Source organism: Halomonas mongoliensis (genome assembly GCF_052496345.1).
In genome coordinates this window covers 3,470,029-3,524,034 of sequence record NZ_CP199288.1, presented here as the reverse complement: position 1 = coordinate 3,524,034, position 54,006 = coordinate 3,470,029, and the positions used below count along the sequence as shown (strand labels likewise).

The following is a 54,006-nucleotide window of genomic DNA, read 5'->3' as shown; positions in this document are numbered from 1 at the left end:
GGCGGTGCCGGCCAGGGCACCACCGGCTCCCAGGGTGCGCAGGAAGCGGCGGCGGCGGGGATCATGGGCGCGGGGCATGGCGTTCTCCTCGAGGGTGACGGTCGCTGATCTTGTTAGTTATGTGAGGTAGTGGTGCTCTCGGGCCATAAAGCCGAGGCCCAGCCGTCCTGTCTCAGCGTAGAGGGCCGCCTGGCTGGCTGCCAGTTCGGCCAGACAACGGTTGGCCCAGGGGGCCAGGTGGGCGGCGAAGAAGCGGGCCTGCTCCGGATCGCCGCGCTCGGCCAGCAGGGCCATGGCCTCGCAAAGGGCGCCGAGGTGGTCCTCGGGGTCGCGGCTCTCCTCGCTGCGGGCGAGCCCCAGGCGGCGCAGGTCGCGACGCAGCGCCACCAGGGGCTCGTCCATCAGGGTGCCGTGGAGGTACCAGGAGGCGTAGGGGGTGACCTCCCCCTGGATGACGCCGACCAGCAGCTCGAAGTGGTCACGCTCGGCCCTGCCGGGGGTGGTCGCGGCGGCCGCCGCCGCGAGCGCGCGCCAGATGGCCGCCATCTCGGGATCCTCGTCGTCGGCCTCCAGGCCGGCGAGGAAGTCGAGCAGTGCCGCGTCCGGCGGCGCCAGCAGCAGACGGGCCAGCAGCCGGTAGATATCCGCCCGGAGGGCGTCGTGCTCGCTGACGCTCGGGGTAGTGGCGATGAGATCGTCCATGGTTACACCTTCAGCTGGCGTTCGGGGTCCCGGGCGAGCTCCTGCCAGACATCCTGGACGCGGCAGTCCTCGCACATCTCGAGGCGCGCTCGCGCCTCGCCGGCGAAATAGGGGTGGTCCGCCAGCTTGCGCTGGATGGTGGCGATGGTGCTGGCCGTGGCGAAGGGCTTGCCGCAGCGAATGCAGGCGAAGGCGGGCTCCTCCTTGAGGGTCCGACGCGTCTCGCGCTCGGGGGCAGCCAGGAACCCCGGCACCAGCCGGATGGCCTGCTCGGGGCAGCCCGCCTCGCAGAGGCCGCACTGCACGCAGTCGGCCTCGCGGAAGGCCAGTCGCGCCGTGGTGTCGTCGCCGCCGGAGAGTGCTGGCGTTGGACAGAGCGCCACGCAGCCCTGGCACAGGGTGCAGCGCTCCGCGTCTACCTCCATGCCCCCGTGAGGGGACGGGGCGGGCAGGGGGTGGCGACGGCCGGTCGGGCTGCCCTGGCGGCCGAGCCACGCCAGGGTGGCATTGAGCCGGTCGCGCTTGGTGGCATCGGGGCTGGCCTCCGGGCGTGGCGGCAGGGGGGCCAGGGCGGGCAGGGCATCCAGCTCCTTCCGGTCGGCCTCGGCCCCGAGCCAGGTCAGCGGGGCCGGGTCGTGGCCGAGGGCCGCGAGCAGCTCACGGGCCTCGGCATGCTGCCGCTCGAGCTGGCGAAGCAGGGTGGAGGGCGTCTCTGCATCCCGCTGCAGGCGCACCTCGCCGGCGCCGGCGGCCAGGGCGGCCAGCCAGTGATCCGGTCCCGCGGCGCCCAGCTCCTCGAGGGCCACGTCCAGCACGTGCCCGGCAGCCGGTGCACTCTCCCGGGCCAGGTGGGCCTCGCTCAGGAAGCGCACCACCGGATGGGCACCGCCGGCCTCCCGATAGGCGGTCAGCAGTTCGCCCAGGTAGTGCTCCAGGGGCGCCGGGCGAGGCAGACGAAACTCGATGGCCCCGGTGGGGCAGGCGCTGGCACAGCTGCCGGCGCCGTGGCAGCGGTGGGCATCCACCTCGATCCAGGCGCCCACTCGGCCGGACTGGCTGGAGAGGGCGTCTGCCGGGCAGGTGTCCAGGCAGAGGGTGCAGCCGGCCTGGCCGCTGCGTGAATGGGCGCAGAGATCAGCATTGACCTGCACGGCGCGCGGCGCCTCGAAGGCGCCGCGGTGGTCGGGCAGGGTGGCCAGGGCCTGCTCGCAGTCGGCCGTTCCCCAGCGGGTGGCGCGATAACCGGGCGGGGGGAGCTCCAGGGCCAGCAGCGGCCGCTGGCCCAGGTCGAGCACGAGGTCGAAACAGGGACGCCCCTGGGTGGCCAGGGCCAGGTCGATAGCGTCAGCGTCGCTCGCCAGGGTGGCATGGAAGCGTCCCAGGTAGCCCTCGAGTCGCAGGGTGCTGTCTGCCACCTGGCAGGGCAGCCCCCGAGTGGCCTCCCAGATGGCCTCGAGATCAGGCACCTCCTCGGCGCTGCTGCGCTCGGTGACCACCAGGGTGATGCCGGGCAGCTGGCCCGCCAGGCGCGCGGCGGCCCGGCGGATATCCAGCTCGGCACCGGCGATCAGCAGGTAGCCCTCGCTCTTGAAGTCCACGGTCTCCGGGGCCAGGTTGGCGGGCCAGGAGACCCGCTGCCTGGCGGCCTCCCGGGCGGCGCGGTTGCGTTCATCATCCAGGGGCGCAAGGGGAATGGGAGCGGGCATGTTGACCTCGTTATTGTTGGTTCTTGCTAATGTAGTACAGCGCCTCAGGCGCGTCGTAATCACCTTCGTCTAACGCCGCCGAGGGGGCTCGCTCCTCGTCGACCGGCGGCTCGGCGCCCTCGGCTTCTGCCGAGTCGACCTCCTCTGCGAGGCGTTCCTCGGCGGTTTCCTCCTCCGGGGCGAGGTAGTCATTCACTCGGCGGCCCCAGTGGCGCAGCCGCTCCGCGGCCTCACGGGCCAGGGGCTCGAGCTGGCTGTAATCGCCGTCGTAGTCGTCCAGGCCGTCGCGGATCTGATAGTGATCGGCCTGCCAGAGGCGGCGAAGGGCCCGGCGGCGCAGCGCCTGGCTGACCCCCTCCTGGAGGTAGCGGCCGAAGTCGCTGCCGGGGGGCAGGCTCTCCGGGTCGGGCAGCTCCTCGTCGCTGACGCTATGGGGCTCGGCCTCCGCTTGCGGCGGGTCGGCAAGGGGCGGCGCCTCCGCGGGCGGCGGGGCATCGGGAGACGGCTCCTCGCCGCGCTTGCGCCGGGACCAGCGTTCCAGGCGGCTCATGTGTCCATCTCCCGAGCGCGGCCCGCTCCCTTGCGCTTCTTCTTGCGCTCCTCCATGGGGGCCTCGCCGTGGCGAGCCAGGTAGGCCTCGATCCAGACCTGGATGGCCAGGGGCATGGCCGCCTCGAGCACCTGCTGCTCGCCATCCAGCCAGTCGGCCGCCACGTCCTGGCTGGCGGTGATGGCGGTGGGCTCGGCGGGGCCACCGGCGAAGCCGGCGCGCACGAAGAGACGGGGGTTGCCCGAGGCGAGATTGAAGCGGTAGGCGGCACGCTCGGTCATGGTCAGCTGAAGCCACAGGGTGGCGTCGCCCTGGTCGCCGGGAGCCAGGGAGGCGACCTGCCACTGGGTGGCGCGAAACCCCTGGATGCGGTGTTCCCGGGCCGCCAGGGTGACCCCGAGGGGGCGCAGGTTGTGCGAGTCGGTCACGGCGCTGTCCTGTTGTTATGATGTTGTTATGGGCTGTGTTGCTCAGAGACAGTAAGGAACGGGGATGCCATCATGGTCAAGCCGCCTTCCGCGCCAACCCGACGAGATGAGGAGCGCCATGACCTTCACCCGGCCCTTCACCCGCAGCCATGCCCGCCTGCCCGCCACCGTGGAGATCGAGATCTTCGACGAGTATGGCGAGTCGCGCCGTCAGGCCATCGCCGCCGAGCGGCCGCTGACCCTCTACCTCAACAAGCGCGAGATCGTTACCCTGATGACCCTGGGGGATGACCCCGAGGCGCTGGTGGTCGGCTATCTGCGCAACCAGGGGCTCTTGACCGAGGCGGCCGATCTGGTGGCGGTGCACGTGGACTGGGAGGTGGAGGCGGCTGCGGTGGTGACCCGCCACCTGCCGGAGGATCTCGAGGAGCGCCTGGGCCACCGCACGGTCACCACCGGCTGCGGCCAGGGCACGGTGTTCGGGCGGCTGCTGGATTCGGTGCCGCGCCAGCCGCTGCCCGAAACGCCGCTGCGCCAGTCGACCCTCTACGCCCTGCTGGAGAATCTCAACGCCTGCAACGAGACCTACCGCAGCGCCGGCGCCGTGCACGGCTGCGCGCTCTGCTGGGGAGAGGAGGTGCTGGACTTCGTGGAGGACGTGGGGCGCCACAACGCCGTGGACACCCTGGCCGGGCGCCAGTGGCTGAAGGAGGCGGACTCGCTGCGGGCCGACACCTTCTACACCACAGGACGGCTGACCTCGGAGATGGTGCTGAAGGTGGCCCAGATGGGCATCGGGGTGCTGGTCTCCCGTTCCGGGGTCACCCAGAAGGGGGTGGAGCTGGCCGAGCGTTACGGGGTCATGCTGATCGCCCGGGCCAAGGGGCGGCATTTCCAGGCGATCCATGCCGGCGGGCGCCTGGCGCTGGATGCCGTGCCGCCGGTCAGGCCCGGCGACCGTCGCGGCCAGCGGCGGGGGTAGGGGGCCTCCCTCTGCGCTTCCCCCTCAGGCACCCTCGGCCCTTGTGCAGACCGAGAGCACCACGGCGTCGTCATCGCTGACCGAGACCAGGGCGTGGCCCATGTCGCTGTCGAAGTAGATGCTGTCGCCGCTCTCCAGTGCCAGGGGCTCGTAGAACTCGGTATAGAGCAGGATCTCCCCCTCCAGCACCATCAGGAACTCCTCGCCGTCGTGGCGCACCCACTCGCTGAACTCGTCGAAGCTGCGTGCCCTGACGATGGTCTTGAAGGGAATCATGCGCTTCTGGGCCAGCTCGCAGCTGAGCAGCTCATGCTCGTAGGTAGGGGTAGGGTGCTGTTGCCCCTGGCCGCGCCGGGTCAGATCCCGCCGGCCCATGGTACGGGTCTGCTGACGAGGCGGCGAGAGCAGCTGGGGCAAGTCGATGCCGAGCCCGCCGATCAGCTTCTGGACGGCGGTGAAGGTGGGGGAGATCTGGTCATTCTCGATCTTGGAGAGGGTGGAGCGGGCCAGGCCGGTGCGCTGGCTGACGTCCTCCAGGGTCCACTGGTTGGCCAGGCGGATCTCGCGCAGGCGCTCGCCGAGGCGCAGCGGCTCGACGAAGGCCTTGCGGCCCGAGGCGATGCGCAGGGCGGCATCCTGATCGGTGGTGGCGGCTGTCATGGTGAAAATTCACTATAGGAAACAGGTTTCCTGCAGCTTACCACAGCGTGTGCCGCATGAATGCACCGCTTCTCATGCTTTTAAGGCGCCGGGATGAAGGGCGACGTTTCCCGGCAACAAGAAACGCCGTACCTCACCGGGCCCGGAGTCTCAGGCCTCTGACGCGGGGGCGTCGCCGAAGGGCAGGCCGAGGAGCGCCTTGAGGTGGGCCTCGACGCAGCGGCCGAGGGAGTCGAGGTGGTAGCCCCCCTCCAGCACCGAGACCAGGCGGTTATCCGAGTAGAGCGCCGCGATCTCCATGGCCATGTGGGTGATCCAGTGGTAGTCCTCGTCCTCGAGGCAGAGCTCGGCCATGTCGTCCTCGCGATGGGCGTCGAAGCCCGAGGAGAGCAGCACCAGTTCGGGCTTGAAGCGATGCAGGGCGGGCAGCCAGTCATCCTCGATGGCGCGGCGGAACATGGCGCTGTCGGTACCCGCCTCCAGCGGCGTATTGACCACGTTCTGCCACTCGCTGCGCAGGTAGCGCCAGGGGTAGAAGGGGTACTGGAAGCTGGTGCAGACCAGCACGTCCGGGTCGTCCTTGAAGATGTCGATGGTGCCGTTGCACTGGTGGACGTCGAAGTCGAGGATGGCGATGCGCCGGGCCCCATACTTCTCCCGGGCGTGGGCGGCGCCCACCGCCACGTTGTTATAGAAGCAGAAGCCCATGGCGTCTGTGGCCTCGGCGTGATGGCCCGGGGGGCGCACCGCGCAGAAGACGTTGTCGGCCTGGTGGCGGAAGACCTGGTCCACGCCGCGGATGACAGCGCCGGCCGCGACCCGGGCAGCGTTGAGGCTGTCCGGGTTCATCATGGTGTCACTGTCGAGGGTGACGATGCCTTCTTCCGGCACGCACTTGTCCAGGGCGCGCAGGTGGCGCACCGGGTGGACCCGGGCCAGCTCCTCCTCGGAGGCCTCCCGGGCCTCGGACTGCATGGTCTGCTGGAGCAGGCCGGCGAGGGAGAGCCTGGCGCGGATTGCCTCCAGCCTGAGCGGGCTCTCGGGGTGCTCCGGGCCCATATGGTGGAGCATGCAGTGGGGGTGGGTGATATAACCGGTGATCATTGCGCTCTCCAGGCTGACTGGCGTCACTTTACTTTGCGTATGCCCTTGCCAGACAGTGTCAATAGGTCGTACACAGTAGGCAGACCATCCAGTCATCAGCTGCCGGGAGAGCATCTTGAGCACCCGTTTCCTGCGTCACTTCTTCGAACCCCGCACCATCGCCGTCATCGGCGCCTCGGAAAAGCCCGACTCCCTGGGCGGGCTGGTGATCCGCAACCTGCAGGAGGCCGGCTTCCCTGGCACCATCTGGGCCGTGAATCCCAAGGGCTACGAGCAGGTCTTCGGCCAGCCCGGCTTCTCGCGCATCGGCCAGCTCCCCGAGGCTCCCGACCTCGCCGTGATCTGCTCGCCGGTGGCGACGGTGCCGGGGCGGATCGCCAGGCTGGGCAGCATCGGGGTGCGCGCCGCCCTGGTGCTCTCCGGCGGCTCCCACCTGGACGAGGCGCGGGACGGCAAGGCCTCGATCCGCCAGCGGATGCTGGATGCGGCTCGCCAGTCGGGTATCCGGGTGCTGGGCCCGGAGTGCATGGGACTGATCGTGCCGGGGCGCAAGCTCAACGCCTCCTACGCCAACCGCCCGATCAAGGCCGGCAAGGTGGCCTATCTGGGGCAGTCGGGGATGCTCGGGACCGCCATGATCGACTGGGCCGCCGGACGCGGCGTGGGCTTCTCCCACCTGATCACCCTGGGCGATAGCGTCGACGTGATGCTTCCCGACCTGCTCGACTACATCAACCAGTTCTCGCCCACCCAGGCCATCCTGCTCCATCTGGAGAAGATCATGGATGCCCAGCACTTCATGACGGCCCTGCGCGACGCCTCGCGCAACCGCCTGGTGCTGGCCATCAAGAGCAGCCGCACGCCCCAGTCGGACCTGACCGGGCTGCCCCCCACGCCGGGGATCGCCAACCGCGACCGGGTCTTCGATGCCGCCTTCTCCCGGGCCGGCGTGGTGCGCGTCCACGACTCCGATGAGCTCTTCGACGCCCTGATGACGCTGTCGCGCATGAAGCCCCTGCGCGGCGACCGCCTGGCCATCGTCTCCAACGGCCTGGGCCCTGCCATGCTGGCCATCGACAAGCTGATCCACGCCGGCGGCAAGCTCGCCGACTTTACCGAGGAGACCCGCCGCGCGCTGAAGCAGGGGAACTTCGACATGAGCAAGCCGGGAGAGAACCCGGTGGATCTGGGGGGCAACGCCACCCCGGAGAAGTTCGTGGATACCATCGAGATTGTCGCCGCCGACCCGGGCGTGGATGCGGTACTGGTGGTGCATGCGCCGACGCGCATGGCGCCCTCCAAGACCACTGCCCAGGCGGTGGTGGCCAACCGCAAGCGCTTCCGGCGCAACCTGCTGACCAGCTTCATGGGGCTGGAGGAGGCGCTGTCGGCGCGTCACGAGTGCAACCTGGCCGGCATTCCCACCTATGTCTCCCCGGAAAAGGCGGTCAAGGCCTTCATGCATATGGTGGACTACCAGCGGGTCCAGCTGCTGCTCCAGGAGACGCCGCCCAGCCTGCCCTTCAGCACCACCCCGGATATCCGTGCCCGCTGCCGCACCCTGATCAAGGAGGCCAAGGCCCAGGGGCGCGAATCCCTCACCCACTCCGAGACCGCCCAGGTGCTCGAGGCCTACGGCATTCCGGTGGCGCCCAGCCGCTACGTGTCCACGCCGGAGGAGGGCGCCGAGGCCGCCGCCGCCTTCGAGGGGAGCATGGCGCTCAAGGTGGTGCACGAGGGCAACTGCCGGCCCTTCCGCTACCGCAAGCACCCCCACCGCCTGTCGGCGGGGCTGCTGCAGGACCTGAAGACGCCCGAGCAGGTGGCCGAGGGAGTCGAAGTGCTGGGCCAGCAGGTCAGCGAGAAGTACCCCGCCTTCCAGGTGCGGGAGTACTGCCTGCAGCCCATGCAGCGGGGCAAGCACTCCCTGCAGGTGTGCGCCGGCATCACCCGGGACCCGATCTTCGGTCCGGTGGTGGTCTTCGGCATCGGCGGCTACAAGGTGAATATCCTGGCCGACCGCCAGGTGGCGCTGCCGCCGCTCAACATGACCCTGGCCGAGGACATGGTGGAGCGTACCCATGTGGCGCGGCTGATCCACGAGCACTCCAGCGACCCCCAGCGAGATATCGAGCGGCTCTGCGAGCTGCTGGTCAAGCTCTCCCAGATGGCCAGCGACCTGCTGGAGCTGCGCGGCATCGAGATCAACCCGCTGCTGCTCAATCGCGACGAGCTGGTGGCCGTCGACTTCGCCATGGATCTGGGCACCCCGGCGCGCTTCGCCATCATGCCCTATCCGGAGGAGCTGCGAGAGTGGGTGACCCTCAAGAACGGCTGGGAGGTGGAGGTGCGGCCGATTCGGGCCGAGGATGCGCCGCTGATCGCCAACTTCCACCGCCAGCTCTCCGAGGAGAGCATCCGCTTCCGCTACTTCCACAACAAGTCGGACCTGACCCAGCGGGATCTCTCGATGCTGTCGCAGATCAACTACGATCGCCAGATGGCCTTCATCGCCGAGCACCTGCTGGAGGATGGCAGCAAGGAGATGCTGGGGGTGGTGCGGGTCTGGAACGACCCCGACAATATCCGCACCGAGTTTTCGGTGATCATCCGCGACGACCTCCAGGGACTCGGCATCGGCAGCCTGCTGATGAACAAGATGATCGACTACTGCCGAAGCGTCGGCACCCTGGAGATGATCGGCAAGATCATGGTGGACAACCACCCCATGCGCGCCCTGATGAAGCATCTCGGCTTCAAGCAGCGCTACAACATGGAGGAGCAGGTGGTCGACGCCGTGATGAGCCTCAACGAGCCCGAGAGCGAGTGGCAGCGCCACCGCCTGGATAGCATGCCGGATTGAGGGCAACTTGCCCGGAACGACACTCGCCCGAAACGACAAGGGCCCCCGCCGGCGGCGGGGGCCCTCGTGCATCCGGTAACCGGGGCTGGGGGGGGTCAGGGCGCCATGCGGAAGTGCTGCCACTGGCCGTCGCGCTGCTCGTAGCGAATGCGGTCGTGCAGGCGGCTGGGCTGGCCCTGCCAGAACTCGATCATGGTGGGCAGAACCCGGTAGCCGCCCCAGTGCACCGGCCTCGGAATCTCCTGGCCCTCATAGGCCTGTTCGAATCGGCTCTGGCGCTCCTCGATCCAGGTGCGGTCGGGAATCACCACGCTCTGGGTGGCGATCCAGGCGCCCAGCTGGCTGGCCCGCGGGCGGCTCGAGAAGTAGGCGTCGGACTCCTCGGCGCTGACCTGCTCGACGCTGCCCTCGATGCGTACCTGGCGCGCCAGGGAGGGCCACCAGAAGACCAGGGCCGCGTGGGGCACATTGGTCAGCTCGCTGCCCTTGTGGCTGTGGTAGTTGGTATAGAACACCAGCCCCTGCTCATCGACGCCCTTGAGCAGCACCACCCGGGCGTGGGGCAGCCCCTGGCTGTCCACGGTGGCGAGCGTCATGGCGTTGCCGTCGTCACCCTCGCTCTCGAGGGCCAGGGCCAGCCACTCCTCGAACAGCGGCAGCGGGTTCTCCACGGCCAGGGATTCGTCGAGCCGGCCGCCTTCATAGTCGCGCCGGATATCGGCGATATTGCGTGTCATGGCGTTCTCCTCACGGTTTCCTGCATGTTCGCTTCTCTGCGTCCCCAGCTCAACCGTTCTGTGCCCGCCCGAGCGAGATTTATGGGGTCACAGCGCCCAGCCCAACTGCACCATCGCCATATAGGCCCCGGTGCCGCCAAGGATGGAGACCAGGGCATTGCGACGCCACAGATGGAGCACCACCACGACCAGTGAGGCCAGGATCATCGGCCAGCCGTTGGCGCTGGCATTGAGCTGCCCCTCCGCCAGGGGGCGGAAGTCGCGCAGGGCATAGATCACCAGGATCATCATCACCGTGGGCGGCAGGTAGCGCCCCAGGTGCAGAATCAGCGGATGCTCGGCCTGGCGCGCCAGGGCCACGAAGGGAATCACCCGGGTGGCGAAGGTGGCCAGGGCGCAGACGGCAATGAAGATCAGCAGGGTAGCGTGGCTCATGATCGACTCTCCCGGGGGGCGTTACGATGCAGCCGATAGTGGCCGAGCAGCACCAGGCTCGCCGCCCCGATGGCCCCCAGCAGCAGGTGGCGGTCCGGGAGCAGCAGCAGGGCGCCGAGGCCCGTGGCCAGGGCGATGGCGAAGGGGAGCCCCTGACGCAGCCGGCGGGCCTGCTCCAGGGTCAGCACGATGAACAGGGCGGTGAGGGCAAACTCGATGCCCCGACTGTCGAACGCAAGCGTCGTGCCGATCAGGGCACCGGCCAGGGAGCCCAGCACCCACCAGCCCTGATTGAGCAGGCCGATGCGCAGCGCCAGGGCGTGGTCCCGGGCGCGCTCGGGGGGCAGGGTGGTGAGCAGGGAGTAGGTCTCGTCGGTGAGCGAGAAGATCAGGTAGGGCTTGCGCCAACCGGCCCCCTGGAAACGCTTGAGCAGCGAAAGCCCGTAGAAGAGGTGGCGGGAGTTGAGCATCAGGGTCGCCACGGCCAGCTCCACCAGGCCGGCCCCGGCCGCCAGCAGCGCCACTGCCAGGAACTGGCCGGCGCCGGCATAGATCAGCAGAGACATCAGCAGGGCCGCCCAGACGGGAATGCCGACTTCGACGGCGAGAATACCAAAGGCGGCTCCCAGGGGCAGGTAGCCAAACATGACCGGCAGGGTCAGGGTGCCGGCCTCGCGCCAGGCGTTCGAGGAAGACAAGAGGTAGACTCCTTGGGTGTCCCCACGGCGGTGGGGGATGTCCATGAAGCCGATCATGGTATGCGAAATCTTCGGGATTGACAGCCCGGAGCCAGAGAATCTTCTGCAAATTGCAAGGAGGCAAGATGACACGACTAAGGGTATGGGATGTTCCGGTGCGACTCTTCCACTGGGGCATGGTCGGGGCGGTGGCCCTGGCCTTCTACACCATGAAGACACCGGGCTACCCCTTCATCTTTCCCATCGACATCCACGCCAGGGCGGGCTATGTGCTGGTCGGCCTGCTGCTGTTCCGTTGGCTCTGGGGCCTGGTGGGCAGCTATCACGCCCGCTTCACCAGCTTCCTTCACCCCCCGACGACCCTCTTCGACTACGCCAGGCGGCTTCTCGGCGGCCGGCCTCCGTCCTATGCCGGGCACAACCCGCTGGGCGGCATCATGGTGGTGGTGATGATGCTCTCGCTCTCCTTCCAGGTGATCAGCGGACTCTTCCTGACCGACGATATCTTCTTCAATGCGCCGCTCCACGGCCTGGTGGACCGCGGGACCGCCCGTACCCTGGCCTCGCTGCACCACCTCAATGCCAACCTGCTGATGGTGCTGATCGCCGGTCACCTGCTGGCCCTGGTGGTGCACCGCCTCAAGGGAGAGCGTCTGGTGGGCGCCATGTTTACCGGGCGCAAACCGCTGGAGGGCGCCCCGGAGGATGCGCCGGCCGAAGGGGCTGCCCGGCGCCTGGCCAGCCCCTGGCTGGCCCTGGTGGCGGTACTGATCGCCGTCCTGCCGGTGCTCTGGCTCTGGAACGCCTAGCCGCGCTCCTGGGAGCGGAGGCACCAAAAGCAGCGGGGCGGCCCAAGGGCCGCCCCGCTGCGTTCACGCTTGTTGAGGGCTCGAGCCGGCCTCAGTTGTCGCGATAGTTGTCGTGACAGCCACGGCAGGTGTTGACCACGGTGCCCATCTGGCGACGCAGGGCGCTGAACTCCTCGCCGTCGTTGGCCATCCGCGCCAGGGTGGCGGTCTCTTCACCGAGGGTCTCGGCCCTGGACGTGAAGTCGTCGCGGTTATCACGGATGCCGGCCATGGCATCGGTCTCGATGCCGTGGTCGTCTCCCTGCAGGCTGCCCTCGATAAAGGCCTCCCAGGGCAGGTGAGCCAGTGCCGCCAGGTTGTTGGCGCGCAGCGCGAACTCCTCGGCGTCATAGTCGATATTGCCCTGGACCATGTCGCCGAGGGGACCGGTCTGGAAGGCCATCACGCGCAGGGCGTCCTGGCGGTACTCGATGGCCTTGTCCACGTCCAGCGCCTGGGCGGAAGCGGAGGCGAAGAGGGCAGCCGTCAGGCCAAGGCCGGCGAGCAGGGGGCGGAACGTCACGGTCATCACGATCTCCTTTCGTTGTGGTTCATCTGCTTGAGCCAGGTCAAGCCCTGCAAGCGTAGCACGCGCTTGGGCTAGGCGCCGTCACCAGTGGCGGCCGCCCGCAGCTGGCGGCTGCGAAAGCGGGCGTAGAGGGTGCAGCCGGCGAAGAGGGTCAGCGAGCAGAGGGCGATCAGCAGACCCAGCCAGCCAACCCCGGGAAGGATGGCGACATTCACCCCGATCATGAAGTAGAGCAGGCTGACAAAGGCGAGCCAGGCGTGGCCCCGGGCGCGCTGGCCGAGCAGCGATGGCAGGAAGAGCAGCAGCGGCAGCAGGAAGGCCAGCATGGGGCGCAGGTTGCCGCTCTCGCCGCGTAGGATAAGGCCCCAGACCACCAGGGCCAGGGCCAGGGTCGCATAGCTTCCCAGCACCCAGCGCCGGGAGCGGGCGGTCAGATGGTCGAGCCCGCGCTGCGCCTCGAACTCCTCAAGCCAGCGCCTCATGACGGCTCTCCCTCGAGGCGGCCAAGCGCCAGGGCCAGGCGTGCCAGGCGGCGCCCCTGGGCCCGAGAGAGCTGTCGCTCATGGTCGTCCAGGGGCCGGTCGCTGCGCTTGCCGGCCAGGTGACTGGCGCCATAGGGAGTGCCGCCGCTGGCGGTCTCCATCAGCTCGATCTCGCTGTAGGGAAGGCCGGCATAGAGCATGCCGTGGTGCAGCAGCGGCACCAGCATGGTCAGCAGGGTGCTCTCCTGCCCCCCGTGCAGGCTGGAGGTGGAGGTGAAGGCGGTAGCGGGCTTGTCGATCAGGGCTCCGCCCAGCCATAGCTCGCTGGTGCCGTCCAGGAAGTGCTTGAGGGGGGCGGCCATGTTCCCGAAACGGGTGGGGCTGCCGATGGCAAGTCCCGAGCAGTGGCGCAGGTCATCGAGGCTGGCGTAGACCGCACCCTCGGCAGGAATCTCCGGATCCACCGCCTCGCAGGTGGGGGAGACCGGTGGCACGGTGCGCAGCCGCGCCTCGATGCCGCGCACCGATTCGACACCGGCGGCGATCTGTTCGGCCATGGCGCGGGTGGCCCCGTGGCGGGAGTAGTAGAGGATCAGCACATAGGGCAGCGGTCGGGGGGAAGTGGCACTCATGGGGGCTCCGGGCCGGGGACAAGAGGAAAAGCGGGAAGGGGGGCAGGTCAGGCCTCGAGCAGCGCCAGCACCTGCTCCGGCGGGCGGCCGATCACGGCACGTCGGCCATCATCGGCAACGGGGCGCTCCAGGAGCCTGGGATGAGCGAGGATGGCCGCCACTACCTGCTCGAGGTCAGCGGCATCGGCATCGAGCGCCTTCCACTCGGCTTCCTTGCGGCGTACCAGCGCCTCGAGGGGCCCCTCGAGGCGAGCGATCAGCCCGCGCAGCTCCGCCTCGTCGAGGGGCTGGTCCAGGTAGCGGCGCACCGTGACGGGGGCACCGTGCTCCTCCAGCAGCGCCAGGGCCTGGCGCGACTTGGAGCAGCGTGGATTATGCAACAGGGTGATGGGGGGCATGGCGGCTCCTTGCGGGCGGCATCTTCAGCCGCGAGATCTGAATGGCCGCTATTGTAGAAGGCCCCGCCCCCCGCTCACAACCGAGCCCCCTCCGGCGCCTCCTCCGGCAGGCGGCGGTAGCCCCAGGCCTCGGTGCCGTCGGCCAGCACCAGGCGCACCCGCTCGTAGCGGATGCCCAGGCGCTCGTAGCGGTCCAGACGCGCCAGCTCCTCGGCACTGACCGTGATCACCTCCCCCTCGACCCGCTCACCGGGCGCCTCCTCGAGGTCCAGGGCGCTGCGCCGGAAGTCCTCCAGCACGGCCGGTCGCGACTCCCCGGCCCGCCCGGTGACGACCCAGCGCACCAGCCCTGAGCGCAGGGTGCCGTAGACGAAGACCTCGTGGGGGCCTGCATCGATCTCGGGGAGGTGGTCGGGTCGGTCGTAGGTGAAGGGGCTGAGCATGGTCAGCCAGAGCCAGCCGGCCACGGCCAGCGGCAGGCCGATCAGGGTGACAAGCAGCAGGTGAAGGCGTCGCATGGGGGCTCCGTCGGCATGGAAAGGTCCATCCTGCCACGGCTATCGGCGCCTGCCGAGCCGGGCGCAGGGACGCCTTATCCCGCCCCCCGGGCTCTGCTAGGATAGAGCCTCCCTTGACGATCGGGAGGTGTGTCATGACTCAGTCGGCGCGTAGCGACCTCGACTTCCAGGCCCTGATGGGCGATGTGCGTCCACTCTCCCGGGGCGCCAACCGAGCCGACCCAGGCTATGGCCGGCGGGGCCCCAGCGAAGCCCAGCTGGCCCGGCGCGAGAGCGCCGCGGCAGAGGTGGAAGGGCACGGCTTTCTCTCCGATGACTTCGTCGACCTGGTGCCTCCCTTCGATCCGCTGGCCTTTCGTCGCGACGGCATCCAGCAGGGGGTGGTCGACCGCCTGCGCCACGGCGGCTATGCGGACCAGGCGCGCCTGCACCTGCTGCGCCGTCCGCTGGAGGAGTGCCGGCGAGCGCTTACGCCCTTCATCCACGAGGCCTTCGCCCACGACCTGCGCTCGGTGCTGATCGTCCACGGCCGCGGCCAGGCCATCGACAGCCCGCCCAATGTGCTGCGCTCCTACCTGGCCAAGTGGCTGCCCCAGTTTCCCGAGGTCCAGGCCTTCGTCTCCGCCCAGCCCTCCGACGGCGGCCTCGGCGCTACCTGGGTGATGCTGCGCAAGAGCGAGCGGGCCCGCGCGGCCAACCGCGAGCGGCAGCAGAAGCGGCGAGGGTAAACTCAGGAGTGCAGGCGGCATTACTGAATACGGCGCTGCAATCAGGCAAGGGCGCCGGGGGCAGGTCTGGAGGGGGTCTTTTTCCAGGGGTGAGGAGCATCGCTCCGAACGGGCTGGCCAAGGATGGCCAGCACCGGCCCTGCTAGCGGAGCAGGATGCGAGAGCGCCGCAGGGAAAAAGTAGCGTACAGGGAGGTATTTACAGCGCCCCCGAACAGGCCTGTCGCCGGAACAGCCCTTGCCGGGCCGACTAGGGTGCGACAGGCCTGCGGAGTGATGGTGCTCAGGCGTAGGCCGGGGCCTCCTGGCGGGGCAGGGCCCGTTCCCGCTCGCGGCGGCGAAACAGCGGCTCGGGCTGGCCCACGGCCGGCTGGTAGGCGCGGCTGAAGGCGCCCAGCGCCCGCTGGGCGTCCTCCAGCCACTGGTCCTCGCGAAGGGAGAGGCCGTCGAAGCCGCAGCGGGTCATGAAGTAGAGCTGGTCCACCAGCACATCCCCCACCGCGCGAATCTCCCCCCGGTAGCCGTAGCGCTCGCGGAGCAGGCGGGCCAGGCTGTAGCCGCGCCCATCGGTGAACTTCGGAAAGTCCACGGCGATCAGCGGCGCCTCGGCGAGGCGCTCGGCCAGGGCGTCGGTGAGCTCGGTGTCGGCCGAAAGCCAGGGCGCGCGGGCCGGGTTTTCCGCCTCCTCGAGCCAGGCGTCGAGGGGCAGGATGGCGGCGGCAGCGGCCGGTGCCGCGCCCTCCCGGACCAGGGTCCAGGTATCCGCGGCGGGCTGGCCGCGGAACAGATAGGGGCGTGACTCGGGGCGTGCGATGGGGGCTTGATCAGGCATAGACCCGCTCCTTGAAGGGTTTGAGGCCGATACGGCGGTAGGTGTCGAGGAAGGTCTCGCCGTCGCTGCGCTCACCGACGTAGACCTTGAGCAGGGTGTCGATCACTTCCGGGACCTTGTCGCGACTGAAGGAGGGGCCGAGGATCTTGCCCAGCGAGGCCTGGTTGCCCTGGGCGCCGCCCAGCGAGATCTGGTACCACTCCTCGCCCTTCTTGTCGACGCCGAGGATGCCGATCTGGCCCACATGGTGGTGGCCGCAGGCGTTCATGCAGCCGGAGATATTGAGCTCCAGGGGGCCGAGGTCGTACAGGAAGTCGAGGTCGTCGAAGCGCTCCTGGATGGCGTGGGCCACCGGGATCGACTTGGCGTTGGCCAGGCCGCAGTAGTCGCCGCCGGGGCAGCAGATCAGGTCGGCCAGGGTGCCCACGGTGGGGTTGGCCAGGCCGAGGGCCTGAAGCTCGTGCCAGAGCGACTCGATCCGGTCCACCGGGACGTCGGAGAGCACCAGGTTCTGCTCATGGGTGACGCGCAGCTCGCCGAAGCTGTACTCGTCGGCGAGGTCGGCGATCTGGTGCATCTGCTCGGCGGTCACGTCCCCCGGGGACTGGCCGGCGCGCTTGAGCGACAGGGTCACCGCCTTGTAGCCGGGCACCTTGTGGCCGGTGACGTTGTTGGTCACGAAGCGGGCGAAGGCGCGGTTCTCGCCGCGCAGCCGCTCGAAGGCGTCGATGGCCTCGGCGCTGACCGGCCGGCGCTCGGGGTCCACGAAGTGCTCGGCGACGCTCTCCACGGTCTGGCGCGTCAGGGTCTGGGGGCCATCCTTGAGATGGGCCCACTCCGCCTCCACCCGGCGGCGAAACTCCTCGATGCCCAGCGCCTTTACCAGGATCTTGATGCGCGCCTTGAACTTGTTGTCGCGGCGGCCGAACTGGTTGTAGACCCGCACCAGGGCCTCGAGGTAGGTGAGCAGGTGCTGCCAGGGCAGGTCCTCGCGGACCACGTCCGCGATCATCGGCGTGCGGCCCAGGCCGCCGCCGGCCAGCACCTTGACCCGCACCTCGCCGGCGTCGTCGCGCCACAGGCGCAGACCCACGTCGTGGACCTGGATGGCCGCGCGATCCTCGGCGGCGCCGGTCACCGCGATCTTGAACTTGCGCGGCAGGTAGGCGAACTCCGGATGGAAGGTGGACCACTGGCGAATCAGCTCGCACCAGGGGCGGGGGTCGACCTCTTCATCCTCGGCCACGCCGGCGAACTGGTCGGTGGTGGTGTTGCGGATATCGTTGCCGCTGGTCTGGATGGCGTGCATCTGCACGCTGGCAAGCTCCGCGAGCATGTCCGGCACGGTCTCGAGCTTCGGCCAGTTCAGCTGCAGGTTGGTGCGCGTGGTGAAGTGGCCGTAGCCGCGATCGTAGTCCCGGGCCAGGTCGCCCAGCTTGCGCAGCTGGTAGGAGGCGAGCATGCCGTAGGGGATGGCGATGCGCAGCATGGGTGCGTGACGCTGGACATAGAGCCCGTTCTGCACGCGCAGCGGGAGGAACTCCTCCTCGCTGAGGCGGCCGGCCAGATAGCGCTCCATCTGGTCGCGGAACTGGGCAACGCGTTCATTGACGAGGGTCTGGTCGTGGGTGTCGTAGCGATACATTCAGCCGTTCCTGCTGCAGTGAAGGGTGGCAGAGCCTGAAGGTGCACCATACGCGCCGGGCTTTATTCTTGGAAAGAATAAATGCTTATAGTTTTTATGCGAAAAGTAATTAGTCGAGCCGGGCCTAGATCTTGAGCGACTGCCAGCGCCGCCGCTGCCAGATCATGGCGAACCAGGCGGAGTTGAGGCAGCGGTAGCCCAGCTGCACCCACCAGATGCCCAGCAGCCCCTGCTCCAGGCCCACCCCGACCCACCAGGCCAGGGGCAGGAAGAGCAGCCACTGCAGGCCCAGCGTCGTGGTCATCACGGTGCGGTTGGCCCCGGCGCCCAGCAGCGCCTGGGCCAGCACCAGGGCAGCGGCGTCCAGCACGATCATCAGGGCGGTGAGCTGCAGGGGCAGCCGGCCCAGTTCGATCAGCGCCGGGTCATGGAGGAAGAGGCCGAGCACCAGCTCCGGAAAGAGCGCCATGGGCAGCGCCAGGGCCGCCAGGCAGAGCCAGGCCAGGTGCACCACCTCCCAGCCCCAGCGGTGGGCGTCCTGGTGGGCCGCCCGCCCCAGCGCCTGGCCCACCAGGCTCATGGCGGCCATGCCGAGCCCCACGCCGGGCAGGATCAGCAGCAGGGAGAGATTGACCAGCACATGGCCCACGGCGACGCTTCGGGTGTCGATCTGGCCCAGGATCCAGAACAGCACGGCGTAGCCGGCGGCGAACCAGAGCTGCTGAAAGGAGTGGGGCGTCGCCAGGCGCAGGGTGGTGGCGAACGTCTGCCGCCGGGGCAGGCCGCCAAGAAAGCCGCTGGATCGCGCATGGCGGGAGCTGAGCAGCGCCCAGATGCCGAGCCCAGCGAAGAGCGACAGGGTGGTGCCGGCGCCGGCGCCGGCGGGCCCCATGGCCGGCAGCCCGAAGTAGCCGAAGATCAGCGTCAGGCTGGCTGCCACGTTGATGGCGTGCATGGCAAGGATGATGCGCAGGTAGATGCCGGTCTGCTGGATGCCGTTCCAGTAGCCCCGGAAGCAGAAGATCATCGCCACCGCGATCAGCGAGACCACCCGCCAGCGAAAGTACTCTACCGCCACGGCGTTGACCGCCGGGTCCTGGTTGATCAGGGCCAGCAGGCGCGGCGCCTGCCACAGGCAGAGCAGGGTGATCGGCAGGGCGGTCGCCAGGGCGATCAGCAGGCCGGCGTTGAGCGGCACGGCGCGGCGCGCCCAGGCCTCCTCGCCGTGGCGCCGGGCGGTCTGGGCCTGGACCCCCGAGGAGAGCCCGAACACCAGGGCGGTGACCATGAACATCGCATAGCCGCCGATCCCTACGCCGGCCAGGGGCACCTCGCCCAGCGAGCCCACCATGGCGGCATCGATCAGGTTGATCAGGCTCTGGGAGAGCATGCCGGCGATGATCGGCAGGGCGAGGCGCAGGATCGTCTGGCGGCGAGTGGGCTCGGGCAGCATGGGGGTCCGTCGAGTCAGGGCCCGCATGGCGGGCCCCTGGGCGGCTGGCGACCGATCAGGCCGGGTCGTAGGAGAGCACCGGCGCCAGCCAGCGCTCCAGCTCTTCCAGGCGCATCGCCTTGCGCTCGGCCAGCGCCTCCACCTGGTCCCGGGTGATCTTGCCGGTGGCGAAGTACTTCGATTGCGGATGGGAGAAGTACCAGCCGGCCACCGCGGCGGCGGGCCACATGGCGAAGTTCTCGGTCAGCACCAGGCCGCTGTTCTCGGTGGCGTCGAGCAGGCGGAAGAGCGTGGCCTTCTCGGTGTGGTCCGGGCAGGCGGGGTAGCCGGGCGCCGGACGGATGCCCTGATACTTCTCGGCGATCAGCGCCTCGTTGTCCAGGGTCTCCTCGGGAACATAGCCCCAGAACTCCTTGCGCACCCGCTCGTGGAGGCGCTCGGCGAAGGCCTCGGCCAGGCGGTCGGTGAGGGCCTGAACCATTATGGCGTTGTAGTCGTCACCGGCAGCCTTGTACTGCTCGGCGAGCTCCTCGACGCCGTGACCGGCGGTGACCGCGAAGCCGCCGATCCAGTCCGGCTTGCCGCTCTCCTTCGGCGCGATGAAGTCGGCCAGGCTGTAGCAGACGCCGTCGCGGTTCTTGGTGGTCTGCTGACGGATATGGTGAAGCCGCTCGATCACCTCCTGGCGGGACTCGTCGGCATAGACCTCGATGACGTCGTCGTCGACGCTGTTGGCCGGCCAGAGGCCGATCACCCCCCGGGCCTGGATGCGCTGCTCGTCGATCAGCCTGGCGAGCATCGCCCGGGCATCCCGGAAGAGGTTGCGCGCCGCCTCGCCGACCACCTGGTCGTCGAGGATCTTCGGGTACTTGCCGGCGAGCTGCCAGCTCATGAAGAAGGGGGTCCAGTCGATGCGCTCGACCAGCTCCTCGAGGTCGTAGCCATCGAAGACCTGAAGGCCCGTGAAGGCCGGACGGGGGGGAGTGTAGCCCGCCCAGTCCACGCTGAACTTGCGGGCGCGCGCCTCGGCGTAGCTGAGGTCGGCGGCCTTGGGGCGGCGCTTGGCGTTGCGCTCGCGGACCTTCTCGTACTCGGCGCGGATCTCGGCGGTATAGGCCGGCTTGAGCTCGGCCGAGAGCAGCTTGCCCGCCACGCCCACGGCCCGGGAGGCATCGGCCACATAGATCACCGGATGCTCGTAGCCTGGCTCGATCTTCACCGCGGTGTGGGCCTTGGAGGTGGTGGCGCCACCGATCAGCAGCGGCAGTTCGAAGCCCTGGCGCTGCATCTCCTTGGCCACGTGGACCATCTCGTCCAGGGACGGAGTGATCAGCCCGGAGAGGCCGATGATATCGGCGTTCTCGGCCCTGGCCGTCTGCAGGATCTTCTCCGCGGGCACCATGACGCCGAGGTCGACCACATCATAGTTGTTGCACTGCAGGACCACGCCGACGATGTTCTTGCCGATATCGTGCACGTCGCCCTTGACCGTGGCCATGACGATCTTGCCCTTGGCCTGGGTTTCACCGCTCTTTTCCGCCTCGATGAAGGGGATCAGGTAGGCCACCGCCTGCTTCATGACCCGGGCCGACTTCACTACCTGGGGCAGGAACATCTTGCCGGCGCCAAAGAGGTCGCCGACCACGTTCATGCCGTCCATCAGCGGCCCCTCGATCACCTCGATGGGGCGCGCCGCCTCCTGGCGCGCCTGCTCGGTATCTTCCTCGATGTGGGCGGTGATCCCCTTGACCAGGGCGTGCTCGATGCGCTTGTTGACCGGCCAGGAGCGCCACTCCAGATCCTCCTTCTTGGCCGCACCGCCACCGTCGCCCTTGTACTTCTCGGCCAGGTCCACCAGCCGCTCGGTGCTGTCGGCGCGACGGTTCTGGACCACGTCCTCCACCGCCTCGCGCAGCTCCTCGGGCAGATCGTCGTAGACCGCCAGCTGGCCGGCGTTGACGATGCCCATGGTCAGCCCGGCGCGAATGGCGTGGTAGAGGAACACCGAGTGGATCGCCTCGCGCACCGGGTTATTGCCCCGGAAGGAGAAGGAGACGTTGGAGACGCCGCCGGAGACCAGGGCATGGGGCAGGTGCTCACGGATCCAGCGGGTGGCCTCGATGAAGTCCATCGCGTAGTTGTTGTGCTCCTCGATGCCGGTGGCGATGGCGAAGATGTTGGGGTCGAAGATGATGTCTTCCGGCGGGAAGTCCAGCTCATCCACCAGCAGGCGGTAGGCGCGCTCGCAGATCTCGGTCTTGCGGGCGAAGGTATCGGCCTGGCCGACCTCGTCGAAGGCCATGACCACCACGGCGGCACCGTGGCGCCGGCAGATGGTGGCCTGCTCGCGGAAGGCCGCCTCGCCCTCCTTGAGCGAGATGGAGTTGACCACCGCCTTGCCCTGCACGCACTTGAGCCCCGCCTCGATGATCTCCCACTTGGAGGAGTCGATCATGATCGGCACCCGGGCGATGTCGGGCTCGCCGGCGATCAGGTTCAGGAAGCGCACCATCGCCTCCTGGGACTCCAGCATCCCCTCGTCCATGTTGATGTCGATCACCTGGGCGCCGTTCTCTACCTGCTCCAGGGCCACCTCGAGCGCCGTGGTGAAGTCTTCCTCGACGATCAGACGCTTGAAGCGCGCCGAGCCGGTGACGTTGGTGCGCTCACCGACGTTGACGAACAGCGAGTCCGCCCCGATGTTGAACGGCTCCAGGCCAGACAGGCGGCAGGCCCGCGCAATCTCGGGCACCCGGCGAGGCGCCAGGCCCTCGATGGCGCGGCGGATGGCGGCGATATGCTCGGGCGTCGAGCCGCAGCAGCCGCCGATGATATTGACCAGGCCGCTTGCGGCGAACTCACCGACGATGGTCGCCATCTCTTCCGGGGTCTGGTCGTACTCGCCGAACTCGTTGGGCAGGCCGGCGTTGGGGTGGGCGGAGACGAAGGTATCCGCCTTGTTGGAGAGCTCCTCCACGTAGGGGCGCAGCTCCTCGGCCCCCAGGGCGCAGTTGAGACCCACCGCCAGGGGGCGGGCGTGGCGCACCGAGTTCCAGAAGGCCTCGGTGGTCTGGCCCGAGAGGGTGCGGCCGGAGGCGTCGGTGATGGTGCCGGAGATCATCACCGGCAGGCGCTCGCCGCGATCCTCGAAGAGCTCCTCCAGGGCGTAGATGGCCGCCTTGGCGTTGAGGGTATCGAAGATGGTCTCGATCAGGATCAGGTCGCTGCCGCCCTCGATCAGGGCCTCGGCCGCCTCATAGTAGTTCTCGCGCAGGGCATCGAAGGTGACGTTGCGCTTGGCGGGGTCATTGACGTCCGGGGAGAGCGAGGCGGTGCGCGAGGTGGGGCCCAGCACCCCGGCCACGTAGCGGGGCACCCCGGTGCGGGCGGCCACGTCATCGCAGGCCGCTCGCGCCAGGCGCGCCGCCTCGAGGTTGATCTCCGGCACCAGCGCCTCCATGCCGTAGTCAGCCTGGGAGAGACGGGTGCTGTTGAAGGTGTTGGTCTCGACGATGTCGGCCCCCGCCTCCAGGTACTCCCGGTGCAGGCGGGTGATCAGCTCGGGGCAGGTCAGCACCAGCAGGTCGTTGTTGCCCTTGAGGTCGGAGGGCCAGTCGGCGAAGCGCTCGCCGCGGAAGTCCGCTTCCGAGAGGCCCGCATTCTGAATCATGGTGCCCATGCCTCCATCGAGCATCAGGATGCGCTCGTTGAGGCTGTCGGTCAGGGAAGCGGTCTGGGCGGTGGGAAGGGCGGCCATGGTCAGGTCTTGTCTCCAGCGAAGTTCGCATCCGGGTGCAGGGCCGCACGGACGCCTGGTGGCGTCTTCTCACAGGGCGGCCCGGAATGGGGCGCTATGGTAACAAAAGCGCCGGGCCAGGGGCAGGCTGGGAGCGCAAAGACCCAGCAATTCACTCGGGATTGTCACTTGGCGTCCGCTGCCTTACCATATTCCCCATGCAAACCCTGACGCGCGACCTGCCAAGAGCAGCATGGGGCCGCGGTCCGAACAGCGAGAGATTCTATCAGCATGAGCCAGCCCATCGAGATCACCGATAGCGCCCAGGAGTACCTTGCCGAGCTGCTCGAGAAGCAGAACGTCGAGGGTATCGCCGTGCGTATCTTCATCACGCAGCCGGGCACCCCCTACGCGGAGACCTGCCTGGCCTACTGCCGCCCCGGGGAGGAGGAGCCCAGCGACGAGCGGCTCGACCTGCCCAAGCTTGGCGTCTACCTCGACAAGAACAGCCTGCCTTTCCTCGAGGAGGCCGTGGTCGACTTCAACAAGGATCGCATGGGCGGCCAGCTCACCATCAAGGCGCCCAACGCCAAGATGCCCAAGGTCAACGCCGACAGCCCCCTGGAGGATCGCGTCAACTATATCCTCTACAGCGAGATCAACCCGGGCCTGGCTGCCCACGGCGGCGAGATCAAGCTGATCGAGCTCACCGAGGAGAAGGTGGCGGTGCTGGCCTTCGGCGGCGGCTGCCAGGGCTGCGCCGCGGTGGACCTGACCCTCAAGGAGGGCGTCGAGAAGACCCTGATTGAGCGCATCCCGGAGCTGGCCGGCATTCGCGACGTGACCGACCATACGGACACCACCAACGCCTACTACCGCTAGGCTGGCCTGGCGGGCAAGATCCCGCCCTGGGCTATTTCTCCGAAGGCTCCGCTGCGGCGGGGCCTTCCTCGTTCCTGGCCTCCGCCGGCTCCTCACGGGCCGCCGGGGTCTGCCACAGGCAGCGGTGCAGCTGCTCCTCCAGGTTGCGAAGGCGCAACGCCTGCTCCTCGATGGTGCGCTTCTGCTCGTCGACCCGCGCCTGAAGCAGCGCCTGCTCGTGGCGCCGGGTGTCGGCGAGGGTCTCGGCCTGGCGGCGGGCCCAGTCGGTATCACGGTGCTTGCGCTCCTCCTCGACCAGCAGGCCGCGGGACTCCTGCAGCTGCTGCTCCAGGCGTGAGTGCCGCTTCTCCAGCTGGGCCTCCCGCGCCGCCGCGCTCTTCTCCTGGGCCTGGCGCTCCTGGCGCGCCTCGTCGAGCAGCCCCATCAGGCGGGCCTCGGCGCTCTCGTGGCGCTGCTCCTCCCGGGCCAGGCGCTCGCGCTGCTCGGCCTCCAGGGTGCCAAGGGCCTGCTGATGCTCCCGAGCCTGGCTGGCCATCTCGCCGCGAATACGCTCCAGGAGCCCCTCCAGCTCGGCGCGGCGACTCTCGAGGCGCCTGACCCGGCTATCGAGCTGGTCTCTCTCGGCTTCGCAGTGGGCCAGGGCGGCGCTGCGCTCCTCCAGGCGCTGCTCGGTGTGGGTCAGGTGGGCGGCCAGGGCCGCTTCGCGCTGTGAGGCGTCCTCTGCCTGGCGCCGCGCCTCGGCCACCCGCGCCTCCGCGGCCTCGACCCGGCCGTCTGCCTCCTCGCGATAGTGGGCCAGGGCGGCATTGGCGCTCTCCTCGGCTTTCTGCCACAGCGCTTCGGCCAGCTCCTGAAGTGCGGCCGGCATGCCGCGGGGCGGGGGGACGTCGCGATTCTCCTCCCGGCGGGTGCGCCACTCGCGCAGGTGCTCGCTGATGGTGGTGAAGCTTCCCGTGCCCAGCACCTCCCGCACCTTCTGCACGCTGGGCGACTCCCCCCTGGCCAGCAGGTCGTCGATGGCCCGCTGCACATCCTCGTACTGCACGCCGCTGCGCGCCATATCGCCTCTCCTCGTGTCGTTCCGGGCCCGCCGGGTGCCTCCCCGATGGCGGGAGCGCGGCGGCGGGGCTCGATGGGCGCAGCATATCCCGGCCAGGCCCGGAAGGGAAGGTTATTACATATTACGTATTATGTAATTTACGATACGATAGATGCAGATAAATCAAGATTACGCGGCTTATCTTGCTTTTCTTTCGGAATAGCGGGGATACTGGCTCGCTAGGGGCGAGGAGTGAGGAGTGAGGAGTGAGGAGTGAGGAGTGAGGAGTGAGGAGTGCGCAGAATGAACCGTGAGCCGGTGCCGACAAGCACCCTGCTTGACCGGGTAGATCAGCCAGTAGCCGGGCAGGGCGCCCATATCAGTGCAGGCAGCGACGCCGAAGCGGTGGCCCAGTGGCTAGTCGAATACCGTGCGAGCCCGCAAACGCAGCGCGCTTATCGCCGCGAGGCCGAGCGGCTGCTGCTCTGGCTGGCGGAGCAGGGGCTCGGGCTTGGCGAGGTACGCCGGGCGCATCTGGACGCCTTCGAGGCCTTTCTCGCCGACCCGCGACCTCGGGAGCGCTGGGTGGGGCCGCCCAGGCCCCGCCACGCCGACGACTGGCGCCCCTTTCGGGGGCCGCTGTCGCCGGCGAGCCGCCGTCAGTCCCTGGTCATCCTCCAGGGCCTCTATGCCTGGCTCGCCGAGGCGGGGTGGGTGGCCCACAACCCCTTCCGGCTGATGCGGGACAAGCGCCGGCGCCTGGATAACCGCCAAGCGCGCATCGAGCGCTACCTGGAGACCCCGCTCTGGGAGTGGCTATGGGCCTGGCTCGGCCGGCCGGTGGAGGAGGGCGCCTCGGCGCGGCAATGCTTCGAGTGGCAGCGCCGCCGCCTGGTCTTCGGCTTCGCTTACCTGCTGGCTCCGCGCATCAGCGAGATGAGCGCGGCGCGCATGGGCGACTTTCATCGCCGCGAGGGGCGCTGGTGGTGGCGGGTGACGGGGAAGGGCGACAAGCTGGCGGTGATTCCGGTGCCGCCAGACATGATGGCGCTGCTGGGCGACTGGCGCGAGAGCCTGGGGCTTGCCCGGGAACCGCTGCCAGATGATGCCACGCCGATGCTGCGCGCCCTGGATGGTCGGCGCGGTATCGGCGACAACCGGCTCTATCGGCTGATCCGCGAGGCGTTCGCGGAGGCGGCTACCGCCATGGAGGCGGAGCAGGGGGAGGCGGGCAGGCCAGGGCCGATGCGCCTGCGTCAGGCAACGCCCCACTGGCTGCGCCATACGGCGCTGACCCACCAGGCCCAGGCCGGCGTGGAGCTGCGCTACCTGGCCGCCACCGCCCGCCACGCGAGGCTAGACACCACGGCGCGCTACCTCCACGCGGAGGACGAGGCCTGGCACCGCCAGCAGGCGCGCCACGGCCTGATCGCCTCAATCCCCCTTGACTCCCAAGGTGGGAGCTCATAGGATTCTCCCAAAAAGGGAGGTTGCGTGAGAGTCATCGCGAAGCGCACGCTGAGGGAGTTCTGGGAACAGGGGTTCGAGGATGCCAGGACGCCGCTCACCGAATGGCACAACATGATGCTGAAGGCGTCCTGGCTGACGCCGCAAGAGCTGAAAGCCGAGGTTCGCACGGCAAGCATCCTCAAGGGAGGGCGTGTCGTATTCAACATCGGGGGCAACAAGTACCGCGTGATCGTATCGATACGCTACACCCAGCAGATCGCCTGGGTGCGCTTCGTGGGCACTCATGCCCAGTACGACAAGGTTGATGCGGAGACTATCTGATGAATATTCAGCCTATCCATGATGATGCCGATCTTGAACGCACCTTCGCCCGCATGGAGCAGCTCTGGGCCGCCGAAGATGGCACTCCGGAGGCCGATGAGCTGGAGGTGCTCTCTATCCTGATCGAGAAGTACGAGGATGAGCGCTATCCTATCGCCCCCTCGGATCCCATCGAAGCGATCAAGTTTCGTATGGAGCAGCAGGGTCTGACTCAGCGAGACCTCGAGCCCTATATCGGCTCGAGTGGCCGTGTGTCCGAGGTGCTTAATCGAAAGCGGAAGCTGAGCCTCAATATGATCAGGCGCCTGCATGAGGGGCTGAAAATTCCCTACGAGAGCCTGCTGGCAGAGCCCAAAGCGGACGCACACGGCACCCAGCCGATATAATCGCAGCCTTTACTACAAGGAGATCCCATGACGACCGAAGCCACCGCCGAGCAGGCGCAGCAGGCGCTGATCGAAGAGTTCGAGATGTTCGACAACTGGATGGACCGCTACCAGTACATCATCGACATGGGCAAGGCGCTGCCGGACTTTCCCGAGGCGTGGAAGCGCGACGAGCTGAAGATCCAGGGCTGCCAGTCCAACGTCTGGATGCGCCACGAGCGCCGCGGCGACGCCATCCACTTCGACGCCATCTCCGATGCCGCCATCGTCTCCGGCCTGATCGCCGTGCTGATGCGCATCTACAGCGACCGGCCCGCCGCCGAGATCCGCGACACCAGCCCCCACTTCCTGGCGGACCTGGGCCTCGACAAGCACCTCTCGCCGACCCGCAGCAACGGCCTGCACGCCATGCTCAAGCGCATCTACGAGGTGGCCGAGCAGGAGGCCGCCTGAGCCAAGAACCCGCTGCAATAATCATTTTTATAGAGCAGAGGCTAAAAATAATCGTTTTTTACGAGAGATAATCGTTTTGGCAAAGCTTGGGCCACGGAAACGGGCGACATAACCGAGCCGAGCCAAGGGGGGTGTCAGGCATCGTCGCGCGGGCGGAAGTTCTCGTCCAGCTCCGGGTCCTCGCGGCAGAGCCGTTCGCTGGGCCCGCCCGGCACCGGGTCGATGCCCCCCTCGCAGCCGGGGTGGCAGCGCGAGATGCGCCTAGCCGCCATCACCCCCCCCTTGAGCGGGCCGTGAACCTGGATCGCCTCGACGGTATAGCTCGAACAGCTGGGCCAGTAGCGGCAGCGCGGGCCGAGCAGGGGGCTCAGGGTGACCTGGTAGACCCTGACCAGGGCAATCATCAGCCAAGCCAAGGCCCGGCGCGCGAAGCGAACCAGGCGGGCCAGCCAGGCGGCGAGGCAGGGCATGCGTGACCTCCTAGCGCTTGGCGTAGAGGGTATCGGGGTCGATCAGCGGCGCCGAGGCGATGCGCGCGCTGTCCTCCTCCAGCGCCACGTAGAAGCAGCTGCGCCGGCCGGTATGGCAGGCGGGCCCGGTCTGCTCCACCTGCAGCAGCAGGGTGTCGCCGTCGCAGTCCAGGGCGGCGCGCTTCAGATGCTGCTGCTGCCCCGAACTCTCCCCCTTGCGCCACAGCTTGCCCCGGGAGCGTGACCAGTAGCAGACCCGCCCGGTGCGCAGGGTCTCCTCAAGCGACTCGCGATTCATCCAGGCCATCATCAGCACCTCACCCGAGTCGTGCTGCTGGGCGATGGCGGGCAGCAGGCCGTCGGCATTGAAGCGGGCGGCGTCAAGGATCTCGGTCAGCGGGTGGCGGCTGTCGCAGGGGGCCCGTTCCAGGGCCTTGAAGGTATCGCTCATGGGTCGGTCCGAGGGAAGTTGGTGGAGAAGGCAGTGACCTCCGGCCAGGGGAGGGCGACCGACTCAGGCGTCGGCGTGACACGCTTCGCAGTGGCCGAGCAGCTCGATGGTCTGGCGCTCCACCCGAAAGCCGAGGTCCCGGGCGCGACGCGACAGCTGGGCGTTGACGTCGTCCAGGTGCAGCTCCTCGACCCGCCCGCAGAGCCGGCAGATCAGCAGCTGGAAGCCGTGGGCGTGCTCCGGGCAGGGGCAGGCCACGTAGGCGTTCAGGGACTCGATGCGGTGTACCAGCCCCTGGTCGATCAGGAACTCCAGGGCGCGGTAGACGGTGGGCGGACGGGCAGAGGCATGCTCCTCGGCCAGGCGGTCGAGCAGGTCGTAGGCCTTCAGTCCGCCGGGGGCCTCGGCGATCATCTCCAGCACGCGGCGACGAATCGGGGTGAAGCGTACGCCGCGCTGCTGGCATTGCTGCGCGGCCTGATCGAGCAGCGCATGGGAGTCTGTCATCACAAGCCAGGTCGGTTGGGGTGGAGTGGGTATTCTACGCGCCCCCCGCCGCCGCGGCCAGCGGCGCTCAGACGGCGGCGGTCGCCGCCTCGGTAATCGCCTCCAGCTCGCTGCGGCGGGCGAAGTGCTGCTGAGCGAATGCCACTCGGGCTTCGGGAGAGGCTCCCTCCGGCTGTCGCTCGATAAGATCGAGGCGCCGGCGCAGCCCTTCGCCGTTGGCCATCTGGATGGCGAGCCCGGGGCGGGCGTTGAGCTCAAGCAGCATGGGACCCTGGTCGCGGTCGAGCACCATGTCGGTCCCCAGGTAGCCGAGCCCCGTCATCTCGTAGCAGCCGGCTGCCAGCAGCAGCAGGGTGCGCCAGTCCGGGATCTGCAGGCTGGCAAGCTCATGGCCGGTATCCGGGTGGTCGTGGCGGGTGCGGTCGAACTGCACGCCGCGAATGGCCGTGCCGGTGGCGATATCCAGGCCCACCCCCACGGCGCCCTGGTGAAGGTTGGCCTTGCCGTCGGAGGCCGCGGTGGAGAGGCGCATCATCGCCATCACCGGATAGCCCAGGAAGACGATGACCCGGATATCGGGCACCCCCTCGTAGGTGTACTCGGCGAGACGCTCATCGAAGTTGATCAGCGCCTCGATCACGGCCACGTCGGGGGAGCCGCCCAGGGAGTAGAGCCCCGAGAGGATATTGGAGGCGTGGCGCTCGACATCCTGCAGGGTGAGCCTGGCGCCGCTGGGCTTGACGAAGAAGCCTTCGGCCACGTGGTCGATCACCAGGATCCCCTTGCCGCCACTGCCCTTGGCGGGCTTGATCACGAAGCCGTCATGGCCGCGCAGCATCTCGTCGAGGTGCTTGACCCCGAACTGGGTGGTGACGGTGCCGATCAGCGCCGGCGTGGTAATGCCGTACTCCTGGGCCAGCAGCTTGGTCTTCAGCTTGTCGTCCACCAGCGGGTAGAGGCGCCGGTCGTTGTAGCGGCCGATATAGCGGATGTTGCGCCGGTTCATGCCGATGATGCCCTTGAGGCGCAGCTTGCCGGGGGAGGTCCAGTTGAGCATGGCCTAGTCCTCGGTGACCGGCTTGAAGCGGCGCAGCTCCAGCAGCCGATAGCCGGTGTAGTTGCCGGCCAGCAGGATCAGGCCCATCAGGATCATCTGCACCCCCAGGAAGTTGAAGGTGATATGGCGCACCCAGGGGTTATTCATGGCCAGGTAGGCGAGCACCGCGGTGAGCAGGCTGCCGCCGCCCTGGATCAGCACCTCCTTGGGACCTTCCTCCTCCCAGAGGATCGACATCCGTTCGATGGTCCAGGAGAGGATGATCATCGGGAAGAAGGTGATGGTCAGGCCCGCATTGAGCCCGAAGCGGTAGGAGAGCACCGAGAAGACCGAGATGATGGCGATGACCGTGATGATCACCGCCGACACTCGCGCGACCAGCAGCAGGTTGAGATAGGAGAGGTAGTTGCGTATCACCAGCCCCACCGCCACCACCAGCAGGAAGCCCACCAGGCCGGTAAGCAGGCTGGTCTGGATGAAGGCCAGGGCGATCAGCACCGGCATGAAGGTCCCGGAGGTCTTGATCCCCACCAGGATACGCAGCAGCACCACCACCAGGGCACCGATGGGGATCAGCAGGATGGTCTGGAAGAGCGCCTGCTCCTCCAGCGGCAGGCTGTGGATGGAGAAGTTGATCAGGGTGTCATCGGCCAGCTGGCTGCGCACGGCGGCAGCGGCCGGCTGATTGCGATTGAGCATGGAGAAGGTGACCCGGGAGTTGCTGCCCCCCTGGACCTCCAGCACCGCCTGGCCACTCGACTCCCAGAGCAGCAGGTTGTCCGGGCGGCCCTGCTCGCCGGTTGCGGGATTGAACAGCGCCCAGCGCTCGCCATCGAAGACCTGGACCCATTGGCTCAGGGTCTGGCGGCGGCGCCCATCCTCCAGCAGCAGTCCGCTCACTTCCCGGGCCGGCACGCCGGCCTGATTGAGCAGCCGGACCAGCAGCGGTCCGCGCTCGAACTGGGTCAGCAGCAGGCGGGCATTCTCGCCCTGGCGTTCGTCGCCGAAGTCCCGAATCAGCTCCCGGGCAAAGGTGAAGGCGTCGGCGCTGCGCCCCCAGGCGCGCTCGATGACCTGGGCGGAAGCGGTGTCATAGGGGCGCTCCCAGACGATATCCCGGCGCAGGCGCGGCGGCTCGACCCTGGGGGCCCGGGCATCCGGTGTGACCACCAGCTGAGTCGTATAGTAGAGCTGCTGGCTGCCGCTGGCCTCGCGGATCGACCACTGGGCCCGACGGGCACCATTCTCCTCGAGGAAGGCGAGGCCATAGCCCGGAGAGGCGGTGTGCTCGGTGAGCAGCCGGAACCCCTGCTGGGTGGAGGGCAGCGCCATGTCCACGAGCACCGGCTCGCCGCGGGCGTTGAAGTTGACGATGGCCTCGACCTCCCAGACCTCCCGCTGTTCGCCGGGCGTCCAGGGCACTTCGAGGGTGATGTGACGGTGCACGCTCAGGCCGATGCCGGTAACCAGCAGCAGGCCGACGAGCAGGTAGAAGGGCAGTCGTGACATGGGGCTTCCTTGGCGCAGTCAGGGAGAAGCGCAAGACCGGGGAGGGCGGCTCAGCGCTCCTCGTCGTCCCGGTCGTCTTCGTCCATGGCCGCCTCATCCGCTGGGCGGCCACCGGGGAACTCGGGGCGCTCGTGAAGATAGGTCTCGGCGACGTCGATCACGGCGATATCCATCAGGAAGCGCCGGCCGAGCAGCACCGGATAGTTGAGATGAGTACGATCGTTGAGGGTGAACTCCACCGGCTCGCGAATCGGACCCAGGGTCATCATCAGGGAGACCACCGGACGTGACTCCTCGCCGGAGGCCTGGACGATACGCACCCGGCGCTCCACAGGGGCCTCGATCCACTCCTCGCGAACGTCGTCCACCACCACGTCGTCGTCGGTCAGCCCCAGGCGGAAGCGCACCCAGTTGGCGCCGTCGCGCTCGAAGCGGGTGATCTCCTGGGCGGAGAGCGATGAGGTGTTGGCGCCGGAGTCGATGCGCGCCTTGAGGTAGGTGCCAACGTCGGGCAGCCCGATCCACTCGCTGCGGCCGACCACCGCCTTGTTGGCCAGGCCCAGCTCGTCGGCGGCGCACTCCTGGGTGATCACCAGCGGCTCGTTCTCGGCCTGGCTGTGCTCCAGGCGCTCGATATCGGCGCGCAGGTGACGCAGCAGGCTACCGACCTCGCGAACGTCGGCCACCAGCACCTCCTGGCGGCGGGAGTGGTCCGAGAGCGCGACCTGCTGCAGCTCGCAGCGTGCGGCCAGGTCGGCCTCCAGCTGATCCAGGCGCAGGGCAAACTCATCAGGCCCCAGCACCGGCTGAGGGTCGGCCGGACTGGTCGGCAGGGCGCAGCCGGCCAGCAGCAGGCCGAGGGAGAGGACTCCGGAGTACAGCAGAGGTCGGGACATGGGGTGAGGTCGTTCCTGGAATCGGTCGCGTGATGATAAGGAGTCGCCGGCGGCCTTGTCCAACCGGGGAGGGCCAAAGGGTGTGAAGATTCACGCCTCGGGGGTGAAAAAGTGTCACCGCCTGGTCTGACGATCCGGCGCGGGCCGCTTCTGCTACGGTCAATTTAACATAATATACATTATGCGAACTGCCGGGGACCAAGGAGGCGACAGCCGCGTTCCGGCGTTTTCGCTGGCCTGGGCACCATTACGGGGCTAGGATGCACAGTAACTCTACGAACCTTGTACGGATGATGACTCATGTATCGAAAGTTGCGCTCCTATCCGTTGACACTTCTCCTGCTGGCCCTGCCGCTGCTGCTGGTCGGCTGCAGCAGCGTGGATATCGACCGCTACGCGGGCACGACGCCTGAGCTCGATATCGGCGAGTACTTCGAGGGACGCACCCGCGCCTGGGGCATGGTCCAGGACTACCGCGGCGAGGTGCAGCGTCGCTTCGTGGTCGACATCGATGGCGAGCATGACGGCACCACCCTGGTCCTCGACGAGCACTTCACCTATGACGACGGCGAGACCGACCGCCGGGTCTGGAGCTTCGAACGCCAGGCCGACGGCCGCTGGGTCGGCAGCGCCAATGACGTCGAGGGCCCCGTGGAGGCGCGTCAGGCGGGTCACGCCTTTACCATGACCTACCGGCTCCCGGTGGAGGTCTCGGGCCGCGAGATCACCTTCACCATGGAGGACTGGATGTTCCTGCAGCCCGACGGTCGGCTGCTCAACCGCACCGACATGAGGAAATTCGGCATCACCCTGGCGCGGATCACCATCGTTTTCGAACGCCTCGGTGATGATTCGGGTCGCTTCGACGCAGACGCCCCCGACACCTGAGGTGCCGGGGGCGTCGAGGCGTGCCGTTCGAGCCGATCAGCTTCAGCTATCGTCGGCCGGCGCGTAGGAGCCATCCTCGCGGTGCACTTCCTTGCCGGTCAGGCCCGGCGTGAAGACGCAGGCCAGGTGCATGGTCTTGTGGGCGCGCAGCAGGTGCTCGTCATGCTGGTCGAGGATATAGATGTCGCCCGGCTTGATCGGCCAGATCTTGCCGTCGGCCAGGGTCTCCACCTCGCCCTCGCCTTCGATGCAGTAAACCGCCTCGAAGTGGTGCTTGTAGTGGATGTGGGTCTCGGTGCCTTCGTAGATCCGGGTAATATGGAAGGAGCAGTTGCCGCCGTCGTCGGCCAGGCTCAGGCGGGTGCTGTCCCAGTTGCCGTTCTCGGCCTTGACCAGGCGGTCGGTCTTGCGGCACTCCTCGAGATTGCGAACGATCATGTGATGTCTCCGTAAAAGATCCTGTCGGCCGGGCGCGCTCTGGCCCGACCGTCGTCACCTGCGGGGCTGCCCCCGCCGGTCAGCCTATCAGCTCAGCGCCTGGCGGGCGCTCTCCTCGAGAATATCCAGGCCCTGCTGGAGGTCCTCGTCGGTGATGGTCAGCGGGCAGAGACACTTGACCACTTCGCCATCCTGGCCGCTGGTCTCGATCACCAGGCCGTTCTCGAAGGCCTGATGGGTGATCTTGTCGGCGATCTCGCCGCTGCCCACGTCGATGCCGCGCATCAGGCCGCGGCCACGCTCGGAGGCCTCGATCCCCTGGCTGTTGAGCCAGCCGGCAATCTTCTGGAAGCGCTCGGCGACGATCTCGCCCTTGCGCTGCACGTCGCGCTCGAAGGCGTCGTCGCGCCAGTAGTGGTTCAGCGCCGCGGCGGCGGTGGTAAAGGCCAGGGCGAAGCCGCGGAAGGTGCCGTTGTACTGACCCGGCTTCCAGGCGTCCAGCTCCGGGCGCATCAGCACCTGGGCGAACGGCAGGCCGAGGCCCGACAGCGACTTGGAGTTGGTGACGATGTCCGGCACCACCTCGGCGTGCTCGAAGCTGAAGAACTTGCCGGTGCGGCCACAGCCCGCCTGGATGTCGTCGACGATCAGCAGGATATCGTGGGCGCGACAGATCTGCTCGAGGCGCTTGAGCCACTCGGTGCCGCAGGCGTTGATGCCGCCCTCCCCCTGCACGGTCTCGACGATGACGCCGGCCGGCACATCGAGGCCGCCGGACTTGTCGTTCAGCAGCTTCTCGAAGTAGTTCAGGGTATCGGCGCCGTCACCCAGGTAGCCGTCGTAAGGCAGGAAGGTGCCGCCCACGGTGGGCACGCCGCCGGTGGCCTCGCGGAACTTGCGGTTGCCGGTGGTGGCCAGCGCCCCCATGGTCACGCCGTGGAAGCCGTTGGTGAAGGTGACGATGTTATGGCGACCCTTGGCGTTGCGTGCCAGGCGGATGGCCGCCTCCACGGCGTTGGTGCCGGTGGGCCCGGGAAACTGCACCTTGTAGTCGAGGCCGCGGGGCTTGAGGATCACCTCCTCCAGGGTCTCGAGGTAGTGGCGCTTGGCCTCGGTCCAGAAGTCCAGGCCGTGGATGATGTTGTCCTCGGCCAGGTACTCCAGCAGAGCCTGCTTGATCTTCGGGTTGTTGTGGCCGTAGTTGAGGGTGCCGGCACCGGCCAGGAAGTCGATGTACTCGCGGCCGTTCTCGTCGGTCAGGCGGGCGTTGCTGGCCTTGGTGAAGACCACCGGGAAAGAGCGGGAATAGGTGCGAACGTCGGATTCCATGCGTTCGAGAATCTGGGTCTGCATGTGCGACCTCCTGTCGGTAGGAAAAGATGGACGTGGGAAAGCGTTGGCGGGCCGCGGGGCCCACCAGCGCATCACCAAAGCGGGATCAGATGCGATCGGTCTGGAAGGGACCGATGCGCACCAGGTTCTCCGGGTCGTGCTCGCCACCGAGCTGGTCGGTGGAGAAGTACTCGCGGCTGTTGAGCGGCGCCTGCCAGCGATCGGCAAGGCGACGGAACAGCCCCCAGGAGGCCTGGTTGTCAGGCGTGATGGTGGTCTCGAGGTGATGCACCTCGGCCAGTTCGGGACGGGACATGACGGCCTCGACCAGGCGGCGGGCCAGGCCGGTACCGCGGGCCTTCTCACCCACGGCCACCTGCCAGAGGAAGTAGGTGTCGGGGGCGTTGCTCTTCACATAGCCGGAGACGAAGCCGACGATTTCGCCCTCCTCGTCGGTGGCAACCGCACAGGTGTCGCGGAACTGGGTCGCCAGCAGCAGATAGGCGTAGGCGGAGTTGACATCCAGCGGCGGGCAGGACTTGACCAGCTCGTAGATCCCCCAGCCGTCATCGGGGTTGGGCTTGCGAATGAAAAGCGAGGTGGTTTCCGCGCCGACCACGGCGTCAGCCACGCTGGGGCGGGCCAGGTCGGCGGAGGGAGTGAAGGGTTCGCTTGTTGGCATCATGGGCAGGTTTCGCTGTGCGAATTTGAGGACGAGTATACCAGCGGCCGCCGATAAATCAAATTGGCGGTTATTTTGGCAAGCCAAATCCATAACATAAAATTATGCATTGGCCGCTACGGCGCAGCACAAATCGCTCTCGGCCGGCTTCGGCACGCGGCAATCGCCTGCCACTGGCCGCCTCCCTGCAGTCTAGTCCAGCCCCGGGAGCCGCGCCGCAAACGCGATCGGGCCACCCGAAGGTGGCCCGATCGGCGACGTCTGCCCTGCCCCTCAGCGCCGGGTCGGCGTGCGCAGGGTGACGAACTCCTCGGCGCCGGTGGGATGGATCCCCACGGTGGCATCGAAGTCGGCCTTGGTGAGACCGGCACGCACGGCGATGGCGATGCCCTGGATCACCTCGCCGGCCTCCTCGCCCACCATATGCGCTCCCACCACCACGTCGCTTGCGTCGTCCACGATCAGCTTCATCAGGCAGCGCTCCTGGCTGCCCGAGAGGGTGTGCTTCATGGGACGAAACTCGGTGGCATAGACCCGTATCGCCCCGCACTGCGCCCGGGCCTGCTCCTCGGAGAGCCCCACGGTGCCGATATTGGGATGGCAGAACACCGCCGTGGCGATGTTGCGGTAGTCCAGCGGCGCCGTCGGCGGCGTCTCGCTGAAGTGGTGGGCCACCAGGTGCATCGCCTCGGCCAGGGCCACCGGCGTCAGCTCGGGACCGCCGGTGACGTCGCCCAGCGCCAGGATGGAGGGCAGCGAGGTCTCGAAGCGCTCGTTGACCCGGATATGGCCTCTCTCGGTGAGCTCGATCCCCAGGGCGTCGAGACCCAGCCCCTCGAGGTGCGGCCGGCGCCCGGTGGCGGCCAGCACGGCGTCCACCTCCAGCACTTCGCCGCTGGTCAGGGTGACCGCCAGGCCGCCCTCGACCCGCTCGATGCGCTCCACGTTGGTCTCGAAGTGCAGGTTGACGCCCTTGGCGGCCATCTGGTCCCGGGTAAATTCGCGTACCTGCTGGTCGAAGCCGCGCAGGAAGAGCTCCCCGCGGTAGATCAGGTGGGTATCGCTGCCCAGGCCGTTGAAGATGCTGGCGAACTCCACCGCGATATAGCCGCCCCCCAGCACCAGGAAGCGCTCCGGGAAGTGCGCCAGGTCGAACACCTCGTTGGAGGTCAGCGCAAGCTCGCTGCCCGGAAACTCGGGGACGAAGGGCCAGCCGCCTACCGCCACCAGGATCTTGCTGGCGCTGTGCCGCTCGCCGGCCACCTCCACGGTGTGGGCGTCGATGACCCGGGCGCGCCCGTTGATCAGACGCACACCGGCGCCCTCCAGCAGGCGGCCATAGATGCCGTTGAGGCGCTTGATCTCCCCCACCTTGTTGTCCCGCAGGGTGGCCCAGTCGAAGCGCGGCGCCTCGGCGAGCTGCCAGCCGAAGCCGCCGGCGTCCTCGAAGGCGTCATGGAAGTGGGCCGCGTAGGAGTAGAGCTTCTTGGGTACGCAGCCCACGTTGACGCAGGTGCCGCCAAGGTAGCGGTCCTCGGCCACGGCGACCCTGGCGCCGGTGGCCGCCGCGGTGCGGGCCGCGCGTACGCCGCCGGAACCGGCGCCGATCACGAAGAGGTCCCAGTCATACTGGGCAGCGGTAGTCTCGGACACGGGATTCTCCTGTTGCCTGGGGCCAGCGCGGCCCCTTCCATCGTGGCGGCATGATAGCAGCCGGGGCGTCCGCTCGGCAGGCGTCGATTTGACCCACGGAGGCGACTCCGGGTACAAAACCCGCCATTCGTCGCATGGCGCCCCCATCACCACCGCGAGATCCCCTGGAATGAAGCATGAAATCGAAGGCCTGCTGGAGAACAATCGCCGCTGGGCCGCGCAGGTGCAGCGTGACGATCCGGCCTTCTTCAGCCGGCTGTCGCAGCAGCAGAATCCTGACTACCTCTGGATCGGCTGCTCCGACAGCCGGGTGCCGGCCAATCAGATCATTTCCCTGCCTCCCGGCGAGGTCTTCGTGCACCGCAACGTGGCCAACCTGGTCCACCAGAATGACCTCAACGTCCTCTCGGTGCTGCAGTACGCCATCGAGATGCTGGGCGTGCGCCACATCATGGTGGTGGGCCACTACGGCTGCGGAGGGGTCAAGGCGGCGGTCGCCGGCGGCGACAACGGCATGGTGGATATCTGGCTGCACTCCGTACGCGAGCTCTACAGCCAGCACCGCCAGTCACTGGCTTCGCTGCCGCTTAACGAGCAGGTGGATCGCATGTGCGAGCTTAACGTCGAGGCCCAGGTGAGAAACCTCTCGCGCACCAAGATCATCCAGCACGCCTGGCAGCGTGGTCAGCAGGTTTCGGTGCACGGCTGGGTCTACGGCCTGGCGGATGGCCGGGTCAAGGACCTGGGCTGCACCATCTCCGGCCTCGACCAGGCCGAGGCCCTCTATCGCATCGAGGACCTCTCACCGGCCCCGGCTCAGTAGCGATAGCGACGGTGACAGCTGCGACAGCTCAGGCTGAGATCGGACAGCTCCCGAGTGGCCAGCCGGTAATCCTCGGCCTCGGCCGCCTCCCGCAGCGCCGCTACCCGAGCCTCCAGGTCGGCAAAGCCGGCCTCGAACGCCTCCCACTCCTCCCAGATCAGCGGGCGTGCCTCGGAGCCCCGGCCGTGGCTGCCCTCGATAAAGGCCGGCAGCAGGTGCTCGCCGCTGGCGCGCTCGGCCAGCTCCGCCAGGCGCGGCTCGGCGCCTCGGGCGTCGCGGTTGTTGACCAGGTCGAAGCGCAGCTGACGCACCAGGCGCTCGATTCCCTTGAGCTCCTCCCGGCGCCAGGTCACGGCATGGCGCGCCTCCTCGAAGCGGGGCGTCGCCCCGTTATCGGGGGCCTGGGCCTGGAGCGGGGCCGAGAGCATCAGGGTCAGGGCAACGATCAGCGATGTGCGCAGCATGGGCGTCAGTACCTCCTCGATCTGTCACGAAGTGCGCATAATGCCAGCCAGGGGAGGCGCTGTCTGCCCTGCCCGCCCGTCGACCGGGAGGCTACACTGGACGAACGGCAGCCCCTAGGAAGAGACTCTCCCATGTCACAAGCTGATTCGCTGCAGCTGGCCCACCTCCATCGCCTGGAGCAGGACTATGCCGCTCTCCTGGGTCGGCACGGCTTCGACGGCGTGCTGCTCTTCAGCGGCCGGCCGGCGCGCCACCACGGCGACGACCAGTTCGCAAGCTTCGCCGCCTTCGGCCACTTCGTGCACTGGACCGGCCAGGCGCAGCTCGCCCACAGCTGGCTGCTGATCCGCCCGGGCGAGGCCCCCACCCTCTTCCTGCACGCGCCCGACGACTTCTGGCACCTGCCGGCTCGGCTCCCCGACGAGCCCTGGGTGGCCCGCTTCCGGCTCGAACCCCGGGCGACAGAGGCGCCTCCCGCCCTGCCCCCTGGCCGCTACGCGGTGGTGGGAGACGTGACCGCCGCCGAGGCCGAAGCCCTGGGGGCCGAGGCCAACCCGCCGGCGCTGCTGGCCGGCCTTGACGAGCTGCGGGTGCGCAAAAGCGACTACGAGGTGGCCTGCCTGCGCGAGGCCAACCGGCGCGCCATGGCGGGCCACCTGGCCGCCCGAGAGGCCTTCCTGGGCGGCGGCGCCGAGCTCGATATCCAGCTCGCCTACCTGGGCGCCGCCCGTCAGCGGGAGAGCCAGCTGCCCTACGCCAATATCGTCGGCCTGAATGCCCACGGCGGCGTGCTCCACTATCAGCACTATGACCTCGCGCCACCGGGACGAGCCCGGAGCCTGCTGCTGGATGGCGGCTGTCGCCACCGGGGCTACTGCGCCGACATCACCCGCACCTGGCCCGGCAGCGATGCCCTTCCCGAATTCGCCCCGCTGATTCAGGGCGTGACGACCCTGCAGCAGCGCCTGATCGACCGGCTGGCGCCGGGCGTCAGCTATGTGGCGCTCCACGAGCGGATGCACGAGGAGCTCGCGACGCTGCTGGTGGCCCATGGGCTGGTCGACGCCTCACCCGAGGCGGTGCTGGCTAGCGGCCTGACCCGCGCCTTCTGCCCCCATGGCCTGGGCCACCTGCTCGGCGTGCAGGTCCACGACGTCGCCGGTCGCGTCGCCTCCGACGGGAGCCCCCTGCCGCCCCCGAGCGACCACCCCGCCCTGCGCCTGACCCGTACGCTCGAGGCCGGCATGGTGGTCACCATGGAGCCGGGGCTCTATGTGATTCCCATGCTGCTGGCGCCCCATCGCCACCGCCACGAGGTCAACTGGGCGCTGGTAGAGCGCCTGGCCGACCACGGCGGCATCCGCATCGAGGACAATGTGCTGGTGACCGGTGAGGGTCCCGTCAACCTGACGCCCCGGGAGCCCTGAGCCATGAGCGGCAGGCTGCATCGCGCCGATTTCACCCCCCCGGCGGGGCTGGCCAACTGCCATGTGCAGACCCTGTTGCCTCGGCTGCTGCCCCGTCGGCGCCTGCCCCACCGCTGGGAGTGCCTGACGCTGCCCGACGGCGACTTCGTGGAGCTGACCTGGGTGACCCCCGGGCCGGAGGACGAGGCGGCACCGCTCTTCCTGCTCTTTCACGGCCTGGAGGGCTCCTTCGCCTCCCCCTACGCCCGGGAGCTGCTGGGATCTGCCACGGACCTGGGCTGGCGAGCGGTGATGATGCACTTTCGCGGCTGCGGTCGCGCCCCCAACCGCCTGCCCCGCGCCTATCACAGCGGTGACACCGCCGACGCCTACTGGGTGATCGGCCAGCTGGCCAGGCGCTACCCGCGCGCCCTCAAGGTGGCGGCGGGGGTCTCCCTTGGGGCCAACATGCTGGTCAAGCTGGTGGCGGAACAGGGCGGTGACGGCCTGGACCTGGCTGGCGCCATCGCCATCAGTGCTCCCCTGGACCTCGCCGCCAGTGCCGACTGCCTGCAGCAGGGCTTCGCCCGGGTCTACCAGCGTCACCTGCTCGCCTCCCTGAAGGCTCGGGCGGCGGCGCGCCTCGACGACTTTCCCCTGGCGCTCGACGCCAGAACGCTGGGCGCCCTGGCCAGCCTGCGCGACTACGATGATCGGGTCACGGCCCCGCTGCACGGCTTTCGCGACGCCGACGACTACTACCGACGCGCCTCGGCCGGCCGCTGGCTCGGTGAGCTGGAGCTGCCGACCCTGGTCCTCCACGCCGAGGATGACCCCTTCATGCCGGCGGACCTCTTTGCCCGCCTCCCCGCCCCGGGCGATGCCGTGCACGTGGAGCTCTCCGCCCGGGGCGGGCACGTGGGCTTCGTGGAGTGGCGGGAGGGCCGGCTGCGCTCCTGGCTGGCACGCCGGGTAGCCCGCCAGCTCAGGGAGTGGGCATCCACCTATGCGCCGACCAGCGGCCGGCGCACCGGGGCCAGGGGCCTCCACTCTCCCTAGGAGCCTGTCGGACTTAACGCTGATCTGCTACGAACCCCGGGCTTTCGGCCAATTTCATTCGATCTGATTCGTTAAATAGCGCGCTATTCGCCTCACCAGATCGATAAACTTGTCTCGAAATCCGTGTTCCTCGCGACGATCGGTCAAATCCGACAGGCTCCTAGGCGAGGGACCGCAAGGGCCGCTACCCCTTGAGGCGATGGCCGAAGGTCCGGACCAGCTTGTGGCGCTTGGGGGGAATCACGAACTGGCAGTAGGCGTTGCCGGGGTTCTTGGTGAAATAGTCCTGATGATAGGACTCGGCGGGGTAGAAGCGATCCAGCGGACGCACCTCGGTGACGATGGGGTCCGCGTAGTCGCTTTCGAGCTCGGCGATCATCTCCCGCGCCTGGCGCTCCTGAGCCTCGTCAAGGGTATAGATCGCCGAGCGGTACTGGGTCCCCACATCGTTGCCCTGGCGGTTGAGGGTGGTCGGATCATGCAGGGTGAAGAAGATCGTCAGCAGCTCCCGAAAGCCGATCACCTCCGGGTCGTAGCTGAGCTCCACCACCTCCGCATGGCCGGTCTCGCCCCGACAGACCGCCTCATAGGTCGGGGTGGGGTCATCGCCGCCCGCATAGCCGCAGACGACCTCCTCCACCCCTTCTACCAGGCGGAAGGTGGCGTCCAGACACCAGAAGCAGCCGCCGCCCAGCACGCAGGTTTCCATCGCCATCTTGGGTTCCTCCCGGGGTATGTCGCATCGTGGTTCATTCATCGGGGATCCTCGGCGGCTTGCCGGGCCGGCTGAAGGCGTAGACCAGGTCCACCGCCTGAGCCGCGCCGGAGACCGCCTGCAGGTAGAGGTTGCGCCACAGGGTATAGCGTAGCGTCAACTCGGCAATGGGCGAGAAGACCCCTACCCCGTAGCTGATGCGCAGGTCGTCGGTGAGCTGGCCGGTGACCACCACCTGGCTCTCCTCGCCGGTGCCGGCGGTCTCCAGGGCCAGGTCGGAGATGCCGAAGGCCTCGCCGATGGCGCCCACGGCGCCGCCGGTCTGCCCCAGGGTCAGGCCGATCAGCGCCTGGGTCAGGGCCCCATCGGCATCGCCGGCCTCCGGGGCACGGCCGCGCAGCAGGTAGGAGAGTGCCCGGGCCTCGTCCATGGCCGGCTCGGAGAAGACCCTGAGCTGGGGCTCGGCGGCGGTGCCGCTCACCCGCAGGCCGGCGATCACGCCGTCCTGGGTCACGTTGGGGTTGCGGATCGCCTCGAAGCTGAGCAGCGGCTGGTCGGGAGGGCCGCTGAAGAGCAGCTGTCCCTCGCGAATCAGCAGATCCTGGCCATAGGCGCGGAAGCGCCCATCCACCAGGCTGACGTCGCCGAAGAGCTGAACCGGACCGCTCTGCTGGCGCACCTCCAGGGTGCCCGAGAGGCCCGACTCCAGGCCGTAGGCCGAGAGCTGCATGTCCGGCCCGAGGCGCAGGTTGAGCTGCACATCCACCGCCATGCCGGCCTGGGCCAGGGCCTGGGCGGCGTCCTCCCCCGGTTCCCCCTCGGCCCGCTCGGCGGCGCGCTCGGCCGCCCGGCGGGCGCGCTCCTCGTCGCGGCGGGTAATGATGATCTCGTCGGGGCTCGGTGCCACCGCCGAGGCCGGCAGCTCGCCGATCTCCAGCCGCGCCCAGGGAACCCGCACCTCGCCGCGCACCTGCAGCAGCGCGGGCGTCACCCTTACCGTCATGTCCGGCGCGATGCGCAGACGCCCGAAGGCCGGCAGCACCGCCAGCAGCGGCCGGTCGCGACCGTCCAGGGCGATATCGATGCGCCAGTCGTCGGGGCTGGGCCAGGCGGCGTCGCCGCGAATGGCCAGGCGGCCCTCCTCGGCGGCGATAAAGCCGTCGATGCGGCCCTGGTCTCCGGCCAGCTCCACGGCGACCTCGCCATCGCGCACCTCCAGGGGGATATCGATGCCGCGCAGGCGCAGCCCGTCCAGGCCGATCCGCCCGTTGAGGGCCGGCGCCTCGGCGGTCCCGCTGATCGCCACCTGCCCCTCCAGGCGCCCCTCCAGGGTCTCCATGCCGGCCACCAGGGTGCGGTAGCGGTCGAGGCGCAGGCCGTCCAGGGTCAGTCGGCCATCCAGTCCTCCGCTCTCGATCGGGTCATCGATGGCCAGCACCAGGCCGACCCGGCCCGCCTCGGCCAGGGCCAGGTCGACGTCGATCTCGGCTCGGGCCGGCGTGGCCGAGACCTCCGCGGTCAGCCGCGAGGCGGGCAGCGACCAGGGCTGGCCGTAGGCATCCAGGCCCTCCAGGGCCAGCTCGCTTGCCAGGCGCAGGTCGGCCTGCCAGGCGCTGCCGCCCTGGCGCCACTCGGCGACCAGGTCGAGCTCGCTGCCGCCGTCAAGGGTCCACTCCTCGGGCACGAAGGGCTCCAGCAGCGACATGGGCAGTTCACGCAGGCTCAGGGCGGCGCGACCGCTGTCGGCGGAGGCCTGGAGCGGCTCCTCCAGGCAGAGGAGCCCGCCCTGCACCCGACGCAGGCAGAAGGGTTGCGCCGTGACGCTTCCACCCGGCAGGTCGGCCGCGAAGACGAGGGGCTGGTCCAGCCTCAGCTCGCCCTGGTCGGCGTCCACGTCCAGGGTCGAGAGAGTGCCGCGATAGGCCTCCCGCGCCGCGTCCATGCCGCCCTCCAGCACCAGGGCCGCCCGGGAGAGCGGCATGCCGCGGCCGGCCTGGGCCGCCAGGGTCAGGCGATGCTCGGAGAGGCGACCGTCGAGGCCCAGGGCGATCTCGCTGAAGCGCTGTCCGGCCGCATTCAGGCGGTCGATCTCCAGGCTGACCGCCAGGCTCGGGTCCTCGATGCCGCTCACGTCGGCGTCCAGGCGCAGCGCCTCGAGGCGATGCTCCGCGAAGGCCAGGTTGCTCCCGTCCAGGCTGAGCTCGAGCTGGGGGGCCTCCAGGCTGCCACCGGCGCTGAAGCGCCCGGCCAGGGTCCCGGAGAGCGCCTCATGGAGGTTCGCCAGGGCCGGGAAGTCCAGCTCGCCTGCCAGGTCGATGGCGGCCTCGCTGACGCGGCCAGCCGCGGTCAGCCGGTTATCACCCTGACGGAAGTCCAGGGTCTCGATGGCCCAGCGCATCTCGCTGTCCCCCTCCAGGCGGGCCTGGAGAGAGAGCGGCAGTGACTGCAGCTCGCCTGAGATGGCCAGCCGGGGCACCGCCAGCCGCCACCCCTCGACCTCCTGCACGAAGCTCGCCTCGAGATCGCCATCCAGGCGGCCATCGAGGCCCTCCACGAAACGGCCGGGCTCCACCCGATCCAGCCGCGCGACGGCCGACACCGCCAGGGCTTCGGCCCAGTCCACGCGGCCGCGGGTCACCACGGAGCCGCCGGCGAGGCTCACCGACAGGGGCGTCCAGGCGAAGTGCTCGAGATCCCCGCTGCCGGTTAGGGCGACGCGGGTGTAGGGCACCTCGGGGCCCTCCACCATGAGCGAGGCGGCGATCCGATAGCCGGTCAGGCTGCCCTCGGCACGCAGGGCCAGTGACTCCACCAGCCAGGGCTCGGCGGGCGACTCGTCCTCGGACACCGCGGCGGCGCCGGGCAGCGGCCACTGCAGCAGGTCGCTGGTCAACGAAGCGCTAAAGGGCAGCGTCGGCGCCAGGGCATCGAGGCGCGCATCGAAGGCGGCATTGACCGGCCCGGCCAGCTCGAGCCTGACCAGCAGCTCGGCGAGGTCACCGTCCAGGGCCAGGTCGATGCGCTGACCGGCGAGTTCGGGCAGCTGGTCGGGGAGCCAAAGGGCGCCCTGCAGGCGGGCCTGAAGGGGATAGTCGTCGCGCAGCTCGACCCGCGCCTCGAGGCGGGCATCGGCGTCCCGGCTGGCCACCTCCAGGGGGTGGAGCTGTACGTCATGGCCTCGGGCGGAGAGGGTCAGCGCCAGGCGCTCGATGCCGTACTCCACGGCCCCCTCCAGGCGGGCGTCTTCCACCAGCAGCTCCCGCGCCTCCAGCTGCAGCGGCAGCCGGATCTCGGGCAGCTCCCGACGGGGCTGCTCGTCCAGCGGCAGCGCGGCGAGCCCCTCGAGCTCCGCGGCCATCTCGGCGGGCAGCGGGGACTGTACGGCGATGGCGGCGTCGATGGCCTCGGAGGCAAGGCGGGGCCCGTCGTGCTGGGCCTCGCTCAGGGCAAGCTGGGCTCCCGGTGACAGCGGCAGCAGCACACGCAGGCCGGCGAGGCGCGTCGGCAGCAGCTCGACCCGCGATCCCTCGGCGACGGCACCGGTGGTGAAACTCTCCCAGCGCAGTCGGGTGCCATCGGCCAGGGCGACCTCGACATCGGTGAGGGCCAGGGCGCGCAGCTCGACGGGAAAGGGCAGCCGGAGCTCCTCCAGGGGCTCCCCGCCGCTCTCCTCGGCCGCCTCGTCCCTCTCGCCCGCCGCCAGGCGGATGCGCGCCCCCTCCACCGCCAGGGTATCCAGACAGAGCCGGCCGTCGAGCAGGCAGTCGTCAGCCCAGGCCAGCTCGATGCGGGAGGCGGCGACGCTGGCAGGCCCCGCCTCGAGCTTGAGGCCGTTCAGCACCAGGCGGTCCAGCGGCGCTCCCTCATGGCTCTCCAGCTGGTAGAACCCCTGGCGCGCCCCGGCGTCGAGCAGCAGCCCGGTGCCCCAGGGAGAGAGCGCCAGGCCCAGGGCCAGAACGACCAGCCCGAACAGGGTGATCGGCAGCAGGAACAGCAGGCGGAACAGGGCCCAGAAGAAGGTCAGAACTCTGGACCGATGGCGAAGTGAAGGCGCCACGCATTGTCCTCATCGTCGAAGGGGTGAGCGATATCGAAGCGGATCGGGCCGACCGGGGAGATCCAGCGCACGCCGAGGCCGGCGCCGGTGTTGAGGTCGTCGGGGCCCCAGTCGTCGAAGGCGTCACCGGTGTCCACGAAGGCGGCCCCCCACCAGCTGCCGGTCAGGCGACGCTGGAGCTCCACGCTGGCGGTGAGCAGCTGCTGGCCGCCGGTGAGCCGGCCCTCCTCGTTGCGCGGCGAGAGGCTCTCATAGCCGTAGCCGCGGACGCTGCGGTCGCCGCCGGCGAAGAAGCGCAGCGAGGGAGGCACCTTGCCGAAGTCATCGGTCTCGATGGCGCCGATGCCCACGCCGGTCACCAGCCGGGTATCGTCGCCGAACATGCGGATCCACTGAGTCTCGCCGGTCATGCGCAGGAAGTCGGCGTCGGAGCCCCAGAGGCCGTCCGAGACCTCGAAGGCGATGCGCTGCCGGTCTCCCCAGTCGGGGAAGGTCGGGTTACGGGTCCGGGTGCGCGACCAGCTGATGCCGGGGTAGAGGATCAGTACCTGCTCGGCGTCGCCCCCCTGGGTAAAGTCCTCGTAGGTGCTGCGCACATAGAGGGTCTGCACCCAGCGGTTCTCGAACTCCCAGCGCCGGGCCGCCTCCACGGTGGCCTCCAGGGAGCGAGTGTCCTTGTTGTCCCGGTGGCGCAACCCGTACTGGAAGCGGTAGCTGTCGCGCAGCGGGTCCTCGAGGGGCATGCTGTAGACCCCGGAAAAGCGCTGCTCGGGGGCCGAGAGGAAGAGGTCATGGTCCAGGCCGTGACCGTAGCGATTGATCCAGGGCTGCTCCCAGGAGAAGCGCAGCCTGGGCCCCACGTCGGTGGCGTAGCCCACACCGACTTCGAACTGGTGGCGGTCGGCCGGCGTCAGGGCGATATCGATGGGCACCTCCGGCGGCCCGCGGCGGACCACGGCGCTGGCAGCGTCCACCGCGGCCATCTCGAGTCTGGGGCCAGCCTCTTCCACGGCACCGGCATCGAGCTCGGCCAGGAAGCCCTCGGCCTCGGCCTCCTGGAGCAGCGCCTCGCCCTCGATCAGGCGCGGCCGCACGGTGATGGAGCCGAACCAGCCGCTCTGGCCCAGGCGCTGGTTGTAGCGGGCCAGCTCGCCGGCCAGGTAAGGGTCCCCCGGCGCGAAGGTCAGCATGTTGCGCAGCCGGTCGGTCTCGATATGGCTGCCACGGATGCTGACGTCCCCGAAGCGGTAGCGGGGCCCGCTGTCCAGGGCCAGATAGAGCCGGGCGCTCTCGGCGAAGGGGCGCACCTCCATGCGGCGATCGGTAAAGCGCCAGTCGAAGTAGCCCCGCTCCAGGGCGAGGTTGGCGAGTCGGCTGCGCAGCCGGTCGTAGGGCGCGTGGACCAGGGGGTCTCCCTGGGCCAGGGGGAAGGCGTCGATGGCCTCCTGAAAGGGCGGGTCTTCCCGGGAGTCCCCGGCCAGGGTGAAGTCGATCCGTTCGATGGTCACCCGGGGGCCAGGCTCGATGACCAGCTCCACGTGACGCGGCGGATCCCGGTCGTCCAGGCGCAGCTGGATATCGGGCTCGTAGTAGCCGTAGACCCGCATGGCCTCCCGGGCACGGCGCTGGGTCTCGCCCTCTACCCGGGTGCGGCTGAACTGCTCGGGGTCCAGGTCGTCCAGATAGTGGCGGATGTTGGCGGCGACGTCGCCCTCGATTCCCTCGATGCGCACGTCCAGCGCGGCCGCCCAGCCCGGCAGGAGGGCGAGGCCGGCCGCCAGAGTCGCAGCCCTCAGGCGTATCATTCCACGATTCTCCATCTCTCCACGCCTTGCTCAGTGCGACTCATTCGGATGTGCCGGTCCCGCGTCATGGGCGCAGCGCCTCGAGTCGAGCGCTGAGAGCAAGCTGGGTGCGACGCAGTTCGCCGATCTCCCCCTCCAGCGCGGCGAAGCGGGCCGCCAGGGCATCATCCTCCTGGGCTTCATCATCCCTTGCCTCCGCCAGGGCTTCAAGTTCGCCCCCCAACGCGGCAAGACGCTCCTCCAGGTGGGCGATGCTCGCCGGGCCCTGCTCCTCGACGCGCCGGAGGCGCTGGGCCAGCGCCTCCTGCTCCGCGGCCAGGGCCTCCAGGGCGTCGTTCGCCACGCTCTCCTCCGTCAGGGCGGCGAGCCCCGCCTCCAGCGCATCGAGGCGCTCCGCGTGGCGCCGGTGCACCTCCTCCTGGCCGTCAACGGAGGCTTCCACGCCTTCGATAGCGCTGGCCAGGGCCGCGCGCCCCTCGGCGCCGCTGCGCTCCAGGGCGTCGAGGGAGAGCTGGGTGGCGGCCAGCATCGCCTCACGGGTGGCTGCCGACTCGCCGATCCGCATCACCCGCTCCTGCAGGGCGGCGAGGCGCTCGTCGCGCTCGCCCAGGCCCGCCTCGAGGTCCTCCTCCAGCACCGCCAGCAGGCCGTCATGAGCCTCGTCCCGGCGCTCCAGGGCGACCAGCCTCGCTTCCATCGCCTCGAGGCTCTCGCCTTCGCCCAGGGCCGTATCGAAGCGCGCGTGGACGTTGGAGAGCTCGCCCTGCAGCCGCTCCACCTCCCGGCTCAGCCGCTCGCGCTCCTCCCAGGCCAGATAGCCGGCGCCCCCCAGGGCGCCCAGCAGCACGAGCAGCAGCAGCCAGAGCGGCCAGAGCCGCGGCGGCGGCGGCTGGCGTAGGCGGTGCGCCGCCAGACTGGCGGTCGGGTCGGGCACGATGGGGCCGGCATGCCGTCGTTCGTCATGGCGCTCTGCCATGGTGCACTCCTTGTGGTGGCAGTGGCTCCCGGAGGACAGGGGGGCCGATTCATCCTCATCCTGGCGGGTGCTATGATCCCGCCCACCCTGTACAGGGTGTCCGTTAGTGTACGGTTTTTCCACCCCGCGTCGCACTGGGCACTGCCCGGACGCCCGGCAACCACCGAGGAGAGACAGCATGGTGTTCGAACTGCCCGCCCTGCCCTATGACAGGCAGGCCCTGGAGCCGCACATCTCCGCGAGGACCCTGGACTACCACTACGGCAGGCATCATCGGGCCCATGTCGCCCGACTCAATGCGCTGGTCGCGGGCACCGAGCAGGCCGACCGCTCCCTGGAGGAGATCATCGCCACCGCCAGCGGGGAGCTCTTCGACCAGGCGGCCGAGGTGTGGAACCACACCTTCTTCTGGCACTGCCTCTCGCCCCAGGGCGGCGGCGAGCCGGCGGGGGCGCTGGCGGAGGCCATCGCCGCGCGCTTCGGCTCCTTCGAGAGGTTCAAGGGAGCCTTTGGCGCGGCGGCGGCGGCCCACTTTGGCTCCGGCTGGACCTGGCTGGTACGCACCGCTGAGGGTGACGTCGAGCTCCTCAGTACCCGCAATGCCGACACGCCCATCGCCCACGGCCAGACGCCGCTGCTGGCCGTGGACGTCTGGGAGCACGCCTACTACCTCGACTACCAGAACGCCCGGCCGGCCTACCTCGAGGCGATCTGGGCGCTGGTGAACTGGGCGTTCGTCGCCCAGAACTTCGAGGCGTGACGACTCAGCCGGCGGGATCGGCGCGCCGGCCGATGCCCCGGTAGTGGAGCCCTCGGGCCGCGACCCAGGCAGGATCGTAGATATTGCGCCCGTCCAGCAGCAGCCGCCCCGAGAGCTGTCCGGCCAGGCGCTCCCAATCCGGGTTCCAGTAGCTCTTCCACTCGGTGACCAGCATCAGGGCGCAGGCGCCCTCGGTGGCCTCCAGCGGGTCGCCGTCGAACAGCGCAAGCAGGGGGTGCTCGCCGACCTCCGCCCGCAGCGCCGGGGTCGCCGCCGGGTCGTGCAGCCGCACGCTGACGCCCTGGGCCCAGAGCGCGCGCAGCAGGCGCAGCACCGGCGCCTGGTCGATCCGCGCCGTGCCCGGCTTGAAGGCGGCGCCCCAGATCGCCACGGTGCGCCCCTCCAGGCGGCCGTGGAAGTGCGCCCAGAGCTTGCGGAACAGGGTCTCCTTCTTCTGCTCGTTGATGTCGAGCACCTGTTCGAGCAGCGCCGAGCGCCGCCCGCTGGCGGACTGCACGTCGGCCAGGCGCATCAGGTCCCGGGAGAAGTTGGGACCGCCGAAGCCGCAGCCGGGATAGAGATATTCGTAGCCGATACGGGAGTCGGCCCCCATGCCCTGTCGCACATGCTCCACGTCGACGCCGAGGCTGTCGGCCAGGCCGGCCATCTCGTTCATGTAGCTGATCCGGGTGGCCAGCATGCCGTTGATGGCCAGCTTGGTCAGCTCGGCGGCCCGCCGCGGCATGGACTGGACCACCTCGCTGCGACGATTGAAGGCGCGCAGCAGCTCGCGGACCCGGATCTCGGCCGAAGCGTCATCACAGCCCAGCAGCCAGCGTGAGGGCCGGGTGAAGGTGTCCCAGGCGCGCCCCTCCTCGAGGAGGTCCGGCAGCGCCACCGCCCGGCCCCGCGCCTCGAGCTGCGTCTCCAGCCGCTCGGTCTCGCCCACCGGGAAGGTGGAGTTGTTGACCAGCACCAGGCCACCGGGGTGGCGATCGGCCAGCTCCCCGAGCAGCCCGGCCAGGTCGCCGCGCTGGCCGGGCGAGACCGCCAGCCAGACCACCTCCTGCTCGGCCAGGGGGCAGCCCGCCAGGTCACCGACCAGCTGCAGGCTGCCGGCCTCCCGGCTCTCCTCGAGCTGGGCCAGCAGCCGGGGCTCGCGCTTCAGCCAGCCGGCCTCCTGAAGGGCCGTCCAGGGGGTCTCGGCGTGGGGCAACCAGGTGACCCGGTGGCCCACCGAGGCGAGGGCCGCCGCCGCCGTGGCGGCCGCCAGTTCGCTGCCGTGAATCAGTATGCGCATGAGATCAGGCCTCGCCGGCGTAGCGGGTCAGCAGCTCCCGGAAGCCCTCCCCGAAGCGCGGATGGCGGCGCCCGTAGGCCAGGGTCGCCTCCAGGTAACCCAGCTGGTGGCCGCAGTCATAGGTCTTGCCGCGCATGCGGAAGGCCTCGACGCCCTCGCGGCTGCGCAGGATATCGATGGCGTCGGTGAGCTGGATCTCGCCGCCGGCGCCGGGCCGGGTGTCGGCCAGCAGGGCGAAGATGCTGCCGGGCAGCGCATAGCGGCCAATTACCGCCAGGTTGGAGGGTGCCGCCTCCACCGCCGGCTTCTCCACCACCCCGGCCAGGGGGCGCGACTCACCCGGGGCGGGAATCTCCCCGCCGGTGTCGACGATGCCGTACTTGTAGGTGAGCTCCCGAGGCACCTCCTCCACCATCAGCTGGGCGCGCCCCCGGGCCTCGAAGGCGTCGAGCATGCAGGCCAGGTCGTTGCGCCCGAGGCCTTCGCCATCCACCAGCACGTCGGGCAGCAGCACCGCAAAGGGGGCGTCGTCGCCGATCACGGGCCGGGCGCAGAGCACCGCATGGCCAAGCCCCAGGGGCTCGGGCTGGCGGACGCTGATGATATTGACGTCGTCCGGCACGATGCTGCGCAGTTCCTCGAGCAGCTCCCGCTTGCCCTTGGCCGCAAGGCTCGCCTCCAGCTCGAAGTGCTTGTCGAAGTGGTTCTCGATGGCGGCCTTGCTGCCGTGGGTGACCAGCACGATATCGCGGATGCCGGCGGCCACCGCCTCCTCCACCACGTACTGGATCACGGGTCGATCCACGATGGTGATCATCTCCTTGGGAATCGCCTTGGAGGCCGGCAGGCAGCGGGTGCCGAAGCCGGCGACGGGAAGCACGGCCTTCTTGATCATGGTGCAGTCCTTGTCAGGGGTGTCTCGATGTCGTCGACCCGAGGCAGATCATGGGAATGCCGCCCCGGGAACGGGTAGAATAGGCGTCATGATACCGGACGCGCCGCGGCCTGCCATCCGGCAGAGCCTGCCGCGTCCACCCCTCTTGCCAGAACGGAGACTCAGATGGGCGCAACGCAACCTCAGGCGGGCAACGTGGATCCCGGCGAGATCGCCAAGTTCGAGGCCCTGGCCAGCCACTGGTGGGATCCCGAGAGCGAGTTCAAGCCGCTCCACGAGATCAACCCGCTGCGCCTGGACTTCATCGATGCCCGTGCCGGCCTTGCCGGCAAGCGGGTTGTGGACGTGGGCTGCGGCGGCGGCATCCTCGCCGAGGCCATGGCCCACCGCGGCGCCAAGGTGACCGGCATCGACCTGGGCGAGGCGCCGCTGGCGGTGGCGCGGCTCCACGCCGAGGAGAGCGGCGTGGCGGTCGACTATCGCTGCGTCAGCGTGGAGACGCTGGCCGAGGAGATGCCGGGCGAGTTCGATGTCGTGACCTGCATGGAGATGCTGGAACACGTGCCCGACCCCGCCTCGGTGGTGCGCGCCTGCGCGGCCCTGGCCAAGCCCGGCGGTCAGCTCTTCTTCTCGACGCTCAATCGCAATCCCAAGGCCTACGCCCTGGCGATCCTCGGGGCCGAGTATGTGCTGCGCCTGCTGCCCCGGGGCACCCACGACTACGCCAAGTTCATCCGCCCCGCGGAGCTCGCCGGCTGGTGCCGCGGCGTCGACCTGGAGGTCCAGGAGCAGAGCGGCCTGGTGTATAACCCCCTGACCCGCCGCTACCGACTGCACCCCACGGATGTCTCGGTGAACTACCTGATGCACTGCCGCCGGGAGGCGCCGTGAACCAGCCCCGGGCCCTGCTCTTCGATCTCGACGGCACCCTGGTGGATACCGCGCCGGACCTGGCTCGGGCCACCAACGCCCTGCGCGCCCACCACGGGCTGGCGCCGCTGCCCTATCCGGTGATCCGCGCCCAGGTCTCCAACGGCGGTAGTGCCCTGGTCACCCTGGCGCTGGGCCTGGCGAAGGAGGCGGCGGGCCACGACGCGGCGCGGGAGTTCCTGCTCGCCACCTACGGTGAAGCGGTGGCCGAGGAGAGCCGGGTCTTTCCGGAGCTGGTGCCACTGCTGGCCGGCTGGGAAGCCGCCGGTCGCCCCTGGGGCATCGTCACCAACAAGCCGCGGGCCTATGCCGAGCCGCTGGTGGCCGCCCTGGGGCTGACCCCAGGGGCGCTGCTCTGCGCCGACGACCTGCCGGTGAAGAAGCCCGACCCGGCCCCGCTGCTGGAGGCCGCCCGGCGCCTCGGCGTCGATCCGCCCGCCTGCTGGTACCTGGGCGATCACCTGCGGGACATCCAGGCGGCCCGCGCCGCCGGCATGCCGGCGGTGGCGGTGGGCTGGGGCTATGTGGAGGAGGGCGACGACTATCGCGCCTGGCCCGCCGATCTCTGGTTCGAGAGCGGCGAGGCGCTGGCAGCGGCCATCGCCTCGACTGAGCGGGCCACCATCCGCTGACCAGGAATTTGATCTGGTCGCCCCTCCCGTCGGACACGATACTGAGCGTGAAGGCCGCCTCTCCCGGCGGCTGACCTCATGCGCTCCGGCGGAGGGTTCGATGATGAGGCGCTGTCCGCGCTGCGCAAGCTATGGCATCTACAAGAACCGACGCGCGCCATGGCAACGCCTGCTGAGGCTGCCCCACACCTACGGCTGCATCGACTGCGGCACCCTCTTCTCGCGGCGGGCACTGCGGGCGGAGACGGCGGCTCGGGAGGCCGGCCACCCTGCCCGGCATGACATGACGTCGACGCGCAAGCGCCTGATTCGGGCCCTTGGCCAGAAACGTCTCGCCGTCCATGCCCGTGATACCGGTCGCCTGGCCGGCCAGGCCAGAGGCAGGCTCAGGCGCCTGCTGCAGATGGCCGGGCTGGCGCCCATCCCGGTCTGGGTCGTCAAGCAGGTCGATGCCGACCTCCTCCACCTCTGCGGCCCCGGCACCCTGGAGCATCAGCAGCGGCCCTGGGCCGCGCTGACGGCACTGCGGCAGCACCGCTACCGGGGCGGCGTACGCCTCGGCAACAGTGGCATCGTTCTCAACAGCCGTCTGTTCGCCGAGCTGATCCCGCACGAGGCACTGACCCTGCAGGGGCCCAGCCTGGCCCGCTGGGAGGGCCGAGTATGGCGCATCGCCCAGGTGCCCCGGCGCAGCTGGGAACACGATGGTCCCCTGGTGGCGTCTACTGCCCCCCACGGCCAGGGCGAGCTGCTGGTCAGTGTCGAAGACGTCTCGCCGATTCGCGACCATGTCGACCCCCAGGCCGTTGCGCAGGGCACCGCGGTCTTCGAGCCGGGCAGCAGCCGCAGAGGCGGCCCGGTGCCGGCACGCGGGCCGATTCGGCCACGGGGACTATGAGCGCGGCGGCTGGGCGTCGAACTGCTCGCCGTTGTGGCCGCGGCTGTCGGGCCCCATCAGCCACAGGTAGGTGGGCATGATCTCCTCCGGGGTACGCAGGCTCTCGGCCAGCTCGCCGGGGTAGGCCTGCTTGCGCATCTGGGTGCGCGTCGCCCCCGGGTTCAAGCTGTTGACGCGGACGTTCCC

The 54,006-nt window shown here is 69.1% G+C and carries 55 protein-coding genes (2 of these 55 cut by a window edge); 17 read left to right on the top strand and 38 right to left on the bottom strand.

The features are described 5' to 3' along the window. The 5 genes in view from ACRYRV_RS16540 to ACRYRV_RS16520 are tightly spaced (at most 39 nt apart) and all read right to left on the bottom strand, a layout consistent with a single transcriptional unit that may run on beyond the window. Positions 1-78: the beginning of a twin-arginine translocation signal domain-containing protein gene (locus ACRYRV_RS16540; RefSeq protein WP_444984432.1), read on the bottom strand. The gene continues 129 nt to the left of window position 1, outside the view; the window shows 78 of its 207 coding nt (coding positions 1-78); the start codon lies at positions 76-78; its stop codon lies beyond the left edge, outside the window. Between the two features lie 39 nt (positions 79-117). Continuing rightward, entirely contained in the window at positions 118-702 is a 585-nt protein-coding gene (locus ACRYRV_RS16535; RefSeq protein ID WP_444984433.1) for a TorD/DmsD family molecular chaperone, read from the bottom strand. Between the two features lie 2 nt (positions 703-704). Next, positions 705-2,408, bottom strand: coding sequence for a 4Fe-4S dicluster domain-containing protein (locus ACRYRV_RS16530; RefSeq protein ID WP_444984434.1), 1,704 nt, complete (start codon positions 2,406-2,408; stop codon positions 705-707). Between the two features lie 10 nt (positions 2,409-2,418). Beyond that, positions 2,419-2,958, bottom strand: a complete 540-nt coding sequence (locus ACRYRV_RS16525; RefSeq protein ID WP_444984435.1) for a DUF3306 domain-containing protein — start codon at positions 2,956-2,958, stop codon at positions 2,419-2,421. Next, positions 2,955-3,386, bottom strand: coding sequence for a DUF3305 domain-containing protein (locus tag ACRYRV_RS16520; RefSeq protein WP_253451798.1), 432 nt, complete (start codon positions 3,384-3,386; stop codon positions 2,955-2,957). The genes ACRYRV_RS16525 and ACRYRV_RS16520 overlap by 4 nt, the downstream gene beginning before the upstream one ends. A gap of 118 nt (positions 3,387-3,504) precedes the next feature. Between ACRYRV_RS16520 and ACRYRV_RS16515 the strand changes: the two genes are divergently transcribed. Beyond that, positions 3,505-4,368: a formate dehydrogenase accessory sulfurtransferase FdhD gene (locus tag ACRYRV_RS16515; RefSeq protein ID WP_444984436.1), complete on the top strand. Its 864-nt coding sequence runs from the start codon at positions 3,505-3,507 to the stop codon at positions 4,366-4,368. 24 nt (positions 4,369-4,392) lie between these two features. On the opposite strand, the gene ACRYRV_RS16510 is transcribed toward ACRYRV_RS16515, so the two are convergent. Beyond that, positions 4,393-5,028 carry a helix-turn-helix domain-containing protein gene (locus ACRYRV_RS16510; RefSeq protein WP_253451804.1) on the bottom strand — a complete coding sequence of 212 codons (636 nt, stop codon included), beginning with the start codon at positions 5,026-5,028 and terminating at the stop codon, positions 4,393-4,395. A gap of 150 nt (positions 5,029-5,178) precedes the next feature. Further along, positions 5,179-6,132 carry a histone deacetylase family protein gene (locus ACRYRV_RS16505; protein WP_253451806.1) on the bottom strand — a complete coding sequence of 318 codons (954 nt, stop codon included), beginning with the start codon at positions 6,130-6,132 and terminating at the stop codon, positions 5,179-5,181. Between the two features lie 115 nt (positions 6,133-6,247). Between ACRYRV_RS16505 and ACRYRV_RS16500 the strand changes: the two genes are divergently transcribed. Beyond that, positions 6,248-8,995 (top strand): bifunctional acetate--CoA ligase family protein/GNAT family N-acetyltransferase, encoded by a 2,748-nt coding sequence (locus tag ACRYRV_RS16500; protein WP_444984437.1) that lies wholly within the window; start codon positions 6,248-6,250, stop codon positions 8,993-8,995. A gap of 95 nt (positions 8,996-9,090) precedes the next feature. On the opposite strand, the gene pdxH is transcribed toward ACRYRV_RS16500, so the two are convergent. The 3 genes from pdxH to ACRYRV_RS16485 form a co-directional block, all read right to left on the bottom strand. Continuing rightward, complete coding sequence (pdxH, locus tag ACRYRV_RS16495) at positions 9,091-9,732, bottom strand: pyridoxamine 5'-phosphate oxidase (RefSeq protein WP_253451811.1); 642 nt, start codon at positions 9,730-9,732, stop codon at positions 9,091-9,093. Between the two features lie 87 nt (positions 9,733-9,819). Beyond that, positions 9,820-10,167, bottom strand: coding sequence for a branched-chain amino acid transporter permease (locus ACRYRV_RS16490; protein ID WP_444984438.1), 348 nt, complete (start codon positions 10,165-10,167; stop codon positions 9,820-9,822). Beyond that, positions 10,164-10,865 (bottom strand): AzlC family ABC transporter permease, encoded by a 702-nt coding sequence (locus ACRYRV_RS16485; protein WP_444984439.1) that lies wholly within the window; start codon positions 10,863-10,865, stop codon positions 10,164-10,166. Before ACRYRV_RS16485 ends, ACRYRV_RS16490 begins: the two co-directional genes overlap by 4 nt. A 125-nt stretch (positions 10,866-10,990) precedes the next feature. Between ACRYRV_RS16485 and ACRYRV_RS16480 the strand changes: the two genes are divergently transcribed. Further along, entirely contained in the window at positions 10,991-11,674 is a 684-nt protein-coding gene (locus ACRYRV_RS16480) for a cytochrome b/b6 domain-containing protein (protein ID WP_309636322.1), read from the top strand. 91 nt (positions 11,675-11,765) lie between these two features. On the opposite strand, the gene ACRYRV_RS16475 is transcribed toward ACRYRV_RS16480, so the two are convergent. The 5 genes from ACRYRV_RS16475 to ACRYRV_RS16455 all read right to left on the bottom strand — a co-directional run bounded on the left by ACRYRV_RS16475 (position 11,766) and on the right by ACRYRV_RS16455 (position 14,272). Continuing rightward, positions 11,766-12,242 carry a c-type cytochrome gene (locus ACRYRV_RS16475; protein ID WP_444984440.1) on the bottom strand — a complete coding sequence of 159 codons (477 nt, stop codon included), beginning with the start codon at positions 12,240-12,242 and terminating at the stop codon, positions 11,766-11,768. A 71-nt stretch (positions 12,243-12,313) separates the two neighbouring features. After that, on the bottom strand, positions 12,314-12,724 hold the full coding sequence (locus ACRYRV_RS16470) for a DUF2069 domain-containing protein (RefSeq protein WP_444984441.1): 411 nt from the start codon (positions 12,722-12,724) through the stop codon (positions 12,314-12,316). After that, complete coding sequence (gene wrbA / locus ACRYRV_RS16465; protein ID WP_309636326.1) at positions 12,721-13,356, bottom strand: NAD(P)H:quinone oxidoreductase; 636 nt, start codon at positions 13,354-13,356, stop codon at positions 12,721-12,723. Before wrbA ends, ACRYRV_RS16470 begins: the two co-directional genes overlap by 4 nt. A gap of 47 nt (positions 13,357-13,403) precedes the next feature. Beyond that, positions 13,404-13,754 carry an arsenate reductase (glutaredoxin) gene (arsC, locus tag ACRYRV_RS16460; RefSeq protein ID WP_309636327.1) on the bottom strand — a complete coding sequence of 117 codons (351 nt, stop codon included), beginning with the start codon at positions 13,752-13,754 and terminating at the stop codon, positions 13,404-13,406. 74 nt (positions 13,755-13,828) lie between these two features. Further along, positions 13,829-14,272 (bottom strand): gamma-glutamylcyclotransferase family protein, encoded by a 444-nt coding sequence (locus ACRYRV_RS16455; RefSeq protein WP_444984442.1) that lies wholly within the window; start codon positions 14,270-14,272, stop codon positions 13,829-13,831. 134 nt (positions 14,273-14,406) lie between these two features. On the opposite strand from ACRYRV_RS16455, the gene smrA reads away from it, so the two are divergent. Next, entirely contained in the window at positions 14,407-15,000 is a 594-nt protein-coding gene (gene smrA / locus ACRYRV_RS16450; protein ID WP_444984443.1) for a DNA endonuclease SmrA, read from the top strand. Between the two features lie 282 nt (positions 15,001-15,282). Here smrA and ACRYRV_RS16445 read toward each other — a convergent pair whose 3' ends face one another. From ACRYRV_RS16445 to metH, 4 genes are all read right to left on the bottom strand, one after another. After that, entirely contained in the window at positions 15,283-15,831 is a 549-nt protein-coding gene (locus ACRYRV_RS16445; protein ID WP_444984444.1) for a DUF934 domain-containing protein, read from the bottom strand. Beyond that, the gene (locus tag ACRYRV_RS16440; protein WP_444984445.1) at positions 15,824-17,476 is read right to left on the bottom strand and encodes a nitrite/sulfite reductase; all 1,653 of its coding nucleotides are present in this window, start codon (positions 17,474-17,476) and stop codon (positions 15,824-15,826) included. Before ACRYRV_RS16440 ends, ACRYRV_RS16445 begins: the two co-directional genes overlap by 8 nt. A 124-nt stretch (positions 17,477-17,600) precedes the next feature. Then, positions 17,601-18,929, bottom strand: a complete 1,329-nt coding sequence (locus ACRYRV_RS16435; protein WP_444986257.1) for an MATE family efflux transporter — start codon at positions 18,927-18,929, stop codon at positions 17,601-17,603. A gap of 55 nt (positions 18,930-18,984) precedes the next feature. Continuing rightward, the gene (gene metH / locus ACRYRV_RS16430; RefSeq protein WP_444984446.1) at positions 18,985-22,686 is read right to left on the bottom strand and encodes a methionine synthase; all 3,702 of its coding nucleotides are present in this window, start codon (positions 22,684-22,686) and stop codon (positions 18,985-18,987) included. A 270-nt stretch (positions 22,687-22,956) separates the two neighbouring features. On the opposite strand from metH, the gene nfuA reads away from it, so the two are divergent. Continuing rightward, positions 22,957-23,547 (top strand): Fe-S biogenesis protein NfuA, encoded by a 591-nt coding sequence (gene nfuA / locus ACRYRV_RS16425; protein ID WP_253451853.1) that lies wholly within the window; start codon positions 22,957-22,959, stop codon positions 23,545-23,547. 31 nt (positions 23,548-23,578) lie between these two features. On the opposite strand, the gene ACRYRV_RS16420 is transcribed toward nfuA, so the two are convergent. Next, a complete protein-coding gene (locus ACRYRV_RS16420; RefSeq protein WP_253451856.1) occupies positions 23,579-24,607 on the bottom strand; it encodes a DNA-binding protein in 1,029 nt (342 codons plus the stop codon). Positions 24,608-24,889: 282 nt separating this feature from the next. On the opposite strand from ACRYRV_RS16420, the gene ACRYRV_RS16415 reads away from it, so the two are divergent. From ACRYRV_RS16415 to ACRYRV_RS16400, 4 genes are read left to right on the top strand one after another with little or no spacing between them, the layout of a single operon-like run. Then, positions 24,890-26,056: a tyrosine-type recombinase/integrase gene (locus ACRYRV_RS16415; RefSeq protein WP_444984447.1), complete on the top strand. Its 1,167-nt coding sequence runs from the start codon at positions 24,890-24,892 to the stop codon at positions 26,054-26,056. A gap of 24 nt (positions 26,057-26,080) precedes the next feature. After that, positions 26,081-26,377 carry a type II toxin-antitoxin system HigB family toxin gene (locus tag ACRYRV_RS16410; RefSeq protein ID WP_253451861.1) on the top strand — a complete coding sequence of 99 codons (297 nt, stop codon included), beginning with the start codon at positions 26,081-26,083 and terminating at the stop codon, positions 26,375-26,377. Further along, entirely contained in the window at positions 26,377-26,763 is a 387-nt protein-coding gene (locus ACRYRV_RS16405) for a helix-turn-helix domain-containing protein (protein ID WP_444984448.1), read from the top strand. Before ACRYRV_RS16410 ends, ACRYRV_RS16405 begins: the two co-directional genes overlap by 1 nt. 27 nt (positions 26,764-26,790) lie before the next feature. Next, entirely contained in the window at positions 26,791-27,216 is a 426-nt protein-coding gene (locus ACRYRV_RS16400) for a SufE family protein (protein WP_253451867.1), read from the top strand. Positions 27,217-27,350: 134 nt separating this feature from the next. Here ACRYRV_RS16400 and yidD read toward each other — a convergent pair whose 3' ends face one another. From yidD to ACRYRV_RS16370, 6 genes are all read right to left on the bottom strand, one after another. After that, positions 27,351-27,686, bottom strand: a complete 336-nt coding sequence (yidD, locus tag ACRYRV_RS16395; protein WP_444984449.1) for a membrane protein insertion efficiency factor YidD — start codon at positions 27,684-27,686, stop codon at positions 27,351-27,353. Positions 27,687-27,696: 10 nt separating this feature from the next. After that, on the bottom strand, positions 27,697-28,137 hold the full coding sequence (gene hisI, locus ACRYRV_RS16390; RefSeq protein ID WP_444984450.1) for a phosphoribosyl-AMP cyclohydrolase: 441 nt from the start codon (positions 28,135-28,137) through the stop codon (positions 27,697-27,699). 63 nt (positions 28,138-28,200) lie between these two features. Further along, on the bottom strand, positions 28,201-28,644 hold the full coding sequence (locus ACRYRV_RS16385; RefSeq protein WP_309636337.1) for a transcriptional repressor: 444 nt from the start codon (positions 28,642-28,644) through the stop codon (positions 28,201-28,203). Between the two features lie 67 nt (positions 28,645-28,711). Continuing rightward, positions 28,712-29,701, bottom strand: a complete 990-nt coding sequence (locus tag ACRYRV_RS16380) for an alpha-L-glutamate ligase-like protein (RefSeq protein ID WP_309636338.1) — start codon at positions 29,699-29,701, stop codon at positions 28,712-28,714. Between the two features lie 3 nt (positions 29,702-29,704). After that, positions 29,705-31,210 (bottom strand): UUP1 family membrane protein, encoded by a 1,506-nt coding sequence (locus ACRYRV_RS16375; protein ID WP_253451881.1) that lies wholly within the window; start codon positions 31,208-31,210, stop codon positions 29,705-29,707. A 50-nt stretch (positions 31,211-31,260) separates the two neighbouring features. After that, the gene (locus ACRYRV_RS16370; protein ID WP_309636340.1) at positions 31,261-32,106 is read right to left on the bottom strand and encodes an ATP-dependent zinc protease family protein; all 846 of its coding nucleotides are present in this window, start codon (positions 32,104-32,106) and stop codon (positions 31,261-31,263) included. Positions 32,107-32,406: 300 nt separating this feature from the next. Here ACRYRV_RS16370 and ACRYRV_RS16365 point away from each other — a divergent pair, with 300 nt between their 5' ends. Beyond that, on the top strand, positions 32,407-32,994 hold the full coding sequence (locus ACRYRV_RS16365; protein ID WP_309636341.1) for a DUF3833 domain-containing protein: 588 nt from the start codon (positions 32,407-32,409) through the stop codon (positions 32,992-32,994). Between the two features lie 42 nt (positions 32,995-33,036). Here ACRYRV_RS16365 and ACRYRV_RS16360 read toward each other — a convergent pair whose 3' ends face one another. From ACRYRV_RS16360 to gorA, 4 genes are all read right to left on the bottom strand, one after another. Next, positions 33,037-33,432 (bottom strand): ectoine synthase, encoded by a 396-nt coding sequence (locus ACRYRV_RS16360; RefSeq protein WP_309636342.1) that lies wholly within the window; start codon positions 33,430-33,432, stop codon positions 33,037-33,039. Positions 33,433-33,519: 87 nt separating this feature from the next. Next, positions 33,520-34,785 carry a diaminobutyrate--2-oxoglutarate transaminase gene (ectB, locus tag ACRYRV_RS16355; RefSeq protein ID WP_253451889.1) on the bottom strand — a complete coding sequence of 422 codons (1,266 nt, stop codon included), beginning with the start codon at positions 34,783-34,785 and terminating at the stop codon, positions 33,520-33,522. 85 nt (positions 34,786-34,870) lie between these two features. Beyond that, on the bottom strand, positions 34,871-35,449 hold the full coding sequence (gene ectA, locus ACRYRV_RS16350) for a diaminobutyrate acetyltransferase (protein WP_253451892.1): 579 nt from the start codon (positions 35,447-35,449) through the stop codon (positions 34,871-34,873). A 270-nt stretch (positions 35,450-35,719) separates the two neighbouring features. Continuing rightward, positions 35,720-37,099: a glutathione-disulfide reductase gene (gene gorA / locus ACRYRV_RS16345; RefSeq protein WP_444984451.1), complete on the bottom strand. Its 1,380-nt coding sequence runs from the start codon at positions 37,097-37,099 to the stop codon at positions 35,720-35,722. A 169-nt stretch (positions 37,100-37,268) separates the two neighbouring features. Between gorA and can the strand changes: the two genes are divergently transcribed. After that, positions 37,269-37,922, top strand: a complete 654-nt coding sequence (gene can, locus ACRYRV_RS16340) for a carbonate dehydratase (RefSeq protein ID WP_309636345.1) — start codon at positions 37,269-37,271, stop codon at positions 37,920-37,922. Here the strand turns inward: can and ACRYRV_RS16335 are convergent. After that, on the bottom strand, positions 37,916-38,386 hold the full coding sequence (locus ACRYRV_RS16335; protein ID WP_444984452.1) for a cytochrome c: 471 nt from the start codon (positions 38,384-38,386) through the stop codon (positions 37,916-37,918). The genes can and ACRYRV_RS16335 overlap by 7 nt on opposite strands. Positions 38,387-38,518: 132 nt before the next feature. On the opposite strand from ACRYRV_RS16335, the gene pepQ reads away from it, so the two are divergent. Together pepQ and ACRYRV_RS16325 are read left to right on the top strand one after the other, a co-directional pair. Next, positions 38,519-39,814 (top strand): Xaa-Pro dipeptidase, encoded by a 1,296-nt coding sequence (gene pepQ / locus ACRYRV_RS16330; RefSeq protein ID WP_444984453.1) that lies wholly within the window; start codon positions 38,519-38,521, stop codon positions 39,812-39,814. A gap of 3 nt (positions 39,815-39,817) precedes the next feature. Continuing rightward, positions 39,818-40,852 (top strand): hydrolase, encoded by a 1,035-nt coding sequence (locus tag ACRYRV_RS16325; RefSeq protein WP_444984454.1) that lies wholly within the window; start codon positions 39,818-39,820, stop codon positions 40,850-40,852. A gap of 184 nt (positions 40,853-41,036) precedes the next feature. Here ACRYRV_RS16325 and msrA read toward each other — a convergent pair whose 3' ends face one another. The 4 genes from msrA to ACRYRV_RS16305 all read right to left on the bottom strand — a co-directional run bounded on the left by msrA (position 41,037) and on the right by ACRYRV_RS16305 (position 48,405). Then, entirely contained in the window at positions 41,037-41,567 is a 531-nt protein-coding gene (gene msrA / locus ACRYRV_RS16320; protein ID WP_444984455.1) for a peptide-methionine (S)-S-oxide reductase MsrA, read from the bottom strand. A 34-nt stretch (positions 41,568-41,601) separates the two neighbouring features. After that, positions 41,602-45,624 carry an autotransporter assembly complex protein TamB gene (gene tamB / locus ACRYRV_RS16315; RefSeq protein ID WP_444984456.1) on the bottom strand — a complete coding sequence of 1,341 codons (4,023 nt, stop codon included), beginning with the start codon at positions 45,622-45,624 and terminating at the stop codon, positions 41,602-41,604. Continuing rightward, the gene (gene tamA / locus ACRYRV_RS16310; protein WP_309636351.1) at positions 45,588-47,429 is read right to left on the bottom strand and encodes an autotransporter assembly complex protein TamA; all 1,842 of its coding nucleotides are present in this window, start codon (positions 47,427-47,429) and stop codon (positions 45,588-45,590) included. Before tamA ends, tamB begins: the two co-directional genes overlap by 37 nt. A 64-nt stretch (positions 47,430-47,493) precedes the next feature. After that, positions 47,494-48,405 carry a hypothetical protein gene (locus ACRYRV_RS16305; RefSeq protein ID WP_309636352.1) on the bottom strand — a complete coding sequence of 304 codons (912 nt, stop codon included), beginning with the start codon at positions 48,403-48,405 and terminating at the stop codon, positions 47,494-47,496. 178 nt (positions 48,406-48,583) lie between these two features. On the opposite strand from ACRYRV_RS16305, the gene ACRYRV_RS16300 reads away from it, so the two are divergent. Continuing rightward, positions 48,584-49,165, top strand: coding sequence for a Fe-Mn family superoxide dismutase (locus ACRYRV_RS16300; protein ID WP_444984457.1), 582 nt, complete (start codon positions 48,584-48,586; stop codon positions 49,163-49,165). A gap of 4 nt (positions 49,166-49,169) precedes the next feature. On the opposite strand, the gene ACRYRV_RS16295 is transcribed toward ACRYRV_RS16300, so the two are convergent. Continuing rightward, the gene (locus tag ACRYRV_RS16295; RefSeq protein ID WP_309636354.1) at positions 49,170-50,465 is read right to left on the bottom strand and encodes a UDP binding domain-containing protein; all 1,296 of its coding nucleotides are present in this window, start codon (positions 50,463-50,465) and stop codon (positions 49,170-49,172) included. 4 nt (positions 50,466-50,469) lie between these two features. Then, positions 50,470-51,360 (bottom strand): UTP--glucose-1-phosphate uridylyltransferase, encoded by an 891-nt coding sequence (locus ACRYRV_RS16290; RefSeq protein WP_253442715.1) that lies wholly within the window; start codon positions 51,358-51,360, stop codon positions 50,470-50,472. A gap of 165 nt (positions 51,361-51,525) precedes the next feature. On the opposite strand from ACRYRV_RS16290, the gene ubiG reads away from it, so the two are divergent. The 3 genes from ubiG to ACRYRV_RS16275 all read left to right on the top strand — a co-directional run bounded on the left by ubiG (position 51,526) and on the right by ACRYRV_RS16275 (position 53,820). Continuing rightward, positions 51,526-52,251: a bifunctional 2-polyprenyl-6-hydroxyphenol methylase/3-demethylubiquinol 3-O-methyltransferase UbiG gene (gene ubiG, locus ACRYRV_RS16285; RefSeq protein ID WP_444984458.1), complete on the top strand. Its 726-nt coding sequence runs from the start codon at positions 51,526-51,528 to the stop codon at positions 52,249-52,251. Beyond that, on the top strand, positions 52,248-52,922 hold the full coding sequence (locus ACRYRV_RS16280) for an HAD-IA family hydrolase (RefSeq protein ID WP_444984459.1): 675 nt from the start codon (positions 52,248-52,250) through the stop codon (positions 52,920-52,922). The genes ubiG and ACRYRV_RS16280 overlap by 4 nt, the downstream gene beginning before the upstream one ends. A gap of 100 nt (positions 52,923-53,022) precedes the next feature. Further along, positions 53,023-53,820, top strand: coding sequence for a hypothetical protein (locus ACRYRV_RS16275; protein WP_444984460.1), 798 nt, complete (start codon positions 53,023-53,025; stop codon positions 53,818-53,820). On the opposite strand, the gene ACRYRV_RS16270 is transcribed toward ACRYRV_RS16275, so the two are convergent. After that, positions 53,815-54,006 carry the 3' portion of a YciK family oxidoreductase gene (locus ACRYRV_RS16270; protein WP_309636357.1) on the bottom strand. The gene runs 573 nt beyond the window's last position, so only the last 192 of its 765 coding nucleotides appear in the window; its start codon lies off the right edge, out of view; it ends in the stop codon at positions 53,815-53,817. The two genes, ACRYRV_RS16275 and ACRYRV_RS16270, sit on opposite strands and share 6 nt — an antisense overlap.

Excerpts from the sequence above, each read along its gene's own strand:
- ACRYRV_RS16385 (WP_309636337.1), bottom strand. The coding sequence starts at position 28,644 with ATGACAGACTCCCATGCGCTGCTCGATCAGGCCGCGCAGCAATGCCAG.
- pepQ (WP_444984453.1), top strand. The coding sequence starts at position 38,519 with ATGTCACAAGCTGATTCGCTGCAGCTGGCCCACCTCCATCGCCTGGAG.
- ACRYRV_RS16365 (WP_309636341.1), top strand. The coding sequence starts at position 32,407 with ATGTATCGAAAGTTGCGCTCCTATCCGTTGACACTTCTCCTGCTGGCC.
- ectB (WP_253451889.1), bottom strand. The coding sequence starts at position 34,785 with ATGCAGACCCAGATTCTCGAACGCATGGAATCCGACGTTCGCACCTAT.
- nfuA (WP_253451853.1), top strand. The coding sequence starts at position 22,957 with ATGAGCCAGCCCATCGAGATCACCGATAGCGCCCAGGAGTACCTTGCC.
- arsC (WP_309636327.1), bottom strand. The coding sequence starts at position 13,754 with ATGCCCCCCATCACCCTGTTGCATAATCCACGCTGCTCCAAGTCGCGC.
- ACRYRV_RS16435 (WP_444986257.1), bottom strand. The coding sequence starts at position 18,929 with ATGCTGCCCGAGCCCACTCGCCGCCAGACGATCCTGCGCCTCGCCCTG.
- ACRYRV_RS16490 (WP_444984438.1), bottom strand. The coding sequence starts at position 10,167 with ATGAGCCACGCTACCCTGCTGATCTTCATTGCCGTCTGCGCCCTGGCC.
- ACRYRV_RS16335 (WP_444984452.1), bottom strand. The coding sequence starts at position 38,386 with ATGCTGCGCACATCGCTGATCGTTGCCCTGACCCTGATGCTCTCGGCC.
- ubiG (WP_444984458.1), top strand. The coding sequence starts at position 51,526 with ATGGGCGCAACGCAACCTCAGGCGGGCAACGTGGATCCCGGCGAGATC.
- ACRYRV_RS16305 (WP_309636352.1), bottom strand. The coding sequence starts at position 48,405 with ATGGCAGAGCGCCATGACGAACGACGGCATGCCGGCCCCATCGTGCCC.
- ACRYRV_RS16420 (WP_253451856.1), bottom strand. The coding sequence starts at position 24,607 with ATGGCGCGCAGCGGCGTGCAGTACGAGGATGTGCAGCGGGCCATCGAC.
- can (WP_309636345.1), top strand. The coding sequence starts at position 37,269 with ATGAAGCATGAAATCGAAGGCCTGCTGGAGAACAATCGCCGCTGGGCC.
- wrbA (WP_309636326.1), bottom strand. The coding sequence starts at position 13,356 with ATGAGTGCCACTTCCCCCCGACCGCTGCCCTATGTGCTGATCCTCTAC.
- ectA (WP_253451892.1), bottom strand. The coding sequence starts at position 35,449 with ATGATGCCAACAAGCGAACCCTTCACTCCCTCCGCCGACCTGGCCCGC.
- ACRYRV_RS16510 (WP_253451804.1), bottom strand. The coding sequence starts at position 5,028 with ATGACAGCCGCCACCACCGATCAGGATGCCGCCCTGCGCATCGCCTCG.
- hisI (WP_444984450.1), bottom strand. The coding sequence starts at position 28,137 with ATGAGCGATACCTTCAAGGCCCTGGAACGGGCCCCCTGCGACAGCCGC.
- ACRYRV_RS16380 (WP_309636338.1), bottom strand. The coding sequence starts at position 29,701 with ATGCTCAACTGGACCTCCCCCGGCAAGCTGCGCCTCAAGGGCATCATC.
- ACRYRV_RS16295 (WP_309636354.1), bottom strand. The coding sequence starts at position 50,465 with ATGCGCATACTGATTCACGGCAGCGAACTGGCGGCCGCCACGGCGGCG.
- metH (WP_444984446.1), bottom strand. The coding sequence starts at position 22,686 with ATGGCCGCCCTTCCCACCGCCCAGACCGCTTCCCTGACCGACAGCCTC.
- ACRYRV_RS16455 (WP_444984442.1), bottom strand. The coding sequence starts at position 14,272 with ATGCGACGCCTTCACCTGCTGCTTGTCACCCTGATCGGCCTGCCGCTG.
- yidD (WP_444984449.1), bottom strand. The coding sequence starts at position 27,686 with ATGCCCTGCCTCGCCGCCTGGCTGGCCCGCCTGGTTCGCTTCGCGCGC.
- ACRYRV_RS16470 (WP_444984441.1), bottom strand. The coding sequence starts at position 12,724 with ATGAGGCGCTGGCTTGAGGAGTTCGAGGCGCAGCGCGGGCTCGACCAT.
- tamA (WP_309636351.1), bottom strand. The coding sequence starts at position 47,429 with ATGATACGCCTGAGGGCTGCGACTCTGGCGGCCGGCCTCGCCCTCCTG.
- smrA (WP_444984443.1), top strand. The coding sequence starts at position 14,407 with ATGACTCAGTCGGCGCGTAGCGACCTCGACTTCCAGGCCCTGATGGGC.
- ACRYRV_RS16405 (WP_444984448.1), top strand. The coding sequence starts at position 26,377 with ATGAATATTCAGCCTATCCATGATGATGCCGATCTTGAACGCACCTTC.
- ACRYRV_RS16505 (WP_253451806.1), bottom strand. The coding sequence starts at position 6,132 with ATGATCACCGGTTATATCACCCACCCCCACTGCATGCTCCACCATATG.
- ACRYRV_RS16440 (WP_444984445.1), bottom strand. The coding sequence starts at position 17,476 with ATGTATCGCTACGACACCCACGACCAGACCCTCGTCAATGAACGCGTT.
- ACRYRV_RS16445 (WP_444984444.1), bottom strand. The coding sequence starts at position 15,831 with ATGCCTGATCAAGCCCCCATCGCACGCCCCGAGTCACGCCCCTATCTG.
- ACRYRV_RS16400 (WP_253451867.1), top strand. The coding sequence starts at position 26,791 with ATGACGACCGAAGCCACCGCCGAGCAGGCGCAGCAGGCGCTGATCGAA.
- ACRYRV_RS16535 (WP_444984433.1), bottom strand. The coding sequence starts at position 702 with ATGGACGATCTCATCGCCACTACCCCGAGCGTCAGCGAGCACGACGCC.
- ACRYRV_RS16275 (WP_444984460.1), top strand. The coding sequence starts at position 53,023 with ATGATGAGGCGCTGTCCGCGCTGCGCAAGCTATGGCATCTACAAGAAC.
- ACRYRV_RS16300 (WP_444984457.1), top strand. The coding sequence starts at position 48,584 with ATGGTGTTCGAACTGCCCGCCCTGCCCTATGACAGGCAGGCCCTGGAG.
- ACRYRV_RS16325 (WP_444984454.1), top strand. The coding sequence starts at position 39,818 with ATGAGCGGCAGGCTGCATCGCGCCGATTTCACCCCCCCGGCGGGGCTG.
- ACRYRV_RS16360 (WP_309636342.1), bottom strand. The coding sequence starts at position 33,432 with ATGATCGTTCGCAATCTCGAGGAGTGCCGCAAGACCGACCGCCTGGTC.
- ACRYRV_RS16525 (WP_444984435.1), bottom strand. The coding sequence starts at position 2,958 with ATGAGCCGCCTGGAACGCTGGTCCCGGCGCAAGCGCGGCGAGGAGCCG.
- ACRYRV_RS16475 (WP_444984440.1), bottom strand. The coding sequence starts at position 12,242 with ATGACCGTGACGTTCCGCCCCCTGCTCGCCGGCCTTGGCCTGACGGCT.
- pdxH (WP_253451811.1), bottom strand. The coding sequence starts at position 9,732 with ATGACACGCAATATCGCCGATATCCGGCGCGACTATGAAGGCGGCCGG.
- ACRYRV_RS16370 (WP_309636340.1), bottom strand. The coding sequence starts at position 32,106 with ATGTCCCGACCTCTGCTGTACTCCGGAGTCCTCTCCCTCGGCCTGCTG.
- ACRYRV_RS16480 (WP_309636322.1), top strand. The coding sequence starts at position 10,991 with ATGACACGACTAAGGGTATGGGATGTTCCGGTGCGACTCTTCCACTGG.
- ACRYRV_RS16415 (WP_444984447.1), top strand. The coding sequence starts at position 24,890 with ATGAACCGTGAGCCGGTGCCGACAAGCACCCTGCTTGACCGGGTAGAT.
- ACRYRV_RS16290 (WP_253442715.1), bottom strand. The coding sequence starts at position 51,360 with ATGATCAAGAAGGCCGTGCTTCCCGTCGCCGGCTTCGGCACCCGCTGC.
- ACRYRV_RS16530 (WP_444984434.1), bottom strand. The coding sequence starts at position 2,408 with ATGCCCGCTCCCATTCCCCTTGCGCCCCTGGATGATGAACGCAACCGC.
- ACRYRV_RS16515 (WP_444984436.1), top strand. The coding sequence starts at position 3,505 with ATGACCTTCACCCGGCCCTTCACCCGCAGCCATGCCCGCCTGCCCGCC.
- msrA (WP_444984455.1), bottom strand. The coding sequence starts at position 41,567 with ATGGCGATGGAAACCTGCGTGCTGGGCGGCGGCTGCTTCTGGTGTCTG.
- ACRYRV_RS16375 (WP_253451881.1), bottom strand. The coding sequence starts at position 31,210 with ATGTCACGACTGCCCTTCTACCTGCTCGTCGGCCTGCTGCTGGTTACC.